The 57,671-nt window shown below is 68.7% G+C and carries 39 protein-coding genes and 1 tRNA gene (1 of these 40 running past the window's edge); 17 read left to right on the top strand and 23 right to left on the bottom strand.

Features of this window, described 5'->3' with window-relative positions:
* Nucleotides 1-8: the 3' portion of a YncE family protein gene (locus tag ABD352_RS35300; RefSeq protein WP_344616883.1), read on the top strand. The gene continues 973 nt to the left of window position 1, outside the view; the window shows 8 of its 981 coding nt (coding positions 974-981); the start codon falls outside the window, past its left edge; the stop codon is at nt 6-8.
* Between the two features lie 12 nt (nt 9-20).
* Complete coding sequence (locus ABD352_RS35295) at nt 21-212, top strand: DUF5703 family protein (protein WP_344616882.1); 192 nt, start codon at nt 21-23, stop codon at nt 210-212.
* 12 nt (nt 213-224) lie between these two features.
* Here the strand turns inward: ABD352_RS35295 and ABD352_RS35290 are convergent, their stop codons facing one another.
* The 3 genes from ABD352_RS35290 to ABD352_RS35280 form a co-directional block, all read right to left on the bottom strand.
* Complete coding sequence (locus ABD352_RS35290) at nt 225-806, bottom strand: DUF4232 domain-containing protein (RefSeq protein WP_344616881.1); 582 nt, start codon at nt 804-806, stop codon at nt 225-227.
* 931 nt (nt 807-1,737) lie between these two features.
* Nucleotides 1,738-2,436, bottom strand: coding sequence for a hypothetical protein (locus tag ABD352_RS35285; protein WP_344616880.1), 699 nt, complete (start codon nt 2,434-2,436; stop codon nt 1,738-1,740).
* Between the two features lie 30 nt (nt 2,437-2,466).
* Entirely contained in the window at nt 2,467-3,768 is a 1,302-nt protein-coding gene (locus ABD352_RS35280) for a M20/M25/M40 family metallo-hydrolase (protein WP_344616879.1), read from the bottom strand.
* 261 nt (nt 3,769-4,029) lie between these two features.
* On the opposite strand from ABD352_RS35280, the gene ABD352_RS35275 reads away from it, so the two are divergent.
* The 7 genes from ABD352_RS35275 (at nt 4,030) to ABD352_RS35245 (ending at nt 8,246) form a co-directional block, all read left to right on the top strand.
* A complete protein-coding gene (locus ABD352_RS35275) occupies nt 4,030-4,626 on the top strand; it encodes a hemerythrin domain-containing protein (RefSeq protein ID WP_344616878.1) in 597 nt (198 codons plus the stop codon).
* Between the two features lie 45 nt (nt 4,627-4,671).
* Complete coding sequence (locus ABD352_RS35270; RefSeq protein ID WP_344616877.1) at nt 4,672-4,818, top strand: GPGG-motif small membrane protein; 147 nt, start codon at nt 4,672-4,674, stop codon at nt 4,816-4,818.
* Nucleotides 4,819-4,998: 180 nt separating this feature from the next.
* A tRNA-Leu gene (locus ABD352_RS35265) sits at nt 4,999-5,082 on the top strand.
* Nucleotides 5,083-5,178: 96 nt separating this feature from the next.
* The gene (locus ABD352_RS35260; RefSeq protein WP_344616876.1) at nt 5,179-5,628 is read left to right on the top strand and encodes a hypothetical protein; all 450 of its coding nucleotides are present in this window, start codon (nt 5,179-5,181) and stop codon (nt 5,626-5,628) included.
* Nucleotides 5,625-6,635, top strand: coding sequence for a tyrosine-type recombinase/integrase (locus ABD352_RS35255; RefSeq protein ID WP_344616875.1), 1,011 nt, complete (start codon nt 5,625-5,627; stop codon nt 6,633-6,635). The genes ABD352_RS35260 and ABD352_RS35255 overlap by 4 nt, the downstream gene beginning before the upstream one ends.
* A 172-nt stretch (nt 6,636-6,807) precedes the next feature.
* Entirely contained in the window at nt 6,808-7,122 is a 315-nt protein-coding gene (locus ABD352_RS35250) for a hypothetical protein (RefSeq protein WP_344616874.1), read from the top strand.
* A complete protein-coding gene (locus ABD352_RS35245) occupies nt 7,119-8,246 on the top strand; it encodes a tyrosine-type recombinase/integrase (protein ID WP_344616873.1) in 1,128 nt (375 codons plus the stop codon). The genes ABD352_RS35250 and ABD352_RS35245 overlap by 4 nt, the downstream gene beginning before the upstream one ends.
* 411 nt (nt 8,247-8,657) lie before the next feature.
* Here the strand turns inward: ABD352_RS35245 and ABD352_RS35240 are convergent, their stop codons facing one another.
* On the bottom strand, nt 8,658-11,402 hold the full coding sequence (locus tag ABD352_RS35240) for a hypothetical protein (RefSeq protein ID WP_344616872.1): 2,745 nt from the start codon (nt 11,400-11,402) through the stop codon (nt 8,658-8,660).
* Between the two features lie 453 nt (nt 11,403-11,855).
* On the opposite strand from ABD352_RS35240, the gene ABD352_RS35235 reads away from it, so the two are divergent.
* The 4 genes from ABD352_RS35235 to ABD352_RS35220 all read left to right on the top strand — a co-directional run bounded on the left by ABD352_RS35235 (nt 11,856) and on the right by ABD352_RS35220 (nt 17,817).
* Entirely contained in the window at nt 11,856-12,869 is a 1,014-nt protein-coding gene (locus ABD352_RS35235; RefSeq protein WP_344616871.1) for a tyrosine-type recombinase/integrase, read from the top strand.
* Between the two features lie 217 nt (nt 12,870-13,086).
* On the top strand, nt 13,087-14,553 hold the full coding sequence (locus ABD352_RS35230) for a DNA primase family protein (RefSeq protein WP_344616870.1): 1,467 nt from the start codon (nt 13,087-13,089) through the stop codon (nt 14,551-14,553).
* Nucleotides 14,554-14,786: 233 nt separating this feature from the next.
* Nucleotides 14,787-15,938: a hypothetical protein gene (locus tag ABD352_RS35225; protein ID WP_344616869.1), complete on the top strand. Its 1,152-nt coding sequence runs from the start codon at nt 14,787-14,789 to the stop codon at nt 15,936-15,938.
* 424 nt (nt 15,939-16,362) lie between these two features.
* A complete protein-coding gene (locus ABD352_RS35220; protein ID WP_344616868.1) occupies nt 16,363-17,817 on the top strand; it encodes a hypothetical protein in 1,455 nt (484 codons plus the stop codon).
* A 131-nt stretch (nt 17,818-17,948) separates the two neighbouring features.
* Here the strand turns inward: ABD352_RS35220 and ABD352_RS35215 are convergent, their stop codons facing one another.
* The 7 genes from ABD352_RS35215 to ABD352_RS35185 all read right to left on the bottom strand — a co-directional run bounded on the left by ABD352_RS35215 (nt 17,949) and on the right by ABD352_RS35185 (nt 24,127).
* Nucleotides 17,949-18,947, bottom strand: a complete 999-nt coding sequence (locus ABD352_RS35215; protein ID WP_344616867.1) for an SAM-dependent methyltransferase — start codon at nt 18,945-18,947, stop codon at nt 17,949-17,951.
* Nucleotides 18,948-18,991: 44 nt separating this feature from the next.
* On the bottom strand, nt 18,992-19,837 hold the full coding sequence (locus ABD352_RS35210; RefSeq protein ID WP_344616866.1) for a hypothetical protein: 846 nt from the start codon (nt 19,835-19,837) through the stop codon (nt 18,992-18,994).
* Between the two features lie 250 nt (nt 19,838-20,087).
* Complete coding sequence (locus ABD352_RS35205) at nt 20,088-21,050, bottom strand: hypothetical protein (protein WP_344616865.1); 963 nt, start codon at nt 21,048-21,050, stop codon at nt 20,088-20,090.
* A 256-nt stretch (nt 21,051-21,306) separates the two neighbouring features.
* Complete coding sequence (locus tag ABD352_RS35200; RefSeq protein WP_344616864.1) at nt 21,307-21,588, bottom strand: helix-turn-helix domain-containing protein; 282 nt, start codon at nt 21,586-21,588, stop codon at nt 21,307-21,309.
* Between the two features lie 397 nt (nt 21,589-21,985).
* On the bottom strand, nt 21,986-22,639 hold the full coding sequence (locus tag ABD352_RS35195; protein ID WP_344616863.1) for a hypothetical protein: 654 nt from the start codon (nt 22,637-22,639) through the stop codon (nt 21,986-21,988).
* Between the two features lie 84 nt (nt 22,640-22,723).
* Entirely contained in the window at nt 22,724-23,731 is a 1,008-nt protein-coding gene (locus tag ABD352_RS35190) for a hypothetical protein (RefSeq protein WP_344616862.1), read from the bottom strand.
* Nucleotides 23,732-23,791: 60 nt separating this feature from the next.
* Entirely contained in the window at nt 23,792-24,127 is a 336-nt protein-coding gene (locus ABD352_RS35185) for a hypothetical protein (protein WP_344616861.1), read from the bottom strand.
* A gap of 398 nt (nt 24,128-24,525) precedes the next feature.
* Here ABD352_RS35185 and ABD352_RS35180 point away from each other — a divergent pair, with 398 nt between their 5' ends.
* Nucleotides 24,526-25,146: a transposase gene (locus tag ABD352_RS35180; protein WP_344616860.1), complete on the top strand. Its 621-nt coding sequence runs from the start codon at nt 24,526-24,528 to the stop codon at nt 25,144-25,146.
* A gap of 312 nt (nt 25,147-25,458) precedes the next feature.
* Here ABD352_RS35180 and ABD352_RS35175 read toward each other — a convergent pair whose 3' ends face one another.
* Nucleotides 25,459-25,935, bottom strand: a complete 477-nt coding sequence (locus ABD352_RS35175; RefSeq protein ID WP_344616859.1) for a hypothetical protein — start codon at nt 25,933-25,935, stop codon at nt 25,459-25,461.
* 144 nt (nt 25,936-26,079) lie between these two features.
* On the opposite strand from ABD352_RS35175, the gene ABD352_RS35170 reads away from it, so the two are divergent.
* The gene (locus ABD352_RS35170; RefSeq protein WP_344616858.1) at nt 26,080-28,410 is read left to right on the top strand and encodes an NACHT domain-containing protein; all 2,331 of its coding nucleotides are present in this window, start codon (nt 26,080-26,082) and stop codon (nt 28,408-28,410) included.
* A gap of 231 nt (nt 28,411-28,641) precedes the next feature.
* Here the strand turns inward: ABD352_RS35170 and ABD352_RS35165 are convergent, their stop codons facing one another.
* The 4 genes from ABD352_RS35165 to ABD352_RS57805 all read right to left on the bottom strand — a co-directional run bounded on the left by ABD352_RS35165 (nt 28,642) and on the right by ABD352_RS57805 (nt 35,618).
* The gene (locus ABD352_RS35165; RefSeq protein ID WP_344616857.1) at nt 28,642-29,184 is read right to left on the bottom strand and encodes a hypothetical protein; all 543 of its coding nucleotides are present in this window, start codon (nt 29,182-29,184) and stop codon (nt 28,642-28,644) included.
* 67 nt (nt 29,185-29,251) lie between these two features.
* Nucleotides 29,252-31,732 carry a hypothetical protein gene (locus ABD352_RS35160; protein WP_344616856.1) on the bottom strand — a complete coding sequence of 827 codons (2,481 nt, stop codon included), beginning with the start codon at nt 31,730-31,732 and terminating at the stop codon, nt 29,252-29,254.
* Nucleotides 31,701-34,433, bottom strand: a complete 2,733-nt coding sequence (locus tag ABD352_RS35155; protein WP_344616855.1) for an NACHT domain-containing protein — start codon at nt 34,431-34,433, stop codon at nt 31,701-31,703. Before ABD352_RS35155 ends, ABD352_RS35160 begins: the two co-directional genes overlap by 32 nt.
* 936 nt (nt 34,434-35,369) lie before the next feature.
* Complete coding sequence (locus tag ABD352_RS57805) at nt 35,370-35,618, bottom strand: helix-turn-helix domain-containing protein (RefSeq protein ID WP_425553792.1); 249 nt, start codon at nt 35,616-35,618, stop codon at nt 35,370-35,372.
* Nucleotides 35,619-36,385: 767 nt separating this feature from the next.
* Between ABD352_RS57805 and ABD352_RS35150 the strand changes: the two genes are divergently transcribed.
* Nucleotides 36,386-37,459 carry a hypothetical protein gene (locus ABD352_RS35150; RefSeq protein WP_344616854.1) on the top strand — a complete coding sequence of 358 codons (1,074 nt, stop codon included), beginning with the start codon at nt 36,386-36,388 and terminating at the stop codon, nt 37,457-37,459.
* Here ABD352_RS35150 and ABD352_RS35145 read toward each other — a convergent pair.
* From ABD352_RS35145 to pglW, 6 genes are read right to left on the bottom strand one after another with little or no spacing between them, the layout of a single operon-like run.
* Nucleotides 37,446-39,545, bottom strand: a complete 2,100-nt coding sequence (locus tag ABD352_RS35145; protein ID WP_344616853.1) for a DEAD/DEAH box helicase — start codon at nt 39,543-39,545, stop codon at nt 37,446-37,448. The two genes, ABD352_RS35150 and ABD352_RS35145, sit on opposite strands and share 14 nt — an antisense overlap.
* Nucleotides 39,542-40,876, bottom strand: coding sequence for a BREX system ATP-binding protein BrxD (gene brxD, locus ABD352_RS35140; RefSeq protein WP_344616852.1), 1,335 nt, complete (start codon nt 40,874-40,876; stop codon nt 39,542-39,544). Before brxD ends, ABD352_RS35145 begins: the two co-directional genes overlap by 4 nt.
* Nucleotides 40,866-43,550, bottom strand: coding sequence for a BREX-2 system phosphatase PglZ (pglZ, locus tag ABD352_RS35135; RefSeq protein ID WP_344616851.1), 2,685 nt, complete (start codon nt 43,548-43,550; stop codon nt 40,866-40,868). Before pglZ ends, brxD begins: the two co-directional genes overlap by 11 nt.
* Complete coding sequence (locus ABD352_RS35130; protein WP_344616970.1) at nt 43,547-47,254, bottom strand: BREX-2 system ATPase PglY family protein; 3,708 nt, start codon at nt 47,252-47,254, stop codon at nt 43,547-43,549. Before ABD352_RS35130 ends, pglZ begins: the two co-directional genes overlap by 4 nt.
* Before the next feature lie 2 nt (nt 47,255-47,256).
* On the bottom strand, nt 47,257-50,754 hold the full coding sequence (pglX, locus tag ABD352_RS35125) for a BREX-2 system adenine-specific DNA-methyltransferase PglX (protein ID WP_344616850.1): 3,498 nt from the start codon (nt 50,752-50,754) through the stop codon (nt 47,257-47,259).
* Nucleotides 50,751-54,908, bottom strand: a complete 4,158-nt coding sequence (pglW, locus tag ABD352_RS35120; RefSeq protein WP_344616849.1) for a BREX system serine/threonine kinase PglW — start codon at nt 54,906-54,908, stop codon at nt 50,751-50,753. The genes pglX and pglW overlap by 4 nt, the downstream gene beginning before the upstream one ends.
* Before the next feature lie 420 nt (nt 54,909-55,328).
* On the opposite strand from pglW, the gene ABD352_RS35115 reads away from it, so the two are divergent.
* Complete coding sequence (locus tag ABD352_RS35115) at nt 55,329-56,765, top strand: hypothetical protein (protein ID WP_344616848.1); 1,437 nt, start codon at nt 55,329-55,331, stop codon at nt 56,763-56,765.
* Nucleotides 56,766-56,873: 108 nt separating this feature from the next.
* Here ABD352_RS35115 and ABD352_RS35110 read toward each other — a convergent pair whose 3' ends face one another.
* Nucleotides 56,874-57,404, bottom strand: coding sequence for a hypothetical protein (locus ABD352_RS35110; RefSeq protein ID WP_344616847.1), 531 nt, complete (start codon nt 57,402-57,404; stop codon nt 56,874-56,876).
* Nucleotides 57,405-57,671 lie beyond the last annotated feature (267 nt).

The raw sequence follows: 57,671 nt of genomic DNA, 5'->3' as shown, positions 1-57,671 counted from the left end.
CGGCGTAGCACTATCGGTCCATGGACTACGAATACGTGCCGTTGCGGTTGCCGTCGAATGTCGACCGGATGACCGCCAACGCGCAGCTGACGATCCAGGCCGAGTACGGCGGCTGGGAGCTCGCCCGGGTGCGGCTCTACCCGGACGGTTCCCGCCAGGTGATGCTCCGCCGCCGGGTGACCAGCGAGACACTCCCCGGCCTCAGTACGTAGTTCACCTCTGCCTCAGCTCCCCGCCGTCGTGATCGGCTCGACGACGGCCCGGTTGACGCCATCGGCGGAGCACTGCTTGTCGGCCACCGGGACGAACAGGGCTTCGGTCTCGTCCGGCGGGTACACCCGGTAGCCCGCGACCGGCACCGGCTTGCAGGTGTCGGGGAACATGTCGGGATGTCCGGCGTGCACCTGGGCGTGCGCGGTCCCGCCCGGCTGGAGGGTGACCATCGCCGGCTTGCCCGACGGGTCCCGCTCGGCGGGCTGGTTGACCTGCTGGCCGTCGGCGCCCGTGACCCAGGAGACGCCCGGGTAGCCGTACAGCGTGCAGGCCCGCGCGGATGCGTTGGCGAAGACGAGCCACGTGTAGACGTTGCCGGCCGCCCCACCGCCGGGCGCCGCCTGCGCGGCCACCTTGAGCTCCCCGGTATGGCAGCGCCCGCTGCCGCTCTCGCCGTTCGAAGGCTGTCCCGCGGCCGGCTCGGAAGCGGCCCCGGAGGTGACCGGAGATGCGCCTGCGGTGGTGGAGGTGCCCGCCTCGGAGCAGGCCGCCACGCCGATCAGGATCAGCCCGAGCATGATGAATCGCGTCATGAGGGTTCTCCTTTCGCCCTCCCCATACCCGTTCCATCGGGCCAATAGCCATCACGCGCCCGGTGGGGTCGCCCCGCCATCGGTACAGCGCGGCGCCGACTCCCGGTTCCGGCCCTGCTGTCCGGTTCGGTGCCCACGCGGTCCGACGTCGGCTACATCGCGTGGTGGCCCCAACCTGGGCTCGAACTCACCACGGCTGCTCGTACGGGCGACCGGTGGGCGGCTGGTGGCCGAGGCTGCACTCGCCGGGACGACCGCGGCCCTGTCCTGGTTCCGCTCCCTCGGCTGACACCGTCCGCCCTCGGCTGTCATGCGTGATTGCGATCGTGGCCGGACCTTCCGCCGCGGTGCTGCTGCCGGGCGCGTGGACCGCTGACGGCGCCCGGGAGCTCGGGTGTGGCTGTCGGAGTCGCTCAGCCGAAGCGACGACGCCTTGCCGACATCCGCACATCGGCCAACGGTCTCCTGGCGGCACAACCGCGGCGCGGCTGGTTCGCGGTGATCGGCGAGCCCGCCTTCCGGCGGCTCGAAGCGACACGTAGCAGCCTGCTCGAACCGATGCGGCGACGGTCTCCCGGCAGATGCCGCCGGTGATGCGGCGGATCACCTCGGCGCGATGCGCGGCAGGCGTGGAGCGCGGCTGCGGCGGAGATCGGTGCGGCTGGCGCGGAGATCGGTGCGCGCGAGCGCGGAGATCGGTGCGGCGGGCGGGCGCGGCTCTAAGAGCAACACGGCGCGGGGCACGGCGGACGCGGAGCGGAGAGGGGCTCGGTTCGGAGCGGAGAGGGGCTCGGCTCGGAGCGGCGGGTAGGGCTCGGAGCGGCGGGTGTGGCAGGTGCGGCGGGTGTGGCAGGTGCGGCGGGCCGCGGCGGCGATCGGTTGGGATCGGTCGCCGCGGCCCGGGTCGCGGTCTCGGGCCCGAGGGCCGGCGTCAGCGGCGGTCGGCGGGCTCGTCGGTCGGCTCGGTGGCCTCGTCCTCGGCCAGTTCGTCGTCGAGGTCGATGAAGGCGTGCTCGTCGAGGCGGTCGACGACGCGGTCGCCCTCGTTCAGGGAGAAGGGGCCGGCGCCGTCGTTGTCCTCGTAGGTCTCGGGGTCGAGCGGGGTGCCCACCTCGGCGACGATGACGACGCCGTCGAGGGACTCGAGCTCCGGGATGTCCAGGGCGCCGAGCGAGCCGTCGCCGGCCTGCATCAGCTCCAGGATGGCCTCGCCGACGGTCTCGACCGGGGAGCCGTCGCCGTCGCCCGGGTTGGCGCGGCGGGCGGCCTCGGCCAGGCGGAGCAGCGCGGCGACGCTCGGGACACGGTAGTCGCGGCGCTGGCGGACCGAGATGACCTGCGGGTGCGGGTCCTCGGCCTCGGTGCCGTCGACGCCGCCGATGCCCACGCCGAGCTGGCGGTCGGCCTCCTCCGGGTCGATGGCCTCGACGTCCCACGGGGTGACCTCGCCGAACTCGTCGAGCAGCAGCTCGTCGTAGCTGTTGGAGGCGTTGTTGAGCTCCACGTAGGCGCGCCACACCTCGTCGTCGTCGGCCCGCCCGTTGGCGGCCTTGACCGCGGCCAGATGCTCGCGGGCCGCCGCGATCACGCGCTCGAGCGCGGTTTCGAGCTCCGCGTGCCGGTCGGTCATGATGGGACTCCCCCTGAGATCGTTGAAGCGTTAGGACTGCTGCAGGAACCTGTCGAGCACTCGCACGCCGAACTGTAGTCCCTCGACGGGAATGCGCTCGTCAATGCCATGGAACAACGCGCCGAAGTTCAGGTCGGCCGGCAGGCGCACCGGAGAGAACCCGAAGCACCGGATACCGAGCCGGGCGAACTGCTTGGCGTCGGTGCCGCCGCTGAGCATGTACGGCACCGGGACTGCCCCCGGGTCCTCGGCCCGCAGCGCCGCCGACATCGCCGCGACCAGGTCTCCGTCGAAGGTGGTCTCCAGGGCCGGTTGGCGGTGGATGTACTCCAGCTCGATGTCCGGCCCGACGATGCGCCGCAGCTCCTCCTCGAACAGCTCGGACTGCCCCGGCAGCGTCCGGCAGTCGATCGTGGCGGAGGCCCGGCCGGGGATCACGTTGTCCTTGTACCCCGCGGCGAGCCGGGTCGGGTTCGCGGTGTTGCGCAGCGTGGCGCCGATGATCATCGCGATCGGCCCGATCTTGCTGACCGCGACCTCGGGGTCGTCGACGTCCAGCTCGATGCCGAGGACCTGCGATACCTGCTCCAGGAACGCGCGCACGGTCGGGGTGAGCACGACCGGGAACCGGTGCCGGCCGACCCGCGCGACCGCCTCGGCCAGCGCGGTGACCGCGTTGTCGTCGTTGATCATCGAGCCGTGGCCGGGGCGGCCCTTGGCGTGCAGGCGCAGCCAGTCGATGCCCTTCTGGGCGGTCTCGATCAGGTAGAGGCGCTGGTCGCCGCCGACGCTGACGGAGAAGCCACCGACCTCGCCGATCGCCTCGGTCACGCCGTCGAAGTGCTCGCGGTGGTGCTCGACGAGGTGCTGTGCGCCGTAGGTGCTGCCCGCCTCCTCGTCGGCGACGAAGGCCAGCACCACGTCGCGCGGGGGCTTGCGGCCTTCGCGCTTCATCTGCCGTACCAACGCCAGCACCATGGCGTCGAAGTCCTTCATGTCGACGGCCCCGCGCCCCCACAGGTAGCCGTCCTTGAGCTCGCCGGCGAACGGGTGCACGGACCACTCCGACGCGTCGGCGGGCACCACGTCGAGGTGGCCGTGGATCAGCAGCGCGTCGCGGGACGGGTCGGCGCCCTCGAACCGGGCCAGCACGCTCGCCCGGCCCGGCTCGCTCTCGACGATCTCGGGCTGGAGGCCGACCTCGGCGAGCTTCTCCGCCACGTATTCCGCGGCGACCCGCTCCCCGGCGCTGGTGTCGAGATCGCCGGTGTTCGTCGTGTCGATGCGGAGCAGGTCGCGGCAGATGTCGATGACCTCGTCGGTGGCGTCCATGGAGAAGTCATATCAGGCGGGTCCGACAGTTTCCCGGGTGGTCCGGCGGCAACTACCATGCGTGCCCGCCGGATCACCCTGAGATTCACCAACCAAAGCCGGACCTTATCCGCGGGTAGTGGCTGCCCACGCCGCCGCCGTCCCGCACTGACGGATCGACTCAAGATCGAGTCGCCCATGGAGGCGGCTCCTCGCCAGGTCACCGGCACTGGCCGGCAGCCTGCGGTTTCGAGAATTTGGCGCTCGGGTACCCCGCGCGGCATGAGTGAGGCCCACCTGCCCCCACTGCCCCCGGTCCCGGGCGTGCCCGACGACGAGTACGAACCGGCCGGCCGCAGCATGCTCGAGCTGCTCGAGGAGGACCACGCGGCGCTGCGCCGGCTCTGCTCCCGCGCGGCCACCGAGCCCGCCGCGTCCGACGTGCTGGTGGCGACGCTCGCGCGCCACCTGTCGGCGGAGGAGCAATACCTCTATCCGGCAATCCATTCAGTACTGCCGGAAGGCGCCGCCATCGCCGAACGGGAGCTCGCCGCCGACGCGGAGCTGATCCTCGCCCTGCGCCGGCTGCACACCCAGGCCGACACCGACGCCCTGCGATCCGTCGCCGACCACGTCCGCCAGCACACACACCGCACCGCGACCGAGCTCTTCCCCGCCCTGCGCGAGCGCTGCACCGACGGCGAGCTCGTCCGGCTGGGCAACCGCGTCGAGATCGCCCGCAGCGCCGCCCCCACCCGCCCGCACCCGGGCACGCCGTCGACCCCGCCGCTGAACAAGGTCGTCGATCCGGCCCTCGGCGTCGTGGACAAGGTGATGGACGCGCTCTCCCGCCGTACGACCTGGGAAGAAGACCTCTGAACAGGCTCATGTTTGTCGATCGGCAAAAGGAGGTACTAGACCAACATGGCAACCATCCTGTGGATCATTGCGGTGCTGATCGGCATCGCCGGCGTCGTCGCACTTCTGCGGCGGCAGATTCTGTGGGGGATCATCCTCATCGTCGTGGCACTGCTGATCGGCCCGGGTGGCGTCAGCATCTTCAACGTGTAAACCACGCGGGTGACCGGCCGCCCCCGCCGGCCGCCCGCGGCACCAGGCCCCCGACGCCCCGCGCGCCGGGGGCCGCCGCGTGTCGGACCCCCCGATTCGTCAAGATCGCCCTAGACCGTGTAACCTATCGCAGGGCCGTTGAGGCGGGGTCGCAAGACACCACGTACAATGGTTCAGCCGGTCGAAGTGGCGGAATGGCAGACGCGCTAGCTTGAGGTGCTAGTGCCCGTATAGGGCGTGGGGGTTCAAGTCCCCCCTTCGACACACTTTTGTGGCATACCTGCCCTACTTTGGTGGCGAGTGTTCAAGTGGTTCTGGACACTCGCCATACGCATCTCTGCACAACCGTGAGGGTGCGTCATGACGCGCCCGATCGCTCCACTCATCCTGTCATCCGGCGGTGCTGAGCCGCAGCGTCCGCTCGCCCGGCCGCCACTCCCCCTCGCCGCGCCGGCGGAGGGAAGGTCTCGTGCGTGGCACTACGCCGTCTCCACGATCGACAACCGCGGCCGGGTCGCCGAAACGTCGGTCGTCCGGGCGCTCGGGTGGGTCGCCGGCACCCGGCTGCACGTCCGCGAGCAGGGTCGCCTGATCGTTGCCATCCTGGACGAGCAGGGCGTGTTCCAGATCAGCCGGACCGGGCATCTGCTGATCCCGGTGGCGGTGCGGCGGTGGGCAGGGCTAACGCCCGGTGACAGGGTCCTGCTCGCCGGTGACCAGGACCGGAACATGATTGTCGTGCACCCGCCGGAGGCCATCGACGCGATGGTCGAGCAACTGCACGCGATCCGTCTCGGAGACGCGTCGTGACCGCCGCAGTAGGACCAGCAGAGTTGGAAGCCGCTCGGCTACTGCTGGCGCGGATGGGTATCTCCCCCGCTGATCTCGTCGGCGCCGGGCGGCCGACGGCGCCGACGTTCGCCGAGTACATCCCGGTCGTGCGGGAGGCGGTCAGTGACGGCAGTCGCAAGGCATACAACACGTACTGGAACCGGGTCCTTGAGCATTGGTCGCAGCGGCGGATCGATGAGGTCCGGGCGTCGGATATCGAGCGATTGGCCGAGCACGTCAAGGCGAACCGGGTGCAGCGTCGCAACGCTCGCGGTGGGCACGGGTCGGCGGAGAATCTGATCGCCGCGCTGCGGTGCCTGTACCGGCTGGCCGTCGCCGACGGGCTGCTGTCGGAGGGCGAGAATCCGGCGTTGAAGGTCAGCAAGCCGCGGCGGATGCCGTCCACGCGGCGGGCGGTGCCGGATACCCGTTTGGCGGAGATCAATGCTGCCGCGGCGCGCACGAGCGAGGATCCGGATCTCGACAGTCTGCTGCTGCGGCTGCACACCGAGACCGCATGCCGCCGCGGCGGCGCGCTTGCGCTGCGGCCGATGGATCTCGACCCAACGCAGTGCCTGATCCGGCTGCAGGAGAAAGGAGACATGGTCCGGTGGCAGCCGGTCTCCCCCACCCTGATGCGCCACCTGCTGCTGCACGCCGAACAGCGGCAGTCACCGCCGGACGGGCAGTTGCTGCGGTACCGCAACAGCCGACCGATCACCCACCGCCGCTACGACACGCTGTGGGGCCGGATCGGCGAGGCGCTGCCGTGGGTGGCGACGCAGCAGATCAGCACGCACTGGCTGCGGCACACAACCCTGACCTGGGTGGAACGGAACTTCGGGTACGCGATCGCCCGCGGCTACGCCGGGCACACCGACCGCGGCAGCGACGTCGGCAGCACCGCCACGTATGTCAAGGCCACCATCGAGGAGCTCGCCGCGGCCGTGGCTGCGTTGACCGGCGAGCCGCATCCGTTGGTGTAGCGGGACCGTTGGCCGGCACGTGGTCGCACCCGATGACACGTGCCGGCCACGCCGCGGGTGCACCACCCTGACAAGGGTGACGTTCCTTCCCGAAATCGCCGTGCCACAGAACCGCGCCGGGTTGCCAATGCCGGCCCTACGGCCGCCCCGGGCGGTCGAGGAGGTGTACTGCGTGGCGACGACGGTTGACGCGCGTGGGCGGCTGGCGGATGGTTCGCCGGCTCGCGTGCTCGGGTGGTCGCCGGGTCAGCTGCTCACCATCGTCGTCACGGCAGGTGTGGTCCAGCTGGCCACGGCGCAGGACAGCGCCCTGGCTCTCACGAAGCAGGGGTACCTTCGGCTGCCGTCGGAGATCCGGCATGCCATCGGGCTGGTCCAGGGCGACCGCGTCCTGGCCGTGGCACGACCGGCTCTCGACACCGTGATGATCTATTCGATGCCGGTCCTCGCGGAACTGCTCCGGCCACTGAACGGTCCCTCACGGTGACCGCGGCCGAGGACCGATCCGGAGTGGTTGATCTCCAGACGGTCCGGCTGTTGCTGGACCGCCTCGGCGTCTCCACCGACGACCTCGTCGCCAACACGGCACCACGCACCGTACCGACGTTCGATGAGTACCTCGACCGGATCGCCGACGCAGTCTCGCCGGGCAGCCAGCGAGCCTATGCCACATATTGGCGGCGCATTCGGGAAGTCTGGGGTCATCGGCGACTCGACGAGCCGACCGCTTCCGAGATCAAGCAGCTCGCCGAGTCCGCGAAGCGGACGGCTGTGGTGCGCAGCAACTCGCGAGGTGGGCGCAGCGCCGCGGAGCACATGATCTCGGCGTTGCGGTGCCTGTATCAGCATGCGGTGGCGGATGGGCTGCTGTCGGAGGCGGCGAATCCGGCGGTCCGTGTCGCGAAGCCGCGGCGGCTGGCCAGCACACGGCACGCATTGACCGACGGGCAGCTGACGCAGGTGTTCGCGGCGGCCTCGACGACCGGCAACGATCCGGAGCTGGACACACTCCTGCTCAGGCTGCACGTGGAGACGGCATGCCGCCGCGGCGGCGCGCTCGCGTTGCGCCACATTGACCTGGACGTCGAGCAGTGCCTCGTACGGCTTCGGGAGAAAGGTGAGACTGTTCGCTGGCAGCCGGTCTCGCCCTCACTCATGCAGCACCTCCTGGCGCACGCCGAACAGCGCGGTGCCGGCGCCGGAACGCGAGAGCAGCTGCTGCGCTACCGCAACGGTCGATTGATCACCCGCCGGCGGTACGACTACATCTGGCAGCGCATCGGCCGGCACCTTCCCTGGGTCGCCACGCAGCAGATCAGCACGCACTGGCTGCGGCACACGACCCTGACCTGGGTCGAACGGAACTTCAGCTACGCCGTTGCTCGCGCGTTCGCAGGCCACACCGGCCGCAACGATGCCGGCCCGACCGCCACGTACGTCCGCGCGGACGTCCACGAGGTCGCTGCAGCGACAGCTGCACTCACCGGCGAACCGCATCCGCTCCAACAGAAGCTACCGTCAGTCATCACACGCGGCCCCAACCAGGGGCGGAACGGCGCCCTGGTTGAGGGGACTCGAACCCCTAAGGCGCAAGGTGTTGACCTGCGCTGATAGTAAACGCGCTGATCGCGACATGCAATGAGCTTCATCGAATACCAACTAGTGCCCCCTTCAGCCACAGCCGTGATCCCAGGGGATCACAAACGATCATGGCTTAAGTGATCTGCGTCACGTTACCCTCAGTCACGCGAACATCGGCCAGCGCTCAAACCGGTTGCCCCACTTCCGGTTCAACACTCCAACCCAGGACCAACAAAAGCAGCCCCGACGCCCGCCCCACTCGATGGGCGCCAGCATCGAACGGATAGGCGAACTCAAAACTCCGCTAGCCAGCCTGGCCACTGGGAGCGCGTTTCGTGCACATTCACACAATGTGCTAAATGGGGTTGTGCGACTGCGCTTAGTACACATTGACCGAAAATCGACAGATACGGGGCACCGCTCAGCCGATCGCAGATCTGGTCAGTCGAAGTGGTCGATCGTCTGGTCGAGCCAACGAAGTGCTGCGAGGTCGGCGGCCAACCATTGGTAGGCGAGGTTTGTCGCCGGCCGAGCGGTATGGAGTGGCAATGTAACGGGCTGGACCGGACTTGGCTCGAATCGGGCTGGCGTCGCGCGCCGGTAATGTTCGGCCCCGCGATCCCAGGGGTCCGGTGTTCCATCTTCGCCGACGAAAGCCATCGTTATTGTCGACTCGGCATCTTTCCTGGCGCCGGCCAGGCGATGCAGCATGAGGGTTGCCTGCACGGAGGGGATTTGACTGCCGGGCTCTGGCCGGTCGATGAAACCTTCGATGTGCAGCGGCAGCATCCCATAGAGGCCGAGCGCATCACCGAACTGCGGGAAGTTCGTCTCGACAAGGTGCCGGTAGCCGTTGATCGCCTCCACGATGATGTCGCGTGCGAGCGTTTCCGTGAGAGCCTTGGAGTACGTCTCCCAGAACCATCGGCCGACGTGTGGTTGGTCGCCGACCGGCCACGGCCGCTGGAGTACGTCGCCGGTTTCGCGGGCGAGGTAGGCGTCAAGCCACCAGACGTCAGCCGAGTCGACCTCACTCTGCCACGTCGACCATTCTGAAGTGTTCGCACGCTCGACCCAGTCTGCCAATCTTGTCCGCAGCTCATGGAGATTGATGGGCGTGCGTTGATGTGGAATACCCCAGTCGGTCACGAACCTGGCGAGGTAGTAAGCTCGTTCCTTGGCGAGCATGCTGTCGAGTGGCGTGTCCAACGTACGCCGCTGGATCAGCGTACTGAGCCTGGGTTGGAAATGCTTTTGTGCGAGGGTCCAGCGTCCGAACGCCGTGGTCGGAAACGGAAAGACGGTCCAACTATCCCAGCCGGTTGCCAGCCCGATTTCTGGATGCATCTCCGAAAGCTCGATCACGGGGGGTGACTCTCGCAAGCGTGCGCGGGCAAGTGCCACGCTGCCGTGCTCCAGCTGGACTCCCCACTGCGTGAGTTTTCCACCGCGCCGGCGTAGCCGCTCGCCGAGCAAGCCCAGGCCCTCCATCAGCGCCTCTTCTGCCTCGCGGAGCCATAGACCGGCGCGGAGCGGCAATGTCGCCTCGGCGGGCATGCCGGTGCAGTCCCGTTTAGCGATCAAGGCTTCGATCATGGAGGTCTCCGGTGCTTGGTGGGGGGCGGTACCCTCCTCCTGGCCGATTTCGTCGATGATCCAGAATACCGCGGTGGGATTGAGGCGAGCGAGGCTCAGCAGCAGCTCCTCCTGTCGCGGTGGTTCCGCGGTCGAGACAGCGAACGCCAGCGCGTACCGCCACAACGGGAACGCATCTTTCGACGCTGTCCGTTCCATCGCAACCAGTCCCGCCCGGATCGCGGCGGAGCCGAAGTATTGCTCGAACACCGGCAGGGCGAACCGGAGCGTTCCGTCCTCCCGGACCACGAGATCCGTGCTCAGCAGTGCTCGAACCCGCGGCGGGGACGCGAACGAGTCAGCCGGTACGGGCGCCGCCCGGTCAAGGATCGCCACAGCAAGGTGGCCGAGGTCCTGCCACGTCTCGTCAGTAATCTCGCGTTGACTATGCTCGACAGCCATCGACGCGAGCTCGGCGAGCAACCCGGAGCGCGAGATCTTGGTATGACGTCCGGCTTTCAGGCGCCGGACGAGGCCCAGCGTGGTCAGCGGACTCGTGAGCAGGTCCAGCGTCTCGCTGTTCCAGTGTGGCCAATAGAAGTCCTGGCCCAGGACGGCCCGGAGCAGCGAGAACCCGCGATCGACCGGCCAAGGGTCCGCCACGATGCGTTCCTCATCGGCAAGAGCCACCGCATCGTGCCGGGCGGTGGCGAGCACGCTGACGTTCGGCCAGGTATGGACCAGCACGCGAGCCTCGGCCAGCAGCCTCGACGCGTCCCGTCGGGACACACTGTCGAGGTCGTCGATGACGATCCGGCACGGACGGGTCGGCTCATGGCCAAGCTCAGCGATGACCGCTGACTCGAGCATCACGATCGCGTTGCGGGGCGTGAAGAACGCTCCGATCTCCGCGGTACCGGTGGAGATGGCCTCCTGGAGTCCCTCCTCCCACCAGCGGATCGCCTGGTCGGTCTTGCCGGCGCCCATGGCGCCGGTCAGTACCCGGACCTGGCCAGGGGGAACGGCAACCGTTGGCAGTTCCGTCGCGGCCATCCAGGTCATGACCGTCTCGCGGTCCTCCGGCGCGACCATCGGCTTGAGCCGGGCCATGCGCCATCCCATGGCCTTGCGGATCGCGTGTTGCCACGCCTGCACTTCGGTGCGCAGGCCAGCGTGGAACGGCACGACGGCGGCGAGCGCTTTGATGCACGCCTCTAGGTCCACAGGGGCGAGAGCCGCCTCGAGGTCCGCACTGCTCATGGCCACCGTCGCGTGGGCGTGGTCGGCGGTCGCGATTTGTTGCTTCTTCCACTCCTGGAGCAGGTCGGCCGGGTACAGATCGACGAGGTTGTCGATCTCCCAAGCGTGGGGAAAGCACAGCAGCAGCAGGTTGGCAGGCGCGCGGTTGTCGTCCTCACGCATCGACGGGTCCCACCGTGGGCCGCCCTCGCTGCGCGCGTGAATGTGGGCGACGTGGCTGTTCAGCACCCGTTCGCCCGACTGCTCGTTCAGCCGGTACAAGGGCGCACTGCACGCCGGTTTCGCGCAGGACACCGCAGTCCCGTACAACTGGCGCACCGTGCCGTCGGTCGGCCGGGCGTGCTCGATCATCGTCCTACCCGTGCCTCGCGCCGCAGTCATCAGGTCATTATCCGAGACCGTGCCGGACCTGCGCAGTTCGCGGTAGGCCGACTGCGGCCGGCGCCTGGAGCCGGATCGGTCATCGGCACCAGACACACTCGCGAGCACGACCACGCAGTTGGCGTGGCCGTCAGGGCGCAGCAGGATAGGCAGGCCCTCGACCTGGTGGTCGTACGGGCTGGCTGCGGCGTGGATCGCGACGCGTCCGCCCTCGCGGAGGACGCCTTCCGGGTTGGCTGGACGGATCCAAGACGTATCGCCGTGCGGTCAATGGCAACAAATTGTCATACCTCGCGCGTAGGGTCCGGTGTGCACTGATCGCAGCGTGATCGTCGCCGGGGAGGGCGTCGTGCACTGGATTGTTGTGGCCGATCGTGGCCGCGTTGTGAATGCGTACCAGGGATCGTCGCCAGGTTGTGCGCTGTGACGGCATCTCTGACCGGCCAGATCGTGCTCGCCAGGGACTCGGCCGCCTTGGCGGCCGGCGGGTCGCGTTTCATGGCGTTGCGCGATGAGGGACTGCTGGAGTACGGCTCGGCCAACACTCGGGCCGCGTATCGCCTCGACACCGATCATTGGCTGCAGTTTCTGGCCGCCAGCGGTGTCCATCCGCTGGACGGCGTGGAGCGCAAGCATGCCTTCGGCTGGCTGCGGACGCTGGAGTTGCAGCGGGAGGCGAAAGCCACGCGGGCGCGGCGGTTGGCGGCGGTGAAGTCGTTTTACGAGTGGCTCACCAGCATGGGGTACTACACACGGGCGAACCCGGTCGCTGTGGAGCGCAACCGCAAGCCGCGCGTTTCCCGCAGTGAGTCGACGTTCTCGTTGTCCCGTGAGCAGACCGTGCAGCTGCTCGCTGCGGCGGACCGCGATCACGAGCGGCAGGCAGCGCGGACCGCAGCGATCGTCTGGCTGCTGGTCATTACCGGGATCAGGGTCAGCGAGCTGATCGCTGCCGACGTCGAGGGCCTGGGCACCCACGACGGTCACCGGGTCCTGCGGCTGGTCCTCAAGGGCGACGTCGACGCCATGGTCGTGATCCCCGATCCGGTATGGGTCCGTCTTGAGCGGTACCTGCGGCAGCGTTCAGATGTACAGCTCTCACGGCTGCCGGTGCGGGCCGGACAGGTCGGGCGTGGCGGTACCCGCGGCCGCCGGCCGCTGTTCGTCACGGCGTCCGGCGGACGGCTCGATCGTGGGGCAGTGGCTCGGCTGCTGTGCCGGTTTGCTCCCGGGATCGGTGTCGAGGCCTGGCTGGGGCCGCACGTGTTGCGGCACACCTGCTCCACGCTTGCGCGTGCGGCGGGTGTGGCGTTGGAGGACATCCAGGATCAGCTTGGTCATGCCGACGGTCGGACAGTCCGGCGCTACGACCACGGTGGTGTCCGCCTCGACCGGGCCCCCGCCTACGCCCTGATCACATACCTCGGTGTCGCCTAATCCTGCACGGCAACACAGCCCAAGCATCAGGGCGTGTCCTCCTGGCAGGCGTGTCACCAGGTGTGGGCTTGCGCCAGAGCCTCCCGGCCGCGGCAGCGCGCTCGTACGGTGTTGACCTGAACGGCGATCACCAGCACCCGCATTCGGGGGCGCTGGCCGTTCAGGCACGTCCCGCGCGCCCGGACCGGCCCCGGATCAGCCGGTCATACGTAACCCCGTGCTCCGGCGCGGCATCGCGGTCGGGCGGCTGCGGACCACGGGGAGGAGCACCACGTTGCCAGATGGCGACGAAGGCACAAGCACGGGCATCGCGCCGGCCAGCTGGGGACCAACCGAGGACGGGCTGGCCCAGGCATTCCTAGCTCACCACGGCAGTGAACTGCGGTACTGCCCGTCCGCCGGTCGCTGGTTACGGTGGGGGCAGTACCGGTGGGTGTGGGACGAGGCGGACTTGCACTGGCAGTACGTGCTGAAGCTGGCCAGGCAGTTGCCGAAGACCGGCCGCTGGCGCCGGTTCCACGCCAAGGCGCTCTCGGCGGCTGGTGTCGCTGGCGTCACCCGGCTCGCCCGCACCTCCCCCGCCGTCACGGTATGCCTCGACGAGCTCGACGCGCACCCGTACGAGCTGAACACGCCGACCGGGATCGTCGACTTGCGCACCGGCCTTCTCCACCCAGCGGATCGCACGCACCTGCACACGCGCAGCACGACGGTCGGTCCGGACTTCGACCGCCGCGGTGAGGTGTTCGATCGGTTCCTTGACGACACCTTCGGCGACGACATCGGCCTGCGCACGTATGTGCAGCGGCTGGTCGGTGCCGCAGCGATCGGAAGCGTGCTGGAGCAGATCCTGCCGTTCGCACTCGGCGACGGCGCCGACGGCAAGTCGACCCTGTTCGGCGCAATCATGCACGCCCTCGGCATCGACAAGAGCGGGTACGCGATCGCGGCATCCTCGGATCTGCTGCTCCAACGCCAGCACGCCGACCACCCCACGGAGCTGGCGCAACTGGCCGGTGCACGACTCGTCGTGTGCTCCGAACTCGACGAGGGGCAGCGCTTCGCCGAAGCCCGAGTCAAACTGCTCACCAGCCCCGACATCATCCCGGCGCGGTTCATGCACGGCAACTGGTTCTCGTTCCGGCCCTCCCACTCCATATTCCTGCTTGGCAATCACCGGCCCGCGGCCAGCGCCGGCGGGCCCGCGTTCTGGCGGCGACTGCGGTTGGTGCCGTTCTCCCGGTCTGTGCCAGAGGACCGTCAGGACCCTCATCTGCCCGAGCGACTGCAGCAGGAAGCACCGGCCGTCCTGGCGTGGGTCGTGCAGGGTGCGGTCGCGTACCTTCGTGACGGGACCGGTGAGCCGGACACGGTCCGGGCCGCGACCGCCGCCTACGCCAGAGAGCAGGACAGCGTCGCAGGGTTCGTCGCCGACTGCTGCACACTGGCCGTAGACCAGCCTGCCGTGCAGGTGGCCACCGGCACGCTGCGCAGTGCATATGAGCTGTGGTGCGCGGAGAACGACGACGCGCCGGTCACCCCGAAGGTGTTCACCCAGCGACTGCACCGGCTCGGTGTCACGTCCGGCCGCGGGGCCAAGGGCATACGCCGGTACGAAGGAATCACGCTGCGCGCCGAGACCCAGCAACGGCAACCCGAGCACAGCAGCGAACCGATGTTCTGATTGCCTTCTCTCTTTACGTTCTCTGCGCTTGACCGCACCGCCTCCCGATTCGCTCCCCCGCCGGGTAACGCCATGTGTCCGGGTCCCGCGGTCCCGCGAGGTGGCAGGGCCGCGCCTCCCGGTTCCCGGTTAGCCTCCGACCGAGCGAGACGTCTCTAAACGCCGACCAGGACGGAAGATCGATCAGCGCCGTGCCAAGATCATGCGAGGTGGATGCCGAGTAACATCACGGTGTGACGGATACGGCGTCCCATTGGCTCCCAGAGCGCCATCTCGGCGCCGCCGCGACGCTGTCGCACGCGGACGAGTTGATCGGTCAAGTCAGCGATCTGCTCCTCGCCTACCAGACGCAGCCCGATGGCGTGTTCGGCTTGTGCGAGGTTCCGGCCGGGTCGTTCAGTCGTACCGTCGTGGAGCGTGTGGCTCCGATCCCACGCAAGGTGCCGCTCCTCGTGGCAGATGCGTTGGTGGCGCTGCGCGCGGCGCTCGAGCACGCATTGTTCACCGAGGTCGAGTTCCTGGACGGTGCGCCGCTCGATGAGAGGGCGGCCAGACTCGTCGAGATGCCCGCGTCGAACACATACGAGAAGTTTGAAGAATGGAAGAGGAAGGGAATCCGCGACCGGCCACCGTCACTGCGAGATGGCAGCGAGCTCGTGCGGCGCATCGATCGCTTGCAGCCGTTCCATCTGCGAAGCAACCCCCAGATGCACCCCCTGGCTCGCCTGGTGCTCCTTACGAACCACGCTAAGCACAGGACGCCCGCGATCACAGCGGTCCGTTTAGCTGCCATGTATCAGGACGACCAGATACCCCGCTCGTTGAGCGACCTGCAGCCACGGCCCGAAGAGCCGCTGCGCGTTGGCGACGTCATTGCAGAGACGCCGATGGGCACAAGAGTCGAGGTCACCCTGTTTCCGACCATCGGGATCAATCGGCCGGGCACGGATCGGTGGCCGGTGCTGATGCAGGAGCTCGATGAGATCTCATACTGGGTTCGCACTCAGGCGGTGCAGCGTCTCCTCACGGGCATGGAGCAGCTCGATCCAGCGCTGCCGACGCGCTACGAGATCGCCGTAGGTCACCAGGACGAACGCCGCGCGATATCAATGGGTTCGACGACGTCGGCCGCAAGTCGCCATACGCAGCGCCTAACCGCCGCATTAGCGCGGAGCCGTTTGGTCGACATCATTGGTCAGATAGAGGGCTCCCCGAGCCACAAGCAGATCGCGGCATGGCTCGCCCAGCTGACCGATGAGGAGGTGCTCGATCGACAGTCGAGGCTGAAGGCGACACACACGCACGATCGCGCCATCATGATCCACAACATTCAAGTCTTGGAACGTCTGCGTGACGAGGCTCTGGGATGCGGCCGCGACGAATAGCGTTTCGGTATTGCGAGCCCTCGCCGACACCGGCGAACGCTCTGCAGCCGTCAGGCTGGTCACGCTGCTGCTCAATCAGGGCCGCGTAGACCAACTCAGTCGAGAGGTGGCCGCGGGCACGCCAATGGCTGCCGACGCGTGAAGAGGATCATGAGCCAGCGCGGCGGCCCGCCGTCACCTTGAATCGTCGGAGGCAACTCAGCGGTAGGTCCACAGGTTCGTGTGGTCGATCGCGTCGGTGTCGATGTCGACGGCGATGCCGTGGTGGCCGCTGGCGCCGGCGGGTTCGTCGCCGTGCGCCCGACGAAATGTGGCCATCCGGCTGCCTGCCGCGCTGCGGCACCGCCTTCTAGCCGAAAAACTGTCGTACCCATCGGGCATCCTGTCCACAGGATGTCCGGAACGGGTTCGACAGGAGGCACTCGTGGCGAAGGTTGCCATCGCAGCGACTACCGGCACCGTCTACCTGCTGAAGGATCCTCGGACCCGCAGAGGTCGCTACGTCGGCGCCACCACCCTGCCCTTGGCTGCCCGCCTTGCCGGTCACTTCAGCAACCCGACGTCGGAGCCGATGCGCGCCTGGCTGGCTGAGCTGACCGCCGCGAAGCTCCAACCCTTGATCACGCCGCTGCACGAGCACGTACCCGTTGGTGAGCTGGCGACAGTCGAGGCGGCCGAGATACACGCCCGGGTGCTCCGCGGCGAGCCGTTGCTGAACAGCACCGGCACGTCGGCCGCAATAAAGATCCTCGCCGAACGCGCTGCGGAACGGTCCCGTCGGCAGGCGCTGGCCATGTGGCGCGTGATCGCAGACCAGGCCCGCTCCGCCACGGGCGGACCGATGCCTCCCGGGTTCAACACCGCTGTGGAACTGTCCGATGACACTTGGGCGGCAGTCCTCCATCACGCCGCGATCGCGCGTGCGATGGAGGAGGCCGACGCCAGGCCGCCGGTCCCGCTGCGCGAGATCGAAGACCCGAACAACTACCTCTCCGAGGGTGCTCGACTGCTCGGCGAGTACGGCACCTCCGGTATACGGGCGGACCAATTGGTCCAGCGTGACGCGGAGGGTCCACTGCGGCTGCATGAGCTCTGGGGCACGTGGGAGACGCAGGTCGGCGCCTGCGTCCGCGCCACAACGAGCCGACAAGGGCTCGACGACCGGCGGGCTGCGGGCCGGTACCTGGCCCTCATCCGGTGGTACCTCACCGTCATCCCGCCGTGGCGGCAGCTGGCACAACATTGCGGCATCCCGGACACCGGCCCGGCATTCCATGCCTGGGTGACGGACAACCCGACTGTTCGCGACGCCCTCCGAGCCGTCGAACACGGCGAACCGTTCACCGGCCGCGCCGCCGATGAGATCGGCGCTGGTCGTGGAGGTTCGCCGCCTGCGCTGGTGGACGTGCTCGTGGCACTGCTGACCGCATACGGACACCGGCGGCGCCGGCAGGGCGACGCCGCCGCCATCCGCAGCTCGTTGCTTCACTTCGCCCGCCACGGCGTGCTCGACAAGCGGCTCGCGGGCAAGCTCATGACGGTCGACCCGGACGCGCTGCACCACGTGTACGGGCCGGACCTCGCCGCCCGCATCGCCGCTGACCTCGACCTGACAGCCGACGCGGCCAGCGCGGTGATCCGCCGGCTAGCAGCCCTACTCCCGGACAACACCGAAGTTCGACGTGCGGCAGCACGTTCCACTCAGCAGTTGCCTACCGCGGCGCTGCCGGACATCACATCCGAGAGCACTGCGACACCGGGGTTGCGAGCGATCATCGCCACCTTCGTCACCGCCGGCCTGATCAAAGCACCCGAAGCAGCGGCGGCAGCATACGTCGACCGGGTGCAGAAGTCGTGGACCCCGCAGCTCGGCCGCTAACCGCGGTCCTTCGCTAAGTGTTGATCAAGTTCTGCCGGGACCGGACGGGATCACCCGGACTCGCAGAAGCGCGCAACGTCGATCCGAATAGCTCTCGGTACGAACGCAGTCCGGCTTGGGTACGCGCCTGTTCAAGGCCGGTCGAGCACTCCGATGACTCGTTGATCGCGGTACACCAGCGCAGAGGTCTGCTGGCCGTCAGCGGGGAGAATCGCGGCATCGGGCCGTCGGTCTCGCCCTGCAGCCCGGACTCTATCCCGCGGGCCCCTTACGAGCCGCGGTCTGGATCGGCCTTCACCGCGCAGTCCTTCGCCAGGTCCGTCGCCGTGGCGTCCGCCGGGCCGAAGCGGCGGCTTGCGGGCGACGGCGGCGAGCAGGGCGGGTTGGGCCGGCACGTCTTCGTCGTCCGGATCGGGGTGCCAGGCGGTGACCGGCACCAGGCCAGGATCGAGCAGGTCCCAGCCATCGAGGAACCGGGCGATCTGCTCGGGGGTGCGGCAGTGCATCGGGGTCGGAGTGCGGTCGAAAAGTTGCCGGACCAGTTCCAGCCGGGCGGCGTCGCCGGCAAGGGCGGCTGCGTGGGACAGCACGAAGTAGCTGCCGGTGACGGTGGCGTCGGCGAACTGCTGGAGGATCCCGGCGGGATCGTCTTCGTCGGCGACGAAGTGCAGCACGCCGGTGACCACGACCGCGACCGGACTGGCAAAGTCGAGCACCTCGGCCACGGCCGGATGACACAGAATCGTCTGCGGATCGCGAAGATCCCCACGAATGACCCGGACCCCCGGCATGCCATGTACCAGCTGGCTGTGCGCGACCACCACCGGGTCCAGGTCGACGTGGACGGCCCGGGTCCTGTGGGCGGTGAGCTGCAGCAGTTCGCGGACCCCGCCCAGGCCCGGCAGCCCAGAGCCGATGTCGAGGAACTGGCGTATGCCGCGGCCGAGCAGCCACTGCACGACCCGTCCGAGAAAGGCCCGGTGCTCATGCGCCGCCTGGGTGAAATCCGGCCAGATTCGGCCGGCCTGTTCGGCGAGTTCCCGGTCCACGACGAAGTTGTGGAATCCGCCGAGAGCGTAGTCGTAGACGCGGGCGACGGTGGGTGTGGTGACGTCGATGCCGTCCGGCACCCATTCCCGCAGCGCCGGGCCGCGCTGCGGTCGTTGCGGCCGGCTCATCGGCGCATCGCGGTGTTGAAGTCGAAGTTGTGATCGGGAGTGGGCCAGGTGCAGTCGGTGCGATGCGCTCTCCGGCGGTCGGCGAAGAGCACGCCGTAGTACACCTGGACTTCGACGTAGTCACGGTCGCGGTTCCTGGGCCTGTAGGGCGTTGCGGCGGCGAGGTGATGTCGGGCGGTGTCGGCGCGGCCGCACACGGCGTGGCGGACGGCCAGCGACATGGCGACGTGCAATCGGTCGGCACGGCGTGTGCGCCATTGCCGCTGCCATCGGCGCGCGTAGCGGTCCAGTTGGTCAGCGGCCTCGGCGCATTGTCGGGCGTCTTGGAGCAGGTCCGCGTAGGCGAGCAGGTCCGATCCGGCAATGCGGAAGCCGGCGCGGGCGAGCGTGCTTGCTGCGATGCCCCGCTGCAAATCGGCAGCCTCAGCGACCCGGCGGCCGCGGCGCAGCAGCCGCACGAGGATGCGCGCCGCGTCGAGCGCGGCGGTGCTGCCGGGCCCGTACAGCCGTTCGCTCGCAGCGACGGCCCAGCCGGCCCAGGCCAGGACTCGGTCCAGGTCAGCCGGGCCGGCGGCCGTGCCGTACACGCCGACCAGGTAGGCGCGGCCAAGCCGCACCGCCAAGCGGACGACCTGTGCATCGTCAGCTGCCGTGGCGGGATCGAGCCGCAGCAGCTGCATAGCTTCGTCGACACAGGCGGCGGTGTATGCGGCGACGACCTCGCCCAGGTCGTCGTCGCCGACTGCCGCTGACGGCGCCGGGCATCGCATCCGTGCGACGCGAACGCTGAACTGGTTGGCAAACACCGACCGGGCGGCGGCGAGGATGGTCGTTGGGCTCATGCGTCTGCCCTTTCGCGCGTCGGTTATCGGGACGGGCCGAGCCGGTTGCGTACCGGCGGGAGGATTCGCGTGGCTGTGGTCGGCGACGGCGGGCGGCCCCAAGCCGACGGCAGCGTGACCGCGGTCCAGCAGGCCCGGTCGCGGCGGGCAGCCGGCCAGGTACGCGGCGGCCGGTGTTGTGCGGCGCGCCGATGCCTCCGGGACGGATGATGCCGCCGGGGTGCGTGCGGCAGCAGCGGGCCAATGCCGGCTAGGCCGGGGCGGTGCACGGCGGTGCGGGGGTGCGTGTGTCGGCGGTGTAGGCCCGAGCGAGGAACAGTAGTCCTTCGTCGGGTGCGGCTGTCGGGTCTGACGTCGGCACGCCCGGGGCGCCGGTGGCGGTCTGGAACTGCCGTTGTGTGGCGAGGAGTTCGCCGGTGTCGGGGGCGAAGATGAGGGTGCGGCGTAGCAGGTTCGGGCCGAGCGGGGTGAGCAGGACGGTGCTGACCGCGATGCCGGGCCGACCGAGCCGGTCGCGGACGCCGGTACGAACCTCGATGTCAGGCTGGTCGGCGAGCATTCGCAGCAGCGCGGCGCGTGCAGCGCGGGAGAGGATCCGGTTGGTGGCCTCCTCGCCGATCTGGCCGAACAGGTCGATGCCGTAGGGGTCGGTGCGGGTGGCCAGCGTTGTGCCCGTGCCCGTGCCGGTGAGGCGGTGCAGCTCCGCCGCCGGGTCGGTGCCGAGCGGGCCGTCCCACCGGCCGGGTTCGTCCCACGTCTGGTCGGACAAGGCGGGGCAGGCCGGCTCGGTAGCGGCAAGCGTGTGAAGCGTCGCCCGGCCGCCGCCCTGCTTCGTCCACGTGGTCAGCAGCCGGTAAGCGAGCTGGCCGGCAGGCCCGGTCGGGGTGAGCTCGCCGTCACGCTCGGCGGAACGGGTGGCGATGTATTCGTAGGCGCCGTGCTGCCCGTCGGTGGCCGCAGCCTGGAGCCGACCGGCCCATCCGGTCAAGAAGCCTCGCGGGTCTCCGACCGGCGCCATCGCTGACGGGCTGGCGGAGCCCGCCGGCAGACTCGACGCCGGTGTCCCGGCCGGCCGGGGCCAGCCGTCCGCCTTCCGTGCGGGGCCGGTGTCGCCGGCGTGCCAGCGCAGGCCGAACCCGGCGGCGAGGAGCACGATGACGAGCGCAGCAGCCGCAGCCGGGGCGAGCCATCGGTGTACGCGGGACACGGTCATGAGCGGCAGGGCTCCTTCGAGACGATGGGACTGACGGCGTTCGGCCCAGCTGGGCCCGCGAGCCGATCGTGTGGGAACGGCGTGGACGTGCGAAGCGCGCGCCGTTGCCGGACGGCTGATGCGCGTGGACCGGCCGGTCGGCGGGTTTCATCCGATGCGGGCGACCGCTCGCCGTAGCCAGGGCCCAGCTGCTGAGCCCGGCGCAGGGCCCGAGCGGCAGGCCAGCCCTGCCGCTCCACCCGGTGGGCACGACCGGTCAGCATGCCGACACCCTGGGTCGCACGGACGGGGCGGCGGTCGGCCGGGGTGACGCCCCTGCCGTCGCCTGCTGGACACGGGTGCGGGCGCCGCCGACCGGCCGTCGCGGCGTTGCGGACTCGACGAGCAGCGCGTGAACCTTGCCGTAGGACATGCCGAGGTCCGCGGCGATTGCCCGGATGGGCTGCCCGCCCTCGACGTAGCGCTCGACCACCGCGGCGGTCTGCTCGGCGCGACGCTGGCTGCCCTGGCGAGCCAGGGTGGTGTGCCGGTCGACCATCCGCTGTGCCGGACCGGTCCGCCGTGGGGCGCTGCCGTGTTGGTCGTGTACGACCCTCAGGTGCGGCCTCGAGTGGGGTCGCGCCTCGGCCGAGGCTTGGTGGGGGTGCAGCGTCATGGGTGGCTCTCCTGCGGCTGGGTTTGTCACGATGGGGCTTTGGGGCGACCGCGCCAGGGTGGATGGCGGCGGCCACGGTCGGTGGCTGGTCGTGCGGCGCGCACCCGCCGGGTCCATCCGGTCGTCAGCGAGCCCGTCAACGACAGCTGCGGCAGCCGCACCGCTGCCGCACGTGACGCAGCGTGCGCAAGAAGTGATCCTGTGTCCGGCCGTACGTCGATCGTCCGGGGGCATGGCGGCGCGCTCGTCTCGGCTGGTGCGCGGTCGTCGGCGGCGGGTGCTAGGCGCGCCGGGCACTGGCCGTTGCGGGCGGTCCGTGTCGGTCGGGGCGGCGTATAGGCCCAGGTGCGGCAGAGCCCACGGTAGGTCCAGTTATCGAGGGTTTCGTCCGGCTATCCCCGCGTTGGAGGGGAACTCGTAGAGCCAGTACTGCTGTTCGTCGATCCGCTGCGCGCGCACGTCGCCGGAGAGGCGGTGCAGCCACGCGGCTCATATGCCGGACCTCGTCGGTGCGGCTGCAGAAGTCCAGCGCGATGAGCCCGCCCTGCGTGGCGGCGGCGTGGTACATCGCGGTGACGAGCTCACCGAAGGCGGCGGCCGCCCGGGCGTCGGCCTGGGTGGCGACGAACCCGCAGTACCAGATGCGCCGCTCGGCGTAGTGCTGCGGCCAGCGCCGGGCGAAGTACGGCGGTGAGATGAGTGGCACCGCGTCCAGGTCATTGGTGTAGATCGACATCCCTCGGATGGTGTCGCCGTCGTCCAGGCACAGGTACTTCGCGATCCTCGGGTCGGCCATCACGTCGTCGAACTCGTGGCGATACATGAGGTGGCGCTGCACGGCCAGCGCGTTGAGTTCGGCGAACGCTTCGCTGTACAGCGTCCAGGCGGTCTCGCGGTGTTCGCCGTCGACCTGGTCGGCGATCTTGACGGACATCGTTGTTCCTCGGGGGTCTGGAGAGCGGATGCGGTTGGTGGGGGGCGGTCGGCCGGCGGGATCGGGTGTTTCGGTGTGGCGTGGTCAGCGGGGTTGGTCTCGTCGGGGTGTGAGTGACGGCGCGATGAGCACGACGCGACCGCCGTCTGGGATGGCCGGCGGGTGTGCGGTGCCGGCGGGGGTGGGGTTGTGGTGCAGGAGTCCGGCGAGGCCGAGGGCGGCGTGGGTGGTGACGGTGACGCCGAGGGCGGCAAGCTGCCGGCGGGCCTGGTCGATCTGTGCCGTGCCGGCGCGCACGACGTGGCGGTGACCGCGAGGTAGGACGGCGGCCGCGGGCAGGGCCACATCCGGGAACACGGCGGCTGGGTCGGGCAGTGTGCCGCTGGTGGTCGAGCCGGGTTCGGGGCTCCGGCCGGTACCGGGGTTGGTCGGCCATCGGTTGGTCGGCGAGCCGGCGACGGCCGTCAGGGTGGTAGGCCAGCCCAGCAGGCGCAGCGCCGTGTCGATGCTGACGCACAGGTCGTCGACGGGTGTCCACAGCTGTGCCGGTGGACCGGACAGGATGCCTAGAACCTCGATGAGCAGCGTCGCGACGGCGAAGTGGCCGTGGTTGCCGTACGGGCCGGGTGGGGTGGCGTCGACGGCGCCGGCTCGTGCGGCGTGGTGTTTACTCTCCGCGACCGCGTCGGCGTATGTCGCCGCGACGATCGTCTCGCCTGACTCGGGGAACGCCAGGATGGCCGGCCGGTCCGGGATGGGGCCGGGCGCCAGGTGGGCCGCGCCGGACGGTGGGAGCCGGCTTGCGGTGTCCGGCGCGGTGCCGATGGGCAGGAAGATCGTCAGGTCCGTGCCGGCCGTCCCCGCCGCGATGCGCACCGTGGCGGCATAGGTGTCGCATCCGGTGCAGGCGCCGCACACAGCCAGAGTCAGACGATCCCGGCCACTATGGCGGGCGATCTTGACCGCGCGGGCCGCCAGTGCCGTCAGGCACCGGTCGAGGAACGGGTCATGCAGCGGCAGGATCAACACGGACGCGCGTCCGCCCAGGCCGGGCAGTGTACGCAGCGTGCTGCTCAGCGGTGCGGTGAACATGCGGCCTTCCTCCATTCTGGCTCGGTGCCGCTGGCGAGTCGTGTCTTCGGGCGCAGGTGGTTACGCCGTATCGAGCGTCGGCGTGGTCGACGCGGGCGGCAGGCCGACGCCGGTATCCGCGACGGTCGCAGCGTCCGGCTCGCCCACCGCGGCGGCACGGCGCCAGAACCTGACCTTCTGCCCGTCGCGGACGATTCGCTCGGCGATCCCGTCTTTGACGAGCCGGTCCAGGACGGGCCACAGCCGCACGCTCTGCTCGTACGGGGTGAGACGCAACGCGCGGGCGAGGTCGGTGGTCGAGGCGGGCGGCTGATCAGGTCCTGGCAGCATGGCCAGGACCTGATCCTGCAGCTGCTGCAGCTGCGCATTGCGCCACCCGCCGGTGCCGGCCGGCACCACCCCACCCGCACCGGCGCCGGCGGCGCCCGCTGATCCACGGGGCGTGCCTGCGCGTTGGTCACGTCCGACCGCGATGTGTGGCCCCGACAGCGAGTGCGCCCGAGTCGGGTCTTGGTCGGGTTGCGGCGTCATCGATGGTCTCCCGCGGCTGGTCGAGCACGAACGGCAGTCACACGCTGATGCGGGCGGCCAGGCCAGGCCCGTGTGGGGCGGATGTGGTGCTAGACGGTCATCGGGTGATGGCTGGTCGGAGCCGGCGGATGCGGTGCTGCGTTGCGGTGTCGAGCGGCCGGCCCGGTGCGCACAGGCATGGCTGCTGCCGCCGGTCACGGACCGTGGTCCACACCCAGAGCCGCAAAGGCATCCAGGTCAGGTCCGTGTAGACGGTCGGCGCCGTGCACGGGCTGTCCGCGCTGGTCTCCCGGCTCGCCATGCCCACCGCCGCCCACACCGGACGCTGGCCCGGCACGATGGCGGAGGGGCCGGTGACCTGGGCCGGTGACAGCCTCGACGCCGCCCACAAAACACTGCCCAAACCCGTCCGGCCCATCGCCGTCGCGGGCCTCGATCCAGCCCAGACCTGGCGCAAAGTCCGCGCGACCCTGCGCGCAGCCGCCGAGAACCTCGACCACACCGGCCACGCGATCGTCGAGCAACTCCGCCTGCGCCACCGCAAACTCTGGCGCGCCTGGCAGCTCAAAGAACAACTCCGCGAGCTCTACCGCACCATCACACCCGCCGACGCCCCGGCCTACCTGAAACGCTGGATCACCGCCGCGAAACGCAGCCGCATCAACGGATTCATCAGCCTCGCCAGACGCGTCGGCCGCAATTTCGACGGCATCATCAACGCCGTCCAACTCGGCCTGTCCAACTCACTCACCGAAGGCCTCAACGCCGGCATCCGCCTCATCCAAGCCCGCGCCCACGGCTACGCCAACCTCGACAACCTCATCGAAATGATCTACCTCTGCCACGGCGACATCCCCACCCCGCTACCCACACAAACCCACTAATTGGCACACATGTTCGATAATGTACCGAACCGTCCGCAGGCCAACCTGGACGCGCCGCTCCGTTGGGGGTCGATGGTTCTACGGGCCGAGGTGGCGGATGCAGAGCCGGACGTACTGGGCGACTCTCCGCAGCCAGGTTCAGTCCTTCGCGAGTGGTGTCGAGGACGAGTTCGGTCGGTGCGGTGAGCCGGACCTGCGATACGCCGGGCGAGACGGTCTTGAGGTTTCGAGGATACGAGTGGCGGTAGCGCGGACGCGTAGCCTGTCGCGGGCCAGGACGAGGGACAAGCGCGGCTAATTCCTACGGCAAGGTTAATCCTTTACGTCATCCGCGATCTGCAGAACGATGTGCGGCTGCATCTGCGCCAGTATCGGCAGCGGAGTCAGCCAGGACCCCATCGATAAAGCCAGACCCAGGAAATGACGAGCTCTCGGCATGCCGACACAGCCAGCGACCGCGGTCAGTGTCCATACCTGCCGGTCCGGGTCGGTGATGGCGTGGGCGATTATTACGGCCCGGTCGGCATCGCCGGTCGCGGCGACTGCCTTGGCGACGGTGGTCAGCGCCTGTGCCTGCTGGTCCCGGTTGGTGATGGTGCGGGCGATTATTACAGCCCGGTCGGCGTCGCCGGCCTCGGCGACCGCTTTGGCGACGGTGGTCAGCGCCTGTGCCTGCTGGCCCGGGTTGGTGATGGTGCGGGCGATCGTCTCGGCCCGGTCGGCGTCGCCGGCCGCCGCGACCGCCTCCGCGACCGCGTTACGTCCGCCGTCACACCCGGTAACCTGCACGGTCTCCTCCGTACGGATCCACCGCCGGGTGCCGCACGCCCAATTTCGCTTACCTCACAGTGCATTGGTCACCGTCAGGCTTGTGAATACGACGGCGGCGCCGTTCTGGCACAATCGGCTGACCCCATCGTTGCGGAGTCGCGCATGCCCAAGTTCGTCATCCGGTCGCTGCAGGCCACGCTGACCTCTGTCGGCGGTTTGGTGGTCGTACCAGTGGCGATCAACGTGGGCACCGGCGGAACTCTACCCGCCTGGCTACGACCGCTCGACGGCCAGCTGTGGTGGATCGCCTCGGCGTGCGTTGCGTCGATCATCGCATTGGAGTTATGGGAGCGGCGGTCCTCGGAACCGGCCCGCCCGGCGTCGCTGTTTCCCCACGACGACCCGCGCAACCGGCCCCTTGCGATTGCGCAGGTCCGCCGCTACGTCGATGCACGACTCGCCGGCTCACTCCCGGAGCGACTCCGTGTCGCATTGTCGCTGGACGAACGCCCGGCCGCCGTCGAGCAGCCGTTCCATCTCGTGCAACGCCTGCCGGGCCAGGGCGACCGTTCATTATCCGGCGTCGAGGTCGCCGGCGTGTTCGAGGATATGGACGAATCGCTGCTGATCCTGGGTGCGCCGGGCGCGGGAAAGACGACGCTGCTGCTCGAACTCGCCGCCGCCTTGCTGAACCGGGCCGCCGAGGATCCGCATCAGCGGCTGCCCGTCCTCATCGACCTGGCCGACTGGTCACGTGCCGGTACGGAGTCGCTGTTACCGGTCAGCCGGCGCGCATCCGGCCCAGGTGACCTCGCAGAGTGGCTTCCGGTCGCGATGAGCGAGCGATATCGGATACCCGAGGCCGTGGGCCGCACTTGGCTGGAGAACGACCGTCTGATCCTGCTGTTCGACGGGCTCGATGAGGTCGCTGAACCGATCCGCCAGCGATGTGTTGCGCAGCTCAACGAGCTGCAACGCCGAGCCGGGTTCAGCCGGATCGCCGTGGCCAGTCGAGTCGCCGAGTACGACGAGCTTACCGCGCGCCTACGGCTGCAGGGTGCCGTCGTCATCCAGCCGCTCAGCGAGGAGCAGATCGTCGACTTCTTCGCCAGAGTGAGCCCGCGCCTACGCGGCATCGCCGATGCGCTCGACACTGACCCCGCCTTGTGGGAGCTGCTCCAATCGCCGCTCATGCTAAACATCATGGCGCTGACCTACCGCGACCGGGACGTCGCTGGTCGACTCTTCACCGGCAACGCTGTCACCCGACGCATCGAGCTGTTCGACGCATACATCGTCGAGATCTTCGCCCGTCGCCGATCCCGTCCATGGCGCGACGTCGCCAAGGCCATCGGGGCGATTCGCGGCCTGGCATTGACTGCGGCCCGTATGGATACCGGCGTCACGCTGGAGCCCGTTGACACGCGCGAGATTCATACGGTGTTCGGCTGGCCGGTCCGGCAACTCTACACAGGCTGGGTGGCCCATCCGAGCGTCCTGCTGTGCTGCATCATTGTGGGCATTTCGACCGGTCTCTTCACAAACACCGCCGCGACCGGGGTGTACGCTGGCACAGTCCTGTTGCTGATCACTCTTCTGGCACACAACTCGACCAATGGGCTGAATCGATGGCGGCTGTTTCCACGAGTCCGGGGCGTGCCGGCATTGCGCTCGATCCGACTGCTGATCGGGTGGCTGACACTCGTTGCTGGTGCCGCGATCGGATTTATGGCCGGCGTCCGGTGGGCGTCCGCCGAGTTGACCGCGCAGACGCCGGTCTTCAGGACCATCACGTGGTCTCTGCTGTTCATCGTGGCGCTTGTCCCGGCGTCTGTCCTGGTACTCACCCGCGGCTCGTGGGTCGTCTTTCGATCATCGCGCCCGGCCGGCCGGGCCTGGACAACGCTCGTGCTGAGCCTGCTGTTCATGGTTCCCTTTGTCGTAGCGGCGTTGTTCCCCGCCATCGCGAATGGGTTCGTGCCGGGGTTGCTGGTGCTCACGGTCGCGAGGTTCTGCTCCGAGCACCCCCACGATCCGGACATCCGAACCACCGAGACGGAGACGGAGACGGAGACGCTCAACGGCTGGCAGTTCGCCGTCACTATCGCCGGTCTCCCGTTCGCTCTGTCACTTTCATATGTTCCATTCTGGTTCTTCACAGGCACCGGCCGGTTTCCGGATTTCGATCCCTGGATCGGATTCGCCGGGTGGTGGATAGGCGCCCTGGTCGGGATTGTGCTCATCCCGTTCACGGAGATCCTGCATGTCAGAGCGAGCCGGCTCGCCATGTACATGGCCCGGGAACCTTATCCATACCGGCGCTCGGTGCTCCGCCTTGCGGTTGACCGGAGCCTTCTGGAAATCATCGACGGCCAGTACCGCTTCATCCATCTGCTGATCCGCGACCACCTCGCCACGTGTCAGCCCGCCTTGCTCGCCGAGGCCGTCCGTAAGCGGCAGGCCGAGTCCGCGGACCCAGCTAGACCGTCCTGACCACGCCCTAACCGTGCTGGCCGAAGCCACCAAGCTCGCTCCAACCCGGTCCGACCCGACCTCCGACGCGGCCCGCCGCAAGCGTGAGCCAGGTCCCTTGCCACCGCGATGGAGCGTCGCCAATGGCAACAACGCGAGGCTACGACGCTGCACCCGTCCAGCCGCCCGAGCACGCACCACCGTGACGACCAGCCACCGGCGTCGTTATATCCGCAGCCGGCTGCACAACAGTCAGCCGCCGCAACGGTTCCGCCGCAGCAGCGCGCTCCGCCCGCAGCTGTGCATAGAGACCAGAGGGTCGCGGCAACCACATCGTTGCCCGCCGCGGGCGCGCCGCCCCACCGCGCCCGTTCGCCACCACCGATACCTCACGGCACTGCACCCGGCCGCGGCCCTGCTCCAGCCCTCCCAGACGCCGGCCTCAGCGTGCAACACCACGTCCGGCTGCGACCAGCCACCGAACGGCACCAACACCGATCCCCGCTGCCGCGCCCTCGCCGCCAACCGGCCACACAAATCGGCCGACGGCACCTGACTCGTCGCGACCACCACCACATCCAGACCGTCCAGCAGCGCGGCCACCGCCGACGTCCACTCCGCACCAACATCGGGCAGCAGCGCCAACCGGTCTAACACCACGCCCATCTCGGCCGCGAGCACCGGATTCAACGACGGCAGTCCCACCACACCGCACCAAGCTCCCACCTGCGACGCCGCCGCCAGCAACAACAACAGCAACGAAGAGCTCGCCGCGCCGGACGACGCCACCGCCACCGTCCCGCCACGCCGCAGCCCGCCCGGCAGTGTATTGACTGAACCAGGGTCCGAGTTTTACCTGACCCTAGCCGTGTAGAAGATCTAGGACCGCCAGACGCAGCGGCCCTTCCCATTCGGTGAATGGATTGTCCACGACGAAGTCCGGTGAGATGGACGTCAGAGTTTGCACCACGGCGGCGGCTTCGTGGTGTGGCAGCGCTCCTGCTTGCCGTAGGGCGAGGGCGAAGAGATAGGCCCGTTGCGCCGGCACTATGTCTGGCCATTGCTGGGCGATGGGATCCGCCTCGATCTCGAACAGAGGAGTTTGCTGCGCTATACCCATCGGTTCGCGGACGGCGGTCTTGAAGGCGTCGACTGCGATTGCGTCCCGGCGCAGGCGCCGCATCAGAGGGTTGAGCAGGGCGGGGAGGAGATGCGTCATCCTTGAGTGGCGGAAGCGTTCATGAACACGGAGGAAGATCACAGGAAGGTCCTGCGAAGGAGCGAGCGCGAGCGCCAACGCCAACGTGTCGTCCCACTCTCGAGGCGCGCGGTGGGCCTCGTCGTCCCGGAACCATGCTTCGAGGTTGCGGAATGCGGTGCCGGATACGGCGTCGTCCCGGAAGAGCTCCACGTAGGCGGCGAGCTTGGCCCCGTTGTACCACCGAGCGCCGGATGGGTCGGTGTGCGCGTCGTCGGTGAGCACCGCTTTGAAGGTGTCGTCGGGCACGGCCCAGCTGTCTCTGTCGAGCACCGCTTCAATGACCTGGTTCGCCCAGCTGTGCCTGGTGGCGCCAAGCTTGCCGGCTAGGGCGCGGAGAACGGTTTCGTCGCCGCGATTCTCCTGCTTGGCCCAGAGCAGGAAGTGCGGGTCTTCACGGAGTTTCGGATCGGTATCGGCCTCGTGGCGCAGGATCTCGGCGATGACCGGGAACCGGGCAGCTGTCGTCGCCAAGGCCGCCATGACGTCGTGCCGGCTGTCCGCAACGCTCCTGGTGCGGTCGCCGGAGCTTCGGTCGAGGCGTTGGTACAGGTCGTCGCCGAAGTACTCGCGTAGACGGTCCCAATGGTCGGCGATGAGGTCGACCAAGATCTGGTCGATGGCGCCTTCAGGGAGTTTGGTGAGGGTGACGGCGACCGGGCGGGATTCGCCGATCCACTCGGTGATGCCGTCGATGAGTGTGATGTCACCGAGCATCAGCATGCCGGTCCATGCCAGCTGCCGCAGGTCGTCGAGGTCTGGGCCGTAGGCGCAGAGGTTATCTTTGATCTTCTGCACCAACCACTGCATGTGGTCCGTGATCACGTCCGGGCCGGCCGTCTGGTCGTGCGCCTTTTGGTGGCGCTTGATCGCTTGAACCAGACCGATGAAGGCAATGCGGCGGACTTCGGAGTCGGGTTCCTTCTCCCACTCGGATAGCACCTCGACGAGCTCGTCAAGGGTGAGCGCGCTGCGGGTCAGCTCGAACGTCAGCACTTCGCGTAGTTCCGGTTCCACGTGCCCGAGCTGGGCCCATACCTTGGCGCAGAGGTCCCATGACCTTGCGTCGTCTCTGGTGCAGTAGCTGCGGAGAATGGCGACCGGGATGGTGTCCGGGATGCCGGAGGTGAGCGTTCGGATATCGGCGATGAGCTGTTCGGCGAAGTCCTGTACGGCGGGCTGGGACGGCCAGGCGTTGATAACAGCGTTAACATGCCACGTCAGCGAGTGGGCTTCGCCAGCTGTGCACAAGGTGGCCAGTTCGGCCGAGTCGTAGTCGGCGAGGGTAGGCGGTGCCGCTCCGGAGCCGGGTTCATCCTCGGCCGCCGTCAGACGGATCCATGCCTCGGCGACGGCTTCGGCGACCACGACGCGTTCTTCGCGGCGTCCGTCCTCGGCCGACTGGCGCAGCAGCGAGACGAGGACAGCGAATCCTTCTTCGGGGCCGAGCACATCAACGGCTACGCCGGCCAGGGGCGCCGCCTGCTTGTAGGGGCCGCGTAGCCTACCGGTCAGCACCTCGCGGACGGTCTCGTCGTCGCCGTACTTGTCGGCCAAGACGCGGGCTGCCCCGTACGGGCGCAGACCATCCAAGCCTCGCAGCAGCACCGCCGTGGCCTGCTCGGGCGGAAGCGCGGTGGCCAGACCGGCGCTGCCGAAAGAAGCAAGTTTCGCCAGATCGTCTTGGACGCGCGGATGTAGGGCTTGGGCGAAGACCGGGTCGTCACGCCACTGCTTGGGGATCGCGCCGAGGTTGTAGAGGATCAGGCTGTGCTTGTCCTCGCTGGCCAGCTGTTCGGCCACCCAGCCTTTGAAGCGGGCATCATCGGCGAAGACCGTGCAGGCCAGATGCCACGCTAGACCTCGATCACCCCCGGTCCGCCCATTAGTCTTGAGGGTTTCCAGCGCGAAGTCGACGGCCTCGGTGTTCCCAGCGGCGCAGGCGGCGACCAGATCTGCGGCTGGCCAAGGCCCCGAACTGTAGGCCTCGTGGTAGAGCATGGAGAGCAGCCAGTCACGTTCCTCCGTCCGGAACGCGGAGCTGTCTCGTGGCTCAGCGGCCTTGAAAACCAGGTTCAGCGCCACGAGCCGCAGTGCAGTGGACGGTTGGTGGCGGCCCCAGTCGATCAGGCGCTCGGTGTCTGGAGCATCCGGCCATCCTTCGCCAAGAGCATGGATTGCGGCCGCCTGGGTGGACGAGCTGGGCCCGGTCTCGGTGAGTGCTACCAGCGGCGGGACGAGGTGTGGCTGTTCCACTGAGCCGTCGGGCGAGAGCTCCAGCCGCGTTGATCTTCACTTCGTCGCTGGGATGCCGTAAGCCCCAGAGAAGATGTTTGGCGGCTTCTTCGTCGGCTATGGGTAGATCGCGCAGCGCCCACATGGTGGCGGATGGGTCGGGACGCGGCGCGGTGAGCCACCGTTTCATGATGGGCAACAGCTGGCTGCTGGCGGTAGGGCTCGCGAGCGTTGCGACCAGCGCGATGATCAGGTTGGCCCGGTGCCGGGCGTAGGGATGATTCTCCACCCGCTCCACGAGGTCCTTGGTGTGGGCGGCCTGAACGCGGGGGGTGAGTCTGACGCCGGCGGCCAGCAGCTCGTATCCATCGAGGTCCGCCCAGACGTGATCACCGACGTTCAGTGCCGCCGCGAGCAAGGGTTCGGTGGTGTGCGGGCTGACCTGAGCGCTGAGCAGGGCGAGCAACACGTCGCGCCAGGCAGGATCGTGAACGAACCGCCGGACAGCGTCGAGCTGTTCGTCAGGCGCCAGCATCGCCAAGTGCTGGCCGGCCAGGTGGTCGAGCACGACGCGGTGCAGGAATCCGTAGGAGCCGGCGCCATGCGAGACGATCAGGCCGAATTCTTCTTCGGCCATCGCGAGGACCGCGTCGGCCTGCCGTCGGGCTTCGGCCGGCTGGTATCCGAGGACTTCGTCATCGATCATCGACTCGACGATGAGCTTCCGCATGTCCTGTTTGGTGGCGACGCCGGCTGCGTCCTTGAGGCGCAGCCGGTAGGCGACCGCGGCGAACAGCGTGCTGGCGTCGGCGGCGGGGAGCGGGCCGCCGCGAGCGTGCGAGGCCCGCTGTCGCATCTGTGGATGCTTCTCGATCAGCAGCTCGACGAGACGGGTATAGATCTTGAATCTTTGGCGGGGTAACGGCTCGCCCTGCCAGGTCGTCGCGAGCAGCGTGAGGAACAGCGGCGACCGTGACAGCTGAGCGAGGTCGGCGGAAATTTCGAGCTGGGCTAGGAATGCCTCCACGCCGGCGCCCCAGTGCAGCCGTGGTTCTGGGTCAACATCAGAAGCAGTGCCTCGCTGCAGAATCCCCGCAGCGATGCTGCGGCGTTGCCCGTCGGTCAGCGGCGTGATCTGGGCGTGGGCCCAGGGACGCTGCCAATTGAGCCGGTCGACGGCGTAGGGGCGGGTGGAGAGGACCGCGGCGGCGTTCGAGCGGCCTAGGAACGCCTCGAGGACGCCGAGGGCATGTTCGGCTGAGCTGACGTCGCTCCACTCGTCGATGCCGTCGACGAACAGCATCAGCCGGTCGTCGTGCAGCGCCCGCTGGGCCAGCGGCCAGAGATCGGCGGCGCTTTGCGACGACAGCCACGCTTCGACGGCGGAGACCAGCGAATTCTCCGTCGAGGCGTCGAGGTGCCGGCACAGGAACCCGAAGGGAAGCCAGACGGGAAGGTCACCGCCGTGCTCGCGCTGCAGCGTAATCGACTGCGGCCGTTCGGCGAGTAGGTCGGCCGCCGCGAACCGCAGCAGGCTCGATTTGCCCACGCCCGGGCCGCCGATGACGAGCCGATACCTGCCTGCGGCCAGCCATTCGTCGGCCGGCATGGCACCCTGCGTACTCGGCCCGTCCGCCGTGGCAGCGGCGATGAGCTGCTGGGCGGACCGGAACGACTGGCGGCGAGCGCCCAGGCGCGAGGCGACGTAGGTGAAGCCGTCCTCCGGATGCTCCGATCTGATCGAGCTTTCGGTGTTCGGCTGCTCAACGTCCACGACGCCGCGCTGTTGGGGCCGCGGGTCAACATGCACAATTACGAACTGCTGCTCGGAGGCAGCGTCCTCCGTCTGCTGTATGCCGCCTTGGGCGGAGAACACCGCCTGATAGAGCCGCCGCAACCGCGTGCGCAGCTCCCTGCTCTCCAAAGCGGGCAGGTTATTCGCCAACGCCCGGGCTGCTTCAGGACCGCAGAAGGCCTCGACCCAGCTCCTGCCGAAGAAGTCATCGACGATGCGCGGATGGTCCTTCAGCAGCGCTGATACCTCTTGCACGCCCCAAGGGACAAACGTCACCCCGAGCCCGGCCAGACGATCGCCTTGCGTCCGGAGCTCTTCGTCGAGCTTGGTGTCTTGCAGGTCGTATGACGTCGCGTAGTAAAAGATGCGGGTCTTGTCCGACCAGTCGCCCTTCAGGAAGTCGTCCACCGCCTTCTTGATCTTGGCGGCGGTCAACGCCTGCACCCGACGCGACTGAAGCGTGATGTAATCCCGGCCGGTGGCGTCGGCAGCTGTCAGATCCAGGGGCAAGCGTGCATACGCGTCGATGCCCTGCTGTCCCTGGCCGGGCGTGCCGAACAACTTCGCGTACGTGACCGGCCGAACAGTCTGCAGAAGACGCAGGAAGAGCTTCTCGGCGTCAGGCCAGGTCAACTGGCTGAGAGGCAGCACCTGGAGGTTGGTCTCGACTGGTGGCTCGGGCAGCGGTCCGGCCGGCGCAGCCCAGAGGACCGCTTCGGCCTGATCACGAACCTCGGACTCGCTTGCGATCCCCACCGTCGTACCTCCGCGACCGCCCGACGCACTAACTTTATGCAACCCGGCGACGCTGGGTAGGCACGACACCACCGGTGGTGGCGACGGCCCAAGCTCGGCGGCCGTCGTCCAGCTCGCCAACCTGCTTATGGCGACTTTCGCGCTCACCGCTGTACTCGGCCTCCCGGCACGCACTGCGTGGTCATCGAGCCGCTTGCGGCTCGGCCTAGACATGGCCACCGTCCTGCTAGCCGGGACCGTCTTCCTCTGGCACTTCTCCACCGAACCCGCCCTGGCCCACCGCACTGGCGCTGCTGGCCGTCGCCGGTGTCGGCGAGTTCGGCTCCTCGGCCCTCATCCCCGTCCTGCAGGGCACCGACTCCCTACACCTGGTCCTCGCGCTCGCCGCCGACCGCAGGTTCCTGATCGCCGACGCGCTCGCCCGGCTCACCGCCGCCGACAATCAGTTAAGGGTCGCATCCGAAGATGTGGCGACTGACGGAGGTCCAGAACTGAGCTGCCGTGTGCGCGCTAGGCGTGGTGGCGGCATTTCATAATGGACGCAGCCATGAATGGTGAGCACTCGTGCCGATGCACGTTCCCTTAATCCTTCATAAGCGCAAGGCTGCGGACAGTACGCATGTCGACCACCCTACTGAACCTCTCGCTGGGACCTGCGACGGCTCGTCACCGCCGCACAATCGTGGTCGCGACACTGTGGCCCGCCGAGTAGAGCAACCGAACAGTCCGCCCCATTGCCGGCTGGCCGGCCCCGGACGCCAACGACCGTGAACTACTCGGCCTCGCCCGGCTTATCCAAGCGCGCTAAGCGGGGTAGGGTGATGGAGTGCTTCGCGACCGCCTCAGCCACGCACCGACCGGCAGCCAGGCGTTGACGACCTATTCATAACCGTTGAAGCCTGAAGGGTACGGTTCGGTCGCCCGCTCAAGAATGGCTTACGGGAGCATCCTCCGGCGCAGATTCTTCTCCGCTCGGGTCCGTGCGGTCTCTACCGGCGTAGGCGCTGCCTTTACCGTGTTGGCGGCCATGAGCGTTTCTACCTGGGCGGCGGTGAACCGGCGTTTGCGAGCGATGTGAACATGCTCGACGCGTCCCGCTCGGCATTCGTCAGCCAGCCACCGGGCGGAGACTCGGATGAGCTTGGCGACTTCTGGGATGTCGTAGTACCGGATTTCCTCTGGCATGCCCGCCCCCGCTCTCGTGTACGCCCTGCCATGTCGATCTGAGCGTGTTCCGGCGCCCGGAACGTCAACACGCTCGCCAGCGGTTCCGCGAGTAGCCGGATCATGCCGTATCGACGCCATTCAGCGTGCCTGGCGGCAAGGTCAGATAACAGGTGTCGGTGCGTGTGCGGGGGTGTCACCGGAGAGGCGAGGAGCGCCAAGCGCCGCTCGACACGCCAGTGTGACCGGGATCACGCAAGAGGCACAGCAGAACCCGCCCCTTGGCCCCCTGATCAGGGGTGGAGCGGTCGGGAACGAGGCCCTCAGGATCGGCCGGTGTTCCCATGGTGTGCCCATGGGCGATGATCCGGGTCTTGAAGATCATCACCCAGAGGGCGTTCGCCCTGGTAGGGCTGCAGAGCCGCCTGACGGAATCGAACCGTCGACCTATTCATTACGAGTGAATGGGTCATGGCCATGTCGGCTCCCACCTGCAAAGATCGGAAGTGGCGGCGGTTTCAGCGTCGGCCTTCGCGTCCAGTCCTTCGTGCAGGGGATGCAAGACGGCGCAACTGGCGAACCCGCCGAAGCTGATGCTCCACTCCCCCGCCACTCCGCGCCCGCCCGAGGAGCGTGCGGGCGCTTCGGCTAGAGGCAAAATTACCCACGGTCAAGTTCGGTTGCGAGTCAGCGGCCCAACGCCCGTGCGCCGAGTAGTAGGTGATCATCCGATCATCTCCGAACACCGCACGCGATGCTAGGTCGCACGCGGCCGGTATGGTTCGGCAGTGACGTCTGTCGAGGCGCTACGCGGGTATCTCCTGGAGGAGGCCATCGCGTGGCTGGTCCGCGCGAGCGGATACCGTCTGCTGACGGATGTGGGCGACGACCCGGATGGCGCGCTCGAATGGGCCGGCAATGGCCTGTCCGTGGTGGGACGTGGGGCGAACCACCAGGCGGACACGCTCGGCGAGTTCGCGTTCGTGCCGCCGTTCTCGCTGCCGATCCGGTTGTTCGTGGAGGCGAAGTTCCGCGTCGGGACCACCGGCATCCATGAGGTTCGAAATGCGTTCGGTGTCATCAGCGACGTGAACGAGAACTACATCCAGCTGGGTCCGGGCCGGAGACCACGGCGTCGTTACCGGTACGTGTACACGCTGTTCTCCACCTCAGGCTTTTCCGCGCCCGCTCAGGAGTACGCGATCGCGCATCAGATCTCGCTCGTGGACTTGTCCGGCGACAGCTTCGCGTGGCTCCGAGCGGCGGTCGCGGACGCGGCAGACCAGGTACGCGAGCTCGAAGCATCCGTGCAAGCGTCGGTGCCACGGGCGAAGCTACGCGAAGCGGTTCGCCGCCACCTGGAGACCGGTGGTTCGGTGTTGCCGCAGGTCACCACGCCGTCGTGGTGGTCTGACGCGATCGAGCAGACACTGGCGAAGATCACCGCCGGTATGGGCCACGGGCTCCAGGTGGCCCAGGGCGGCGAGCTGCTCCTCGGCTTCCCGCCGGCGCCGTTCGTGCTGACGTTGACGGCGCAGCCGCCGTACACGATGCAGCATTTCCTGACGTTCACCCAACACAAGCAGCGGCACTCGATCGGCCTGCGCCGGCGCCGGTCCGACTCGCACGTGACCCAGTGGGAACTGTTCCCCCGCGAGCGTCCGGACGCGTACCGTCTGACGTTCACGTTGCCGGACCGGGTCGAGGCGTGGATCGATGACAGCGAGCGGTACCGCAAACGCGCGCGCATCGTCGAGGAAAGCCTGCTGTCGACGATCGTGTTGTACCGGCTGCGCCGTGGGGCCGTGACGGTGTACCAGCTGGACTACGAGTCGGCCGAGCTGCACCCTACTGGGAGTTGACCCAGCGCAAGGGTGCTCTCAGGATCTCCGCCGCGCCGAAGGGGTCCGCGGCCCGCTCGGCGAGGGTGACGACTGCCAGGTGCGGTGGTAGCACGTCGCTGAACTTGAGGCCGGCGACGGCTCGCTCGTCGATGTCGGGTGCCGCAAGCCGCTCGACGTCAATGGCGTCGACCAGGTGCCGAAGCTCACCGGCGGTCAGGTCCCCGCGCAGCCGCACCATGTGGTCGTCCAGGCGGGCGCCATCCACGACGGCCTTGGGCAGGGCCGCCGCGATGGTCGCGTTCGCGCGCCGACCGGCCCAGGTCCACCAGCGATGTTCGTCCTCTCGTGCCTCGAGGACGCTACCGCCGGCCCAGGTCTGCTCGGACCGTGCCCTGCGGATTCCGGCAAGGGTCTGCGCGGCACGGTTGGACCACGTGACGTCCGGGTCGGCTCCGAGGAGCACCCGGCGCTGGGCTTGGGCGAGGTTCCAGGACTCCGGGGGCAGGAAACCGTGCCAGAGGCTGCGGCCGGGCAGGTCGGTGGGTTCGACGTAGCAGCGTTGCCGGTTCCAGTCGATGTGGGTGACCTTCCACGGCCGGCCGCCGAGGACGATGACGCGCGGGCCGTCGATCTTCATGGTGAGCACGATCGCGTCGGTGCTGCCGACTTCGCGGCGGCCATGCAGGACGGTGAACTCGGGGGCGGCGGCGAAGACGGTCAGCAGTTCCATGAAGTGCCGCCGACCGTACCGCCGTTCGGTCTGCGGTCCGATGGCGAGCATGCCGGCGTCGCGGTCGAGGTGCCCGGATTGGACGAGCCATTCCACGATCGCGGGTGTGGTCTGGTCGAAGATCGCCAGGTCGCCGTACCAGGACGGCCACGTCTCGCCGCCGATCCGGTGTTCCTGCAGGCACAGCGCGAGAATCTGTTGCGCAGCGATGTGCCGGGGTCGCGGCGGCGGCACGACCGGCTCAACGTATCCGTCCCGCCATAGGTTGAGCAGTCCGGCGGCTTTGAGCAGCGTGTCGTGCTTGGTGGCGAGGAAGAGGGTGTTGCGGTTGGTGCCGGGCCGGCGGCCGGTGCGGCCCAGGCGCTGCAGGAAAGAGGCGACGGTGCGAGGCGCGTCGAGCTGGATGACGCGGTCGAGGTCACCGACGTCGACGCCGAGTTCCAGGGTGGCGGTGGCGACGATGACGCAGTCGCGGGCCTCGGCGAATGCCTGCTCGGCCTGGCGGCGTTCGTCGGCGGCCAGGGAAGAGTGGGACACGAACGTGCGGACGCCCTTGGCCCGCAGGGCGAGGGCGAGTTGTTCGACCTGAGCGCGGCTGTCGCAGAAGGCGAGGCGTTTCTCGCCGCGGTGCAGGGCGGCGATGACGGTGGCGGCGTTGTCGACGCCGCCGACGAAGTCGAGCGTGACGTCGATGGCCGGGGCCGGGCCGGGCGGTGCGCTCGGCGCGACCACGGTGCCGGGCCGGTAGGTGGCGTTGGCGCCCTGCAGCCAGTGCAGGAGGTCGCCAGGGTTGCCGACGGTCGCGGACAGGCCGATGCGCTGGACCCGGCGTCCGGCGATGCGGGACAGCCGTTCGAGGACGGCGAGCAGGTGCCAGCCGCGGTCGTCGCCGGCGAAGGCGTGAACCTCGTCGACGATGACCATCCGCAGGTCGGCGAAGACCTGCCGGGGGTCGGTCAGCGTGGACACGAGCATCGCCTCGAGGGACTCAGGCGTGGTGAGCAGGATGTCGGGTCGTTCCAGGCGCAGCCGGCGGCGCTGGGTGGCAGAGGTGTCACCGTGCCAGAGGCCGGCTGTACGGCCGAGCCAGCTCGCGTAGCCGGCGATCCGCGGGTGAAGGTTGTTGAGCAGGGCGCGCAGCGGGCACAAATACAGCACCGAGATGCCGGTCCAGGCGCCCTCCGCCATGGCGGTCAGGGTAGGGAACACCGCGGCTTCGGTCTTGCCGCCGGCGGTCGGGGCGAGCAGCAGGGCGTCGTCGCCGGCGAGGACGGGCTCGATGGCGGCTTCCTGCAGCGGGCGGAGTGCGCGCCAGCCGAGTGTGTTGACGATGTGGTGGGCGACGCCGGGGTGGAGACGGTCGACGGCGGTCACGGCAGGGTGAGGTCGATGTCGTCGACGGACTCGACGGCGAGGCCGGCGGCGTTGCGTTCGACGTCAGTGAGCTCGGCGGCGGTCACGGTCACCGGGTAGTCGCGGCGTGGGTCGAAGTCCGGGAACTGCTCGGTGCGGTCCAGGACGTCCGCGACGAGCTTCTTCAGGAAGACCCGGGGTGCGACGCCGACCTTGCCGCCGAGCCGGCCGGTGACGGTGTCGGCGAGCAGGGCCAGATAGGCGTCGTCGACGGTGGCGGCGACCCGGTCCCGGTCAGGCAGCCCGGTGATGAACAGATCGCGGACTCGGCCGCCGAGTTCGCGCAGGCCGTCGGTGGTGAAGCCGGGCAGCCGGAGTTGGACGGCGCGCGGGTTGTCGAAGCGGGCGTCGGCGGTGAAGTCGGTGGCGAGCCGCTGTGCGAGGGGTGGCAGTCGTTGGGCGCCCTGCACGCCGTCGAAGAATGCCGGGGTTCCGGTGATGACGAGGTAGAGGCCGGGGAACCGGCCGCTGTCGACCTCGTCGATGAGCTGTCGCAGCGCGTTGAGGGCCTTGTCACGGACGTCGGAGCGCATGCGTTGCAGGGTTTCGACCTCGTCGAGGACGACGAGCAGCCCGGGATGCCCGCAGCCGCGGAGCACGGTCAGCAGCCCCTGCAGGAACGCCAGTGCGCCGAAGTGGTCGAGCTCGCCTTTCAGTCCAGCGGTCCGCCGGACGGTGGAGGCGACATTGGGCTGGCCGCCGAGCCAGGCCGAGAGGCCTTCAGCGGTGGCCTGGTCACCGGCGCCGGCGGCGGTTCGGTAGCCGCGCAGGGCCGCGGCGAAGGCAGGTGCGCTGCGGGCGATCTCGCCGAGGCGTCGGTCGAGGAGCCGGTCGACGCCGTCGTCGAGGGCGTCGCTGTCGGTCTCGGCGATGTCGCCAGTGGCCAGGACGTCTTCCTCGAGGGTGTACATCCAGGCGTCGAGGACGGGCCGCAGCGCCGACGGCGGGAACTCGGCCGTGGTGAGGTTGTCGCAGATGCGCCGGTAGACGGTTTCCAGCTTGTGCAGCGGGGTTTCGGTCTCCGAGATCTGCACCTCAGCGGTGGCCATCCCGCGGTGTTTCGCGCGTTCGGCGAGCCAGCGGGTGAAGAAGGTCTTGCCTGCGCCGTACTCGCCCCGGACCGCCTTGAACACCGCACCGCCGGCGGCCGCGGTATCGAGTTCGGCGTCGATGGCGGCCTCGAACCGGCCCAGCCCTACGGCGAGCAGGTCGAGCCCGTTGCCGGGGACCGTGCCTCGGCGCAGCGCATCAATAACCTCGCGGCGCCGGCGCGCGCTGACATCAACGGTCACGGCTGGTCCCAAGCTCGAACTGCTCGCGCAGCATGCGTTCGTCGAGCGTGACGATCTCCCCCTCGACGTCGACGGCCTGGTAGCCCTCCACGGCGAGGACTCGCCGCAAAATCGTCACGATATTGCCGATCCGCTGCGCGGGCACGCCGGAGCGGGCCGCGAGGGCCTCCATCGGCAGCCGGTGGCCGTCCGCCTCGTGCAGGGCGGTGAGCAGGGCGGTGACCCGCTCCTCGGGCAGCACCGGGCGGCCGGCCAGCCGCAGCGCCCGGTTCTGTTTGTACCGGGGACTGGCCAGCAGCGCGGTCACGAACGGCGGGGTGACGCCGAGCGCGCCCGCTGGGGTCGGCGCCGCGACCGGGGCCGCAACGTCGAAGAGGGTGCCCTCCTGCGTCGGCTCAGCCAGGGTGACGGCCGCGCTGGCCAGCTCGACCGGCCCGCGCCACCACGGCGGCGACGCCACCGGCGCCGGCGACCATCCGGCCGGCGACGGTTCCCCGGCGGAGGTCAGCATGGCGAGCGGGATAACGACCTCGGCCGCGCTGGCGCCACCGTGGTAACCGGCCTTGCGGGCGGTGTACCGGATCGTCTCCCGCCAGGGCAGGACCACGTCACCGTCGCCGAGGAGGACACGCCGCCCGGTGATCCGGGTTTCGCCGTCGCCGGGTGCGTCGCCGCTAGCGGGCCGCCACCGCGCGGACAGGGCGCCGGTTGCGCTGCGCAGGTCGCCGTCGGGTCCGCGGTCCACGACGTGCCCGTGGTCGGAGAGCAGCACCACGACCCTCCCGCGGGCGGCGTCGAGGAGGTGGCGGACCAACCGTACGGTCTCCAAGGTCCAGGCGGTCGCGGCCGGGTCACTGCGGTCGAGGGCGTCGTCGATGGTGTTGACGACCGCGGCGACGGTGCGGACGTCGGGGTTGTGCAGCGCCGCCACGACGGACGGGGCCAGACTCTGCCCGGCACCAGCGAGCAGGTCACCCTTGTGGAACAGCACGGCGTCGGCGCCGAGCTGCTTGGTGAGCCCGGCGCGTTCGTCGGCCTGCCCGCCCCGGCGGAGCTCGCCGGCGAACAGGCTGGTCCGGCTCACCTCGGTCACCGACGGCAGCGCGGCCAGCACACCGACCCGCGGCCCACCGTCCGGGGTGAGTTCCCACCAGTCCGCGGCCACCGCCGACTCGACCAGTTCAGTGCTGGCGGCCACGCTCATCCCGTCGACGACGAGCAGCAGCACCGGCCGGCCCGCGTCGACGACCGGTTTGACGACCCTCCGGACGACGTCCTCCACGTACAGCAGGCTGCCGGGTGCGCTGTCGGCCGCGGTGTTCGCGGCGAGCAGCGCCGCGAACTGCTCGTCGTGGCGGTCGCGGCGCGCGGCGACGGCGGTGTGCAGATCCCGGTACACCGCGGCGAGCGCGGGATCGCTCACGCCGACCCACAGCCGCAGCCGGGCCCGGTCGAGCCATCCGTCAGTCGCGGTCTGCCGGCGTACCGCCTCCGCCAACGTCATCGGCGTGTCGTCCGGCGTGGTCAGCCAGCGCAGAGCGCGCATCGCCAACACCGCGGTCGGGTACCGGTCACCGACCGCTGCGAGCCGGTGCCGCGCCACCATCCGCAGGGCAGCCTCCGCCGCCTCGAGCGTGCGACTGGTCGGCTTGCGCAGAGCCAGCCGCAACTCATCGGCGAACGTCGCGAACCGGGCGTCGAGACCGCCGGGCAGCAGGTCCGAGCGACCAATCAGCCGGCTCGCCTGGAGCCCCCGGGCGAGTTCCTCGGCCCGGCCGAGCAGTCGCTGCGCCTCCGCGCGATCCTCGCCGCCCAGCGCCCGGGTGGCCCAGGCCAGGACGGTGGTGCTCCACTCCGCCGCTTCGCTCTCGCGCGGGGCGGCCCCGCCGAGGTACTGCTCGAACCGCACCCGGGCGGCGGCCACGTCCGCGTTCGGCGCTCGGCCGTCCCACAGCAGCCCCGCGACCAGCCCGAGGGGAATGGCGTCGGTGCCGTGACCGCTGTCGACGGCGGCGATGGCCCACCGTGCGGTGGCGCCGGCGGTCTCGGCGAGCCAGCCGGCGACGATGGCTCGCAGGTCGGCGTCGACAGTGGTGTACCGCACGACGTCGGTGCCGCGCAGGGTCCACTGCAGCAGCCCGGTCGCGTCGAGGTCGTCGACAGCCAGGCCCAGCAGCCGGGCGACCAGCAACCGCATCGCGGCGTCGCGGGTCACCACTCCCCCGCGCACCGGCGGCCAGCCGCCTGGCGGCGCGTGCTCCAGTAATGCTTCGGCGAGCTGGCGGCGCTGCCGCACGAGCGCTGGGTCGAGCGCGGCGGCTTCGAAATGCGTCCGGACAATCTCCCATGGGTCGATACTGATCACGGTGTGTGTCGAGCAGTGCGACAGCAGCCCGGCGCCGAGGTCGTCGTCATCGCGATCGGTGAGGACCACCAGACGTTCCTCGTCCGGCAGCTCGACCAACGCCGCCCGGATCGCCAGCGACGACACGGCCGGCACCACCCGGACCGTGGTGCCGCCGACCTGGATCGTTGGGGGGCCGCTCCACTCCGGGCGGGCCTTCAGCGCAAGGGCGCGCTCCGGACGGCCGCTGCGCAGCCAGTCGGCGACCATGGCCCGCACCTGCGCCTCGGTCGCACTCGGCGCGGCGATACCGGCGGCGGTGGTGCTCACTCCACCGACCATTCCACCCGGATCCGCCGGCCCGCGTTCGCCGCCCGGAAGCGGCGCAGCTTCGCGACCGCGTCCTCGAACGAGGCATCGTCGGCGATGCTGGCCTCACCACCGGTCCGGACCAGCGGCGGGGTCACCGGCGGCGTAGGAACGGGTGGTGTGACGACGACCGGCGGTTCGATGATCGGCGGTGGGACGACGACCGGCGGCGGCGTCCGGGCAAGCAGCTCGGTCGCTTCGTGGGCCGCCGTGGATAGCGCTTCGGCAAGGTCGGCGTGCAGCTGCTCGCGGCGCGCGGAATCGGCCAGCTTCTCCAGCAGCAGGCGCGCCGCTTCGGCGCGGTCGTCCTGCAGCCCGGCGACAGTGCTGAGCATGTTCCACGGAGTGCGGGCCAGCGCCTCGGTCAGCGCCGCAGCTCGGGTGAGGTAAACGCTGGCGGTGACCGGTTCGACGCCGCCGAGGTCGGGATCGGCCACCAGGTCTACGAGTACGACGTCATCGAGTTCGTCCACGACAGTGTCGAGCAGGGCAACCAGACGGCGAGCGGTGTGCAGCCGCCCGGTCGTGGCGGCCAGATCGATGCCGAGCTGTCCGGCGTGCCGCTCCAGCGCGGCGACCAGTTGCCGGACCGCAGGCAGGGTGCCTTTGAGGTGCTCGCGCACTGTCGCGCCGAACCGGGCAAGGTTCGCCGCGGACAGTCGCGGTGGCAGCCGCAGCGGGGTCAGTCCGCTAACGGTGGCGAGCGCGGCTTTCCACTGCTGCTCGTCGGGGCGGCGATCCATCCGGAGTTCCATGTCGTCGGCGATGCCGTCGAGCACAGGAGCGGGAATCTTCCGGTCGTCCCGGTACCAGGACAGGTCTTGGTCGAGCGCGAACACCGCGATCAGCAGTTGTTGGACGGGGCGGTCCAGGCCACGCGGCTGCGGCACGTCGGTCAGCCGGCGCAGCAGCGAGACAGAGAACCGGCCCGTCGCGCCTTCCAGCGCCTTGGCTTGCTGCAGGAAGTGCCCGGTCCACCACAGGTACGTGGGGTTGAGGGTATAGACACCTTCCTCGGTGCACTCGCCGATCTTCAATTGGTTCGCGATCCGGCGGACATGCCGCCGATCGGCGGACTCCACCAACACTCGACGAGCTGGATCGGCCATGGCCTGCTGGGCGTACTCAAGTACCTTGCGCAACTGCGCGACGGTGACCAGGGGCTCGTTCTCGGGCAGGTTCGGGTTGCCCTGGTAGATCCAGGTGAGCATCTGCCCGGTCAGGTGGTCGAACGCGGTGCGTAGCGTCCCACCTATCGGTTTTGCGGGAGTAAAGCCAGGTGCAATCGTCTGCAGCACTGGGTCGGGATCGTCGGCAACGTCGGCTGGCAGGGCACCCACCACTCCGTATGCCTGCTTGAGACAGTCGACGAGTCGGGCGCGAGTGGTGCGCTGCTGCTGTTCCAGCATTGCCTTCGCCTGCAGCCGCTCGTCTGTGGAGAAGTCGGAGGCTATAGTGCGCAACCGGTCGTCGCCGCTGCCCGCCAGCAGATAGTTCAGCTTCACTAGGGTGCCGACCAGACCCAGCCGTTCTTCGGTGAGGAAGTACGGCAGCCAGAACAGCGTGTTGCTGTTCAAGTGCGCGTTGATCGCCTGGATGCGGGCGGTGTCGCTGCGCCGGGTATGGGTCTCGTCGTCGAAGGGGTAGTCGATGACCACCCGCCAGCGCCCGCCGTCCGCCGCGACTTCCGACTCGGGCAGTTCGTTGGGGTCCCGGACGTTGGCGAAGATGACGTCGATGTGGTGCCGGCGGCCCCGCCAGTCCCGCGGCTGCTGTTGTGCGGCGAACATGCCGTCCGGCGGGGTGATGCCCAACTCGGCACAGACGAGATCACGCAGCAGCCGACGCCGGGCACCTGGCGTGTCCTCCGTGGTCGGCACCCGCTCGAGGAGGACCGACGCGTCCACCTCGGACAGCTCCATCCGGATCACCGGATCGGTACCCTCGCCGATCTGGATCTCCGGGATGTACACCGACAGGTGCCGCAGCCGTTTGAGCACCATCGGCGGCTCCGAGCCGATGATCGGGCTGACCATCGAGCCGTAGTTCAACGCGTGCAGCCGGACCGCGGTCAGGTTCGCCAGCGCCGGTACCTCCGGCACCAGCGCCGCAAGCAGCAGCGTCTTGATCAACCGGTCGTCGACGTTGTACTGATGGCTGGGCGGCAGTGCGGCGACGCCTGCCTCGGTCTGCTGGTGCTGCTCAAGGAGCACCGGCCGCAGCCGGCCGTAGAGCGCCCGGGCGGTCTCGAACTGTTTCTTCAGCTTCGGGTTGTCCGGCAGTTCCCCCTTGGCGACCAGTTCGTCGAAGAGTTCGGCGACCCCGATGACGTCGTTGACCCGCAGCCGCTCACGGCCCGCCACGAGCAGCCGGGCCATTACCTTCAACGCGGTCCGCTCCCGCTGCAATGCCTGCGACAGCGCAACCAGCGTCGCCACCAGCGCCGGGCTGAACGGGTACAGCCGCCGGAACACCGCCGGGTCGGAGCCGACACCGGCGTCGCCGTACTGGTTGCCGGCGATCAGCGTGTCCCACACGTCACGGCGGCGCTGCACCGCCTCGAACGCCTCCCGGAGGATCCGCTCGCCGTCGCCGATCTTCTTCAGCAGCCGCCGCTCGGCGATCTGCGGCAGATTCCGGTCCGGCAGCACGATCTCGGTGAACCGGCCCCGGCCGTGCCGGAACACGTCGGAGAACGCCTGCCGCTCCGCGCCCGGCACATGGGGACCGAGGAACTCGACCAGATCCCGCTGCCGGGCCACGAACGACACGAGCGGCACGGGCCGGTGCTGATCGGCCGACTCGACGAACTTCGCGAGTTTGCCACCTTCCTGGTTGACGAACTCCAGGTTCGACAGGTGCTGCGACAGCCACAGGATCAGCTCGTCGAGGAACAGCACGATCACGTCGTACTGCAGCGACTTCGCGTGCTGCGTGATCACCGCGAGGCCCTCGTCGATGTCCAGATACTCGCCGCTGTGCACCGCCCCCTTGAACAGCGTCGCCGTGAGGTCGGACACCAGCCGGTCCCGGTCGGGCGTGCCGGGCGGCTGCGCCGCGGCAGCGTCGTACCGGGCGGCGTCCCAACCACCGCGCCACTGCCCCCACCCGGCGGACCCGCCGCCCGAGGCCTCGCTCAGCCGGGCGAAGAACCGCTCGTCGCCCACCTCGGCCCGGTAGTCCGCGGCGTTGACCAGCAGCGCATCCGACCGATGCACCGCCGGCGGCGGCGCATCCGGGTGCAACGCCATCACCTGCTGGCGGTACCCGCCAAGCACCGCCGCCTCCAGCGACCGGGCACCCAGCAGGTGGAACGTCAACGTCAGCACCTTGCGGCCGGACAGCCACCTGTCCGCGTCCGCGACCGGCTCCGACAGGTTTTCGACGGCCAGGGCGTCCGGGTTGCGGCGCAGGATCTCGTGCAGCACCGCCATGAAGTGGCTCTTCCCGGCGCCGAACGACCCGTGCAGGAACCCCGCCTGCGACCGGCCCGTCTCCAGCGCCTGCGCCACCAGGCCGAGCGCCTTGACAAACTCCGTCTTCAAGCTGTCGGTGACCACGTAATCGGCGAGGGTCTGCTGCGCATGGCTGACACCCTCCGCCAACCGCATCACGTAGTCCGAGTCGGTCACCCGCTCCGGAATCGCGATGACCTCACGCAGCATGGTCACGCCAGCACCCCCAACGCGATCTCGGCCCGGTCGGCCTCCAACGCCGCCAACTCTGCATCAACGAACGCCGTATAGAAATCGGCCGGACTACCGCCGTATTCCGGCAAATCATCAGAATGCCACTGATGCAGCCAGGGCTCCAACTCCGCCAGCCCCGCCAGCAGCGGCAGCAGCCGCTCCTTCGGCCAGCCGTCCTGCTGCTTGCGCTCCATGTAGAGGTTCGCCAGGGCCTGCGCCTGCTCCAGATGATCCCAGCCCGCCCACCCGAGCACCGGCAACGCGTCCCGGCCGGCGTTCGGGTACAGCACGAACCGCTCCTTCGGCACATCGAGCTTGCCCCGGTTACGCCAGTACGACGTCCGCGCGAAGTCGGCCTGGGCGTACTTCGGCGGCACAGGAATCGGCGCCGACAGCCGCTCCCCCGCGTCCTCCCGCCGCTGTAAGGCCCAGACGTCTTCCCATTGCTTGCGCTTGACCAGCCCGGACGGCTTGTACCGGTGCGCGGCCAGGAACGGCACCGTCTCGTCCGCCACCAGCTTCGTCAACTCGCTTGCGAGGTCGTAGGCGTCGTGCCCGCAGTACAGCGCCAGCACCGACCGGAAGTCCGCGTCGGTGCCCACCCGGTCTGCTAGTACGCCTACCGACATGAGCCGGCCGCCGGCGGAACCCCGCCACAGCTCCTCCGCCTCGAGCCGGTCGAGCAGCCAGTCTCGCAGCGCCTGCTGCTCCTGGACCTCCCACGGCGTCGAGGACCACCGCCGCTTACACTCCGGACGCTCGATCAACGCAAGGTCCGGACGCGACTCGATGACCGCCATCCGCTTCAGAACCGTCTCGCGGTATGCGCTGGGCCACTCCTCCGGCAGCGTCGTCGTCGGCTGCGACCGATGCCGGACGAACCACTCCGGGAGCGGCTCCCCCTCAGCGATGCCGCGAGCCATGATGATCTCGAAGGCCCGCTGTCCGAGCTGCAGCTCCGGGATGGCGTCATCCGGTACGGTCAGGTCCTCGTCGAGCAGGCCGTACAGCCGGTACACCTCCCAGTCCAGCTCCTCCTGCACTGCGATCATGCGGCCCCGAATCCTGGCGTAGACGGCCTTCGCGGCGTCGAGCGACATCCGCGTCGGGACGCTGTCCCCACAGACCGCAGCCGGCCGTACCGCGGCAAGCTCCTGAGCCAGCCGATCCAACGCCGCCGCCCGCATCGTCGGCGTGCTCGCAGGGACTGGGAAGCTCTTGAGCTTCGTCGCGTTGAACTGGAAAAACCGCTCCCAGTCGCTGCTGGTCAAGCCGCCGCCCTCACCTCGGATGCCCTTGTCGTGGCTGACCTGCTTGAGCCAGAAGCACGCCGTCGAGGAGTTCAACAGGCCCAGCAGCGCAAGATGGTCGTCCTCGGTCGCGGTGGCAGGCAACTTGATGACGGGCGCCGTCTGTTTGAATACCTTCCCACCCCGATCCAGCACGAAGTGGTTGTGCGTGGATACCTCTGCCCACGCAATGGTCAGGTCCGTCCGAGGTTTGTCAACGGTGACCTGATGCCATTCGTACCAGGGACGGCCCTCTTCGAAGTATGTGAGCTTGGCGAACGTGGCGCGGTTGCCAAGTGTTGTGCGGGTCGGCCAAAGACGACGGCTCGCCCGGGGAAAGGCCGACAGCTCTTTCAATGTCAGCGTCTCATCGTAGGGAAAGAAGACCTGCGAGCCGTCGCGCTGTGAGTGATCGCGGATCTCGTCGCCGATCACGAGTCGTGTGTATCCCGCCTCTTCCAATCCGAGCCGAGGTATCACCTGCGGAGGTGTGATCATAACTTCGTCGGCGTTGGTCATGCCGAACACGCCGATTCTCGACGCGAGGTTACCCAATCTCCCGCGCGCCTGCTCGATGCTTGCCTTGACATCAGAGGCGCCACCTCCACCGACGCTCCATGGGTGCTTCTTAAAGGAGTCCGCCGGAGCGTCGACCACGGTGACGTAATGCGTCTCACTGCCCGGCTTGTCATAGTGCGCGGCGATCGCGGTCCACACGAGGCCGGCGGCGGGATTATCAGGAACGCCAGGCTCACCTTGCACGCCGAGGACCGCTCGAATCAATGGCCGTTTCGGTCGACGACGATAACCGATGAGAATGACGGTCGGGGTCCCGTGGCCGGGGATGTAAGCACCCGAGGTGTCGATGATGTGGCTCAGCTCAACCTTCTCGGCGAAAAAGTCGGTGATGAGCTTCTTGCCGAACTCCCGTTTCATGAACGAGTTGGCGGTGATCTGCCCGACGATCCCGGCACGCCCTGACGCGTCGCTGCCTCTAACTAGCTCGAAGAACCGCTCCACGAACGGCACAGACAGCGCGTACTTGCCCGCGCAGGAGTCGTACATTCCCCGGTAGAGGTCGTTAAGGTACTTGTCCTTGACGGCGATATACGGCGGGTTGCCGACCACGACGGTGTACTGCGCCCGCTTGAGCAGCTTCTTCAGCGTTGGGGCGTCCTCGGTGTAGTAGGGGTATGCCGTTCCAGTCTCCAGCAGGTGAAGGATGTCGCCCTGATGGGAGGAGTCCTCGTCTTCCCAGCGCAGCAGTGAGTCGCCGACGGCCAGCCGCATCGTGAAGCCGGGTGCGTCGGCTAGGTGCTTCTCGTCGCAATACCGCAGGACTTCGACGAGGAGGCGGAAGCGCGCGATGGCGACGGCGAACGGGTTGATGTCGACGCCGGTGATCTGGTCGAGGACCTTCTGTGCCCGGTCCCGCCGGTTGAGGTCGGGATGGCGCCGTTCCCAAAGCCGCAGCAGGCGATGGAACGCGCCCAACAGGAAGTGGCCCGAGCCGCAGGTGGGATCGATAAGTGAGGTGTCTTCCAGGCCATAGTCCTTGATGGACTCGTCAAGGGTCAGTTTGAGGATGAACTCCTCGACGAAGTCCGGCGTCTGCAGGAGCGCGTACCGTTTGCGAGCGTCTTGGGACAGCTGCTCGTAGAGGTCGCCGAGGAATCGAGTGTTGAGGTCCAGGTCGGTGTAGTCGTGGACGCCGGGGCCGCGCCGCCAGAAGTCGAGCAGCCCGGCGGCGGCATCGGCGGTGAGGTCCCAATGCCAGACGGGGTTGTGCTGGTCGAAGAGGGCCGCAGTGGCACGCATGCTGGCGAGGTGCCCGAACGCCTGCCGGAGCCACTCCCGGTCGCTGTCGGTGGGACGTTCGAGGAAGTACTCGGTGGCGGCTTCAACGGCGTCGTCGGTGCGCTGGCCGGGCCCGGCGATGAACTGCCGGTCGATGAGGTCATTGTCCTCGCAGAAGCGGACGAAGACGGTGCCGAGCAGCCACGCCACCGATGCCTGGTCGATCTGTTCCTCGCGCCAGGTCTCGTAGGTGGCGCCGGTGCGCTTGCCGTACGCCGCCTTGTACTGCGTCTCCAACCACGATTGGAGCTTCGGCAGGGTCTCGGACTGCTGGCGCAGATCGGTGGCCAGGACCTTGAGCTGGCGCTGCAGGTCGGCGAGTGTGGTCACGTACGGGCCTTTCCGGTGGCCTGGGCGGGTTGCCACCACGCGTCGGGCAGCCAGGTGAGCTGGCCGGAAGACGTGACGGGGATGGGCTGGTCGTCGAGGAGTTGCTTGCCGCCGCGGGTCGCGACGAGGAGGAGCCGTGCCGCTGGGCGCGGTACGCCGTTGTCGGCCAGGGTCGCGATGAGGTCCATGCAGCGGTACCGGGCGAGGGGTGCCGCCTCGCTCAGCAGTACCGCCGCATCTGTGGTCAGGGCGGCCGTGAGACGCGGCACCACCTCGGCCCGCACGGCGCTTTCCAGGTTGCGGCGATCCGGGTGGGCGGCCTCACGAGCGTCGGACTCCAGGATCAGCTCCCACGGCACGCCGAGAGCGCGGAGCGTCTCGACCAGGACCGCGGTGACGTTGATCTCGACGAGTCCGAACCGGTCGAGCAGTGCCTGGCGGGCGACGGCCAGGGCTGCGGGCTTTACCAGGACCGCCAGGAAGCCGTCACGGTCCAGAACGGCGGTGAGGCGGGCGTCGGCGTCCGCGACGGCATCCGGGCCGGCCGCCAGCAGCGGGCCGGTGCGCGTGCCGCGGGTGCGGCTGGCGAACAGGTCACTGCCCGGTCTGGTCGGGGTCGTGTAGCGGTCGTGGCGCCACTCGAGCGCGATACCGGCGGCCGTCAGGTACTGGTCGAGTTTGGGCCGGCCGGGGAGGTCCGCGGCTTTCGGGAACCGGGCCCGGACTCGTTTGCGGACCTCGTCGATCGTTAGTGACCGGCCGGGTGGGACGGCGAGGCTGCCGGCGGCGAGCCGAAGCGCGGTCTCGGCGGCCATGCCGACCTGGTACAGCTGCTCCTGCGGGCTGAGGGCGACCCCACCGGCGGCCGCGGCGAGGGAGAGCAGCCGGCTGTCCGACATCTGCGGCATCGCCGGCGGCGGGGTCGGCTCGCGCAGCCGTTCCAGCGCGCGAGAGCGGGTGGCCGGCAGCGGCTGGCTCGCCAGGCCGTGCGCGATCCGGCCGAGCTGCGCCGCGTACTGCAGGAAGTCCATCGCAGTGTGCTCGGCGTCCGGGTCGTCGGGCTCGCGGCCGATGAGGACGACCTTGTCGATGCGGTGCTGGTCGACGCGGGCGTCACCGCCGCGGGCGAGCTCGACCTCGACGGCGGCACGAACCAGGCCGATCGCCTGGGTGGTGCGTCGCGGTTCGGGGCTGTACGACCCGTGCGCGGCGATGAGCTCGCCGGCCAGCTCGTCGGCGGACATCACCCCGCCATTGGCGTCGAGGAGTACCACGATCTCGTCGCGGATGCGGCTCAGGTCCGGCAGGTCCTGCCACCGGTCGGTGAGCCGGTGCAGGATCTGCGACACCCGCTGGGAGGTGATCCCCGCGTGGCGGGCCAGGTCGACCTGGGACGGCCAGTGAGGCGGGTGGTCGTCGCTCGACGGGATGTCGGAGCCGAGCAGCATTGGCACGATCGCCGTCTCGCCTGATCTGCGCCGGGTCACGGGCCCGGTCAGCAGCTCCAACACGGTTTCGATGCCGGCGATCTGCGGGGTGCTGCCATCGTCGGTCGGTTCGGCGGTGACGGTGTGACTGGTGGCGAAGACGGCCCGGAGCTCGCGGGTTCGGCGGCGGATCTCGGTCTTGGTCGCCTGGGAGACGCCAGCCAGTCGGGACAGGGCCATCTGGTCCTGGTCGATGAGGTCGCCGACGGTGTGTACACCGATGCGTTCCAGAGCCGAGCGGGCCTTCGGAGTCATCCCGACCCGTTCCAGCGGGGTGTCCCGGCCGACCGCGAGCGGCACCTCCTCGGCGGACGGCTGACGGTCGACGGCCGGCGCCGGCAGGGCGGTGAACACCCGCCGCCAGGCGTCGGTCATGTCCTCGTAGGTGTCGAAGCGCTGCCGGGCGTCCCGGGCGAGGGCTTTGGCGAAGAAGTTGACCAGGCCCTCGGCGGCGTCCTGGTCGAACAGCTCCGGTGCCAGCGTCACCTCGTCGGTCAGGTGCTCGGGCGGGGTCAAGCCGTCGCCCCACCTCGGCAGTGTCGCGGTGGCCATCTCGTACAGGGTGACGGCGACGGCAAAGCGTTCCGCGGCGGCGTCGTAGCGGGCCCGGCGCGGCGGTCCGAGGAACGGGTCCAGGTAGGGCGGCGTGCCGGCGGTCAGGTGCTCGGCCGGCGCGGCGGCGAGGGAGAAGTCGAACACGCACAGGTGCAGCTCGCCGTCCCGCGAACGGGGCCGGGCCGCCAGGTTGGCGGGTTTGATGTCGCGGTGCATGATGCCCTCGGCGTCCAAGGCGCGGACGACGTCGAGCAGGTCCCGGCCGTAGCGGTCGAGCAGTTCCAGGTTGAGCCGGCCACCGGAGGCGAGCTGGTCGGCGAGCGTCTTCGGCCCGGCGTACTCCAGCAGCAGGCCGACCTCGCCACCGATCTCCACCGGCTCGTCCCGGACCAGGCGGACGATCTGCCAGTGCGGGATCCGGCGAAGCACCGCAGCCTCGTCGTACAGCCGCTGCCGTTTCTCCGGGTCCCGGGCCACCTTGAGCACGATCTGCGTGCCCTGCTCGTCGCGGACGAGGATCGCCACCGACGTTGCGCCGGCGCCCAGCCGGTCGACCACCGTCAGGCCGCCCTCGAGCACGTCGCCGCTGCGCGCCTGCAACGGGTTGACCTGCGGGACCGGGTCCGGGGCGGTCAGCTCCTCCTCGACCTGGTCGAGACCCTCGAGGAACAGCGCGACCGTCTTGGTTCGCGACGGCACGACGACGCAGGTCGCGTCGAAGATGAGGTCGACGAGGCTGCTCGGGGCGCCGTCGAGAGCTGCGGTGATGTCGAGGCCGCCGAGCTGATCCAGCACCGTCTTGCGCTCGGCGACGCTGGTGGCCGGCTGACGGCCGCTCATGATGTGGTACGTCATCGCCCCCAGCGCGAACACATCCAGCAACACTCCCGGCGCGTCCGGGTTGGTGATCTCCGGCGCCTGGTACACCCGGGCGTGCTCATCGGCGAGTTCCTCGACGTGCTGCGTGCCCAGCACGGTGCCCTGCGAGGTCGTGGTAGTCCCGGGAATCCGACCACCGGTCTGCCAGTCGATCACCACTAGCCCGGGCCGCGCCGAGTTCGGCTTCCGCACGAAGATCGACCGTGGGTTGAGGTTGCGGTGCACCAGGTGCCGAGAGTGCGCGTACCGCATGATGTCGCCGAGCTCGTGAACCAGCTCCAGGCGCCGGTCGACGGTCAGCTCGCCGTCATGCTCGGCGAGCCACCGGTCCAGGCGAACCCAGTCCTCGTTGTGGTCGAAGATCACCGCCGGGCCGTAGCTGTGCTCGATCAAGTCGTGTGCTTGAACGATCCCGTCGTGGCGGATTCCCTGCAGCAGCCGGAACTCCCGCTCCGCCGCGCGCTGGATCATTTCGCGGTCGGCGTCGGCGCGCTCGGTCAGGTAGAAGCGGACCCGTCGGACCAGATCGGTCTGCTGGTGCCCCGCGAGGAAGTCCTGCCAGCCGGGTCCTTCGGCGAACGGCTTCGGGGTCAGCAGGAGCTGCCCGACCATCCGCTTGGACACCGACGGCCGCAGTCCACACGCCTCGATCAGCGCGACGATCTCCCGGGCAGCCGCCCGATCGATGCCGCCGCTGGCGGGCCGGTGCGTCACCAGCCGGTTGATGTCGTCCAGCCCTGACGCGGACGAACCGTGCGGGCCGTACACGCGCTGCCGGCCGACCGGATCCAGCTGCGACCGGACGTTGGCGGCGTGCAGAAACACCGCAGCGTCGACGTATGGCACACGGGTTCGGCGTCCGGGCACCCTACCGGCGTACTGCTCCAGCAGCGTCCGGAACCGGCGCGCCTTGCGGTTCGCCGCGATCACCGGATTGTCGACCAGCCGCACCCGGCCGTTCGGCATCGTCCGCCGCCACTGGAACCCGTCGCCAGCGATGTCCCCCTGCCAGTGCTTCAACTCCAGGATGTACAGCCCCTGCGGCACGAGCACCAGCAGGTCGACCTCGTTGACCGAGCCGTCCGCTCCTTGGAACTCGACATTCGCCCACGCGTGGTAGGGGTCACCATCTGGCAACAGAGCCTGAAGCTGCTGTAGACCGGCACGCTCGTGCGGGTAGTCGCTGGCGTTGATCTCCCGCCAGCGGGGCGAATCCGGCCGGATCGTGACCACTCCTCTCCTGACCTGCGCCACCGTCGCCGATAGCGATCTTCAGACTACTCAAACGTGGATCTCCGCCTGGAGAGTAGTACTTCCCATGCACAGGGATCACCCGCATACAGGTGACATGACGTGCCGAACGGCCGAGGTGGATCAGAAGATTGGGCCCCATCCCTCCGGGCAACAGCCGATCTTCGAACCGGACCACTAGAAGGGCCCGAAGCCCGCGGACCAAAGCGTGTAGCCAGTTGACACGGAGCCGGTCGCGGTGAGGCGCCCAAGGTCGATGCCGAGGTAATGGCGACATGCCGACCCGGTTCCGCTGGGACCGATCAAGCCAACAGTCGATCCAATTCACTCAAGGTGGCAAACCTGTTGCTCTTCGTGGTCACAACCTAGAATAGTTACCGAAGTCGATCATTGGAGGCATGCGTGGATGTCGACTCTGTTTTCCGGCAGCTCTCCATACCTGCGCGGTTGCAGATCAACTCAACATCGAGCTTGGCTGCCGAGGTCCACGCAAAAGCAAATGGTGCGATGGACAGCCGGCCAGGGGCGCGACGGTATCTCAAGGCCCCAGAAGCGGTTGCAACGGACAACATCGTCCAGACCAGTCCCACAGACGTTCTGCGCGAGTTGGGTGTTGCCACAACATTCCTGACGCGTTCGCCGTTCGTGCCGGTCGCCCAGCAGTGGGCGCACCTCCGATACTGCGCCACGCTTACCAACAGCCCAAAAGGCATGCTGGCACTTACGCGGCACGCCGCCGACGAGGTGGTGCATCACCACAAGATGGTTCAGTCGGAGCAGCTCGGCATCGGGCTCGCGCTCGTAGTCGCGCGTGCGGCGCTCGCGAGGCGGCATCCGGGCGTCGTCTTTCACGCGGTCGATGCCGATGTCGCGCTAGCCGCAGGATTCATCGAGGGCGTATCGGGAGAGGTGCGAAACGCGGCAGGTACGAAGAAGCGGCCCGACTACTTCTTGATCGGCTGGGACCGAGGCGCCGTTCACGTGGTCGTACTGGAGTGCAAGGGCACGCACTTCAAACGCGCTGACGTCGTCAAGCAACTGGCCGACGCCTGCCTGCAGGTGCGTACGGTCGAGGTCGGCACCCACACCCTCTACTGCCTGATGGTGGCATCCCAGCTTTCCAAGAACGGGATAATGTCCTACGTCCTCGACCCTCCTGGCGACGACGGCCTCTGGTCGGGCACCGAAGACGAGCTTGATGAACTGTTGACCGAGATACCTGAACAGCAGGACTGGCGGCCGGAGGAGCTGTCGGCCTCGGACGCCGGTGATGATGGCAACCCGACGAGCCAGACACCGCCCACGACCGACTCGCCGGAGCCGCCTGACGGAACTACCTTCCCACAACCACCTCAACCACCGGCACCGTTTCACATCCCGGAAGAGCGAAGGGGATGGTTCACGCAGGTCCTGACCCGCGCGGCAGCCGCATCTGTGCTGCTCTTCGCTGGAAACAGCTCAGCGGCATCCAGCTACACGACGCCCCGCCAGCGCGGCGAACTGAGCGGCGCGCTACCAGGGACGGAGGAACCCTGGCCGGATACCACCAACGACGAACTGACCCTGCCAGGAGGACCAACCCTGGAGGGGACATCGATGCCTATGCCATTGGCCAACGGCAAGACGCTCATCGTGTTCCGCGGCGTCGAGCAGCAGGTATACCGCCAACTCCGAGACGGCGACCTTCGCGCGTACCGGCGCAATGCTGGCAAACTGCATCAATGGTGGCGCGCCGGTCGCGCTACGCGCCTGACAGGAGGTGCCCTCTCAGTTGGACCGGACGGTACTGCACTACTCCTACGCATCGCCAATGACCCACGCATCGCCGACCACAGCTAACGTCTCAGTCGAGCGCCGCGATCTTGAACCTAGAGGACCATAGCCACCCAGCGCGAGAGCGACGGCTGAGGACGCCCACCGAGCAGCTGCCAGATGGCAATCACCGGCTCAGCAGAACAGCGACAGCAGTCGGCCCTGCTCTTCCGTTAACAACAGAGACGGAGTCAGTCGGGCATCCGGAAAGATCCTGGCGGTTTCGAGGTCAGATCGGCGGACACTTGTCGCGATACCGATCTTTACGCTCCGCTCGTTCAGCAGGTCGATGAGCCGGCCCGTCGCGAACAGGTACACGGCAAATATGCGCCACCGGTGATGCCGCGACGCGCCTGCGGGCCGCCGTGGCCCGCTGAGCACCAGATGGAAGTCGCACGGATGCGGGCTCAGATCGATCCCGGCAACCGCATCCCCGTACATCTTGACGTTGGCCGTTGCACCCTTGAGCGGTCCTGACCGAAATTTGCCGTCGTGGCCCGCCTGGGTGGCCGTGTTCGCCAGTTCAATGTCGAACACCTGGGCGGCGATGAACTCGCCGACGTCGCCTTGCCGAGCCGAGCGACCCGTCACCTCCGCGATCTTGGAATCGAGTTCGTCGCGGGTGCGAAGCAGTTCAGCCAGCCGGCGCAGGTCGTCGCCCCACATCCACACCACTCTCCGAAGTCGAGGCCGGCCATATGATCGTGCCGGGAATACACCCTCCCCTGACCCCGCGAGCATACCGGCGACGTACGCTCCCGGCCGTGGCACAGCGGAGCAGGCAGCATCGGTCCGTCGCAGAGCTGAAGCGGCACGCATCAGCGTATCTTGATACCTACACCAACCCGGACGGCTACTTCGCGTTCATTGACGTGATCTCAACGAGATTGCGGTAGGTAACGGTATTCGAAGTGGGTGAGGTGTAGGGCTGCG

Source organism: Dactylosporangium salmoneum, from assembly GCF_039532525.1.
GTDB classification, from domain to species: Bacteria; Actinomycetota; Actinomycetes; order Mycobacteriales; family Micromonosporaceae; genus Dactylosporangium; species Dactylosporangium salmoneum.
This window is presented reverse-complemented; position numbering and strand designations above follow the sequence as displayed.

Bases quoted from the DNA above. Each gene is read 5' to 3' on its own strand.
- ABD352_RS35210 (WP_344616866.1), bottom strand. From the start codon at position 19,837: ATGAGCCCAACGACCATCCTCGCCGCCGCCCGGTCGGTGTTTGCCAAC.
- ABD352_RS35280 (WP_344616879.1), bottom strand. From the start codon at position 3,768: ATGGACGCCACCGACGAGGTCATCGACATCTGCCGCGACCTGCTCCGC.
- ABD352_RS35200 (WP_344616864.1), bottom strand. From the start codon at position 21,588: ATGGTCGACCGGCACACCACCCTGGCTCGCCAGGGCAGCCAGCGTCGC.
- ABD352_RS35130 (WP_344616970.1), bottom strand. From the start codon at position 47,254: ATGCTGCGTGAGGTCATCGCGATTCCGGAGCGGGTGACCGACTCGGAC.
- ABD352_RS35295 (WP_344616882.1), top strand. From the start codon at position 21: ATGGACTACGAATACGTGCCGTTGCGGTTGCCGTCGAATGTCGACCGG.
- ABD352_RS35170 (WP_344616858.1), top strand. From the start codon at position 26,080: ATGCCCAAGTTCGTCATCCGGTCGCTGCAGGCCACGCTGACCTCTGTC.
- ABD352_RS35110 (WP_344616847.1), bottom strand. From the start codon at position 57,404: ATGTGGGGCGACGACCTGCGCCGGCTGGCTGAACTGCTTCGCACCCGC.
- ABD352_RS35275 (WP_344616878.1), top strand. From the start codon at position 4,030: ATGAGTGAGGCCCACCTGCCCCCACTGCCCCCGGTCCCGGGCGTGCCC.
- ABD352_RS35260 (WP_344616876.1), top strand. From the start codon at position 5,179: ATGACGCGCCCGATCGCTCCACTCATCCTGTCATCCGGCGGTGCTGAG.
- ABD352_RS35190 (WP_344616862.1), bottom strand. From the start codon at position 23,731: ATGTTCACCGCACCGCTGAGCAGCACGCTGCGTACACTGCCCGGCCTG.
- ABD352_RS57805 (WP_425553792.1), bottom strand. From the start codon at position 35,618: ATGCCAGAGGAAATCCGGTACTACGACATCCCAGAAGTCGCCAAGCTC.
- ABD352_RS35195 (WP_344616863.1), bottom strand. From the start codon at position 22,639: ATGTCCGTCAAGATCGCCGACCAGGTCGACGGCGAACACCGCGAGACC.
- ABD352_RS35270 (WP_344616877.1), top strand. From the start codon at position 4,672: ATGGCAACCATCCTGTGGATCATTGCGGTGCTGATCGGCATCGCCGGC.
- ABD352_RS35240 (WP_344616872.1), bottom strand. From the start codon at position 11,402: ATGATCGAGCACGCCCGGCCGACCGACGGCACGGTGCGCCAGTTGTAC.
- ABD352_RS35205 (WP_344616865.1), bottom strand. From the start codon at position 21,050: ATGACCGTGTCCCGCGTACACCGATGGCTCGCCCCGGCTGCGGCTGCT.
- ABD352_RS35285 (WP_344616880.1), bottom strand. From the start codon at position 2,436: ATGACCGACCGGCACGCGGAGCTCGAAACCGCGCTCGAGCGCGTGATC.
- ABD352_RS35290 (WP_344616881.1), bottom strand. From the start codon at position 806: ATGACGCGATTCATCATGCTCGGGCTGATCCTGATCGGCGTGGCGGCC.